The organism is Prosthecodimorpha staleyi (genome assembly GCF_018729455.1).
In the GTDB taxonomy this organism is placed as follows: Bacteria; Pseudomonadota; Alphaproteobacteria; order Rhizobiales; family Ancalomicrobiaceae; genus Prosthecodimorpha; species Prosthecodimorpha staleyi.
The window spans coordinates 341,806-399,476 of the sequence record NZ_JAHHZF010000005.1; the positions used below are offsets into that span (position 1 = coordinate 341,806).

At 68.6% G+C, this 57,671-nt stretch carries 47 protein-coding genes and 1 riboswitch (2 of these 48 only partly in view); of the genes, 20 read left to right on the top strand and 27 right to left on the bottom strand.

Annotation, left to right across the window (positions count from 1 at the left end; translation table 11 throughout):
• Window positions 1-307: the end of a chemotaxis protein gene (locus tag KL771_RS12200; RefSeq protein ID WP_261968828.1), read on the top strand. It extends 1,088 nt beyond the left edge of the window; 307 of the gene's 1,395 nt are visible here — the last part of the coding sequence; its start codon lies beyond the left edge, outside the window; the stop codon is at window positions 305-307.
• A gap of 154 nt (window positions 308-461) precedes the next feature.
• Here KL771_RS12200 and KL771_RS12205 read toward each other — a convergent pair whose 3' ends face one another.
• The 3 genes from KL771_RS12205 to KL771_RS12215 form a co-directional block, all read right to left on the bottom strand.
• The gene (locus KL771_RS12205; protein WP_261968829.1) at window positions 462-1,445 is read right to left on the bottom strand and encodes a threonine ammonia-lyase; all 984 of its coding nucleotides are present in this window, start codon (window positions 1,443-1,445) and stop codon (window positions 462-464) included.
• A gap of 132 nt (window positions 1,446-1,577) precedes the next feature.
• On the bottom strand, window positions 1,578-2,606 hold the full coding sequence (locus tag KL771_RS12210) for a glycosyltransferase family 4 protein (protein WP_261968830.1): 1,029 nt from the start codon (window positions 2,604-2,606) through the stop codon (window positions 1,578-1,580).
• Entirely contained in the window at window positions 2,603-3,439 is an 837-nt protein-coding gene (locus tag KL771_RS12215; RefSeq protein ID WP_261968929.1) for a UDP-2,3-diacylglucosamine diphosphatase, read from the bottom strand. The genes KL771_RS12210 and KL771_RS12215 overlap by 4 nt, the downstream gene beginning before the upstream one ends.
• A gap of 343 nt (window positions 3,440-3,782) precedes the next feature.
• Between KL771_RS12215 and KL771_RS12220 the strand changes: the two genes are divergently transcribed.
• Window positions 3,783-4,631 carry a fumarylacetoacetate hydrolase family protein gene (locus tag KL771_RS12220; protein ID WP_261968831.1) on the top strand — a complete coding sequence of 283 codons (849 nt, stop codon included), beginning with the start codon at window positions 3,783-3,785 and terminating at the stop codon, window positions 4,629-4,631.
• Between the two features lie 645 nt (window positions 4,632-5,276).
• On the opposite strand, the gene pgi is transcribed toward KL771_RS12220, so the two are convergent.
• Both pgi and KL771_RS12230 read right to left on the bottom strand, forming a co-directional pair.
• Complete coding sequence (gene pgi, locus KL771_RS12225; RefSeq protein ID WP_390866616.1) at window positions 5,277-6,911, bottom strand: glucose-6-phosphate isomerase; 1,635 nt, start codon at window positions 6,909-6,911, stop codon at window positions 5,277-5,279.
• A gap of 178 nt (window positions 6,912-7,089) precedes the next feature.
• On the bottom strand, window positions 7,090-7,326 hold the full coding sequence (locus KL771_RS12230; RefSeq protein WP_054362252.1) for an Lrp/AsnC ligand binding domain-containing protein: 237 nt from the start codon (window positions 7,324-7,326) through the stop codon (window positions 7,090-7,092).
• A 452-nt stretch (window positions 7,327-7,778) separates the two neighbouring features.
• Window positions 7,779-7,888, top strand: a riboswitch (TPP riboswitch).
• A gap of 47 nt (window positions 7,889-7,935) precedes the next feature.
• Here KL771_RS12230 and thiM (KL771_RS12235) point away from each other — a divergent pair.
• The 8 genes from thiM (KL771_RS12235) (at window position 7,936) to KL771_RS12270 (ending at window position 16,691) form a co-directional block, all read left to right on the top strand.
• Window positions 7,936-8,715: a hydroxyethylthiazole kinase gene (thiM, locus tag KL771_RS12235; protein WP_261968832.1), complete on the top strand. Its 780-nt coding sequence runs from the start codon at window positions 7,936-7,938 to the stop codon at window positions 8,713-8,715.
• Complete coding sequence (gene thiM / locus KL771_RS12240) at window positions 8,712-9,572, top strand: hydroxyethylthiazole kinase (RefSeq protein ID WP_261968833.1); 861 nt, start codon at window positions 8,712-8,714, stop codon at window positions 9,570-9,572. The genes thiM (KL771_RS12235) and thiM (KL771_RS12240) overlap by 4 nt, the downstream gene beginning before the upstream one ends.
• Window positions 9,569-10,237, top strand: a complete 669-nt coding sequence (gene thiE, locus KL771_RS12245) for a thiamine phosphate synthase (protein WP_261968834.1) — start codon at window positions 9,569-9,571, stop codon at window positions 10,235-10,237. Before thiM (KL771_RS12240) ends, thiE begins: the two co-directional genes overlap by 4 nt.
• On the top strand, window positions 10,234-11,046 hold the full coding sequence (gene thiD / locus KL771_RS12250; protein WP_261968835.1) for a bifunctional hydroxymethylpyrimidine kinase/phosphomethylpyrimidine kinase: 813 nt from the start codon (window positions 10,234-10,236) through the stop codon (window positions 11,044-11,046). The genes thiE and thiD overlap by 4 nt, the downstream gene beginning before the upstream one ends.
• Window positions 11,043-12,122 carry a TRAP transporter substrate-binding protein gene (locus KL771_RS12255; protein ID WP_261968836.1) on the top strand — a complete coding sequence of 360 codons (1,080 nt, stop codon included), beginning with the start codon at window positions 11,043-11,045 and terminating at the stop codon, window positions 12,120-12,122. Before thiD ends, KL771_RS12255 begins: the two co-directional genes overlap by 4 nt.
• Window positions 12,123-12,473: 351 nt before the next feature.
• Window positions 12,474-13,976 carry a peptidoglycan-binding domain-containing protein gene (locus KL771_RS12260; RefSeq protein WP_261968837.1) on the top strand — a complete coding sequence of 501 codons (1,503 nt, stop codon included), beginning with the start codon at window positions 12,474-12,476 and terminating at the stop codon, window positions 13,974-13,976.
• Window positions 13,977-14,365: 389 nt separating this feature from the next.
• The gene (locus KL771_RS12265; RefSeq protein WP_261968838.1) at window positions 14,366-15,775 is read left to right on the top strand and encodes an MFS transporter; all 1,410 of its coding nucleotides are present in this window, start codon (window positions 14,366-14,368) and stop codon (window positions 15,773-15,775) included.
• Between the two features lie 112 nt (window positions 15,776-15,887).
• Window positions 15,888-16,691 carry an ion transporter gene (locus KL771_RS12270; RefSeq protein ID WP_261968839.1) on the top strand — a complete coding sequence of 268 codons (804 nt, stop codon included), beginning with the start codon at window positions 15,888-15,890 and terminating at the stop codon, window positions 16,689-16,691.
• Between the two features lie 66 nt (window positions 16,692-16,757).
• Here KL771_RS12270 and KL771_RS12275 read toward each other — a convergent pair whose 3' ends face one another.
• Complete coding sequence (locus KL771_RS12275; RefSeq protein WP_261968840.1) at window positions 16,758-17,684, bottom strand: hypothetical protein; 927 nt, start codon at window positions 17,682-17,684, stop codon at window positions 16,758-16,760.
• Window positions 17,685-17,735: 51 nt separating this feature from the next.
• Window positions 17,736-19,625, bottom strand: coding sequence for a capsular polysaccharide export protein, LipB/KpsS family (locus KL771_RS12280; RefSeq protein WP_261968841.1), 1,890 nt, complete (start codon window positions 19,623-19,625; stop codon window positions 17,736-17,738).
• Here KL771_RS12280 and KL771_RS12285 point away from each other — a divergent pair.
• Window positions 19,608-19,913, top strand: a complete 306-nt coding sequence (locus tag KL771_RS12285; protein ID WP_261968842.1) for a hypothetical protein — start codon at window positions 19,608-19,610, stop codon at window positions 19,911-19,913. The two genes, KL771_RS12280 and KL771_RS12285, sit on opposite strands and share 18 nt — an antisense overlap.
• 253 nt (window positions 19,914-20,166) lie before the next feature.
• On the opposite strand, the gene pbpC is transcribed toward KL771_RS12285, so the two are convergent.
• Window positions 20,167-22,365, bottom strand: a complete 2,199-nt coding sequence (gene pbpC / locus KL771_RS12290; RefSeq protein ID WP_390866623.1) for a penicillin-binding protein 1C — start codon at window positions 22,363-22,365, stop codon at window positions 20,167-20,169.
• 201 nt (window positions 22,366-22,566) lie between these two features.
• Window positions 22,567-27,774 (bottom strand): alpha-2-macroglobulin family protein, encoded by a 5,208-nt coding sequence (locus KL771_RS12295; RefSeq protein WP_261968843.1) that lies wholly within the window; start codon window positions 27,772-27,774, stop codon window positions 22,567-22,569.
• A 195-nt stretch (window positions 27,775-27,969) separates the two neighbouring features.
• Between KL771_RS12295 and KL771_RS12300 the strand changes: the two genes are divergently transcribed.
• The 3 genes from KL771_RS12300 (at window position 27,970) to phnN (ending at window position 32,322) form a co-directional block, all read left to right on the top strand.
• Window positions 27,970-30,273, top strand: a complete 2,304-nt coding sequence (locus KL771_RS12300; RefSeq protein WP_261968844.1) for a xanthine dehydrogenase family protein molybdopterin-binding subunit — start codon at window positions 27,970-27,972, stop codon at window positions 30,271-30,273.
• A 395-nt stretch (window positions 30,274-30,668) separates the two neighbouring features.
• The gene (locus tag KL771_RS12305) at window positions 30,669-31,592 is read left to right on the top strand and encodes a DMT family transporter (protein WP_261968845.1); all 924 of its coding nucleotides are present in this window, start codon (window positions 30,669-30,671) and stop codon (window positions 31,590-31,592) included.
• Between the two features lie 127 nt (window positions 31,593-31,719).
• Entirely contained in the window at window positions 31,720-32,322 is a 603-nt protein-coding gene (gene phnN, locus KL771_RS12310) for a phosphonate metabolism protein/1,5-bisphosphokinase (PRPP-forming) PhnN (protein WP_261968932.1), read from the top strand.
• A 24-nt stretch (window positions 32,323-32,346) separates the two neighbouring features.
• Here phnN and KL771_RS12315 read toward each other — a convergent pair whose 3' ends face one another.
• Together KL771_RS12315 and KL771_RS12320 are read right to left on the bottom strand one after the other, a co-directional pair.
• Complete coding sequence (locus KL771_RS12315; RefSeq protein WP_261968846.1) at window positions 32,347-34,371, bottom strand: ATP-dependent nuclease; 2,025 nt, start codon at window positions 34,369-34,371, stop codon at window positions 32,347-32,349.
• A 288-nt stretch (window positions 34,372-34,659) separates the two neighbouring features.
• A complete protein-coding gene (locus KL771_RS12320; protein WP_261968847.1) occupies window positions 34,660-35,325 on the bottom strand; it encodes a phosphoribosyltransferase in 666 nt (221 codons plus the stop codon).
• 436 nt (window positions 35,326-35,761) lie between these two features.
• On the opposite strand from KL771_RS12320, the gene urtA reads away from it, so the two are divergent.
• From urtA to urtE, 5 genes are all read left to right on the top strand, one after another.
• Window positions 35,762-37,048, top strand: a complete 1,287-nt coding sequence (gene urtA, locus KL771_RS12325) for an urea ABC transporter substrate-binding protein (RefSeq protein ID WP_261968848.1) — start codon at window positions 35,762-35,764, stop codon at window positions 37,046-37,048.
• A 302-nt stretch (window positions 37,049-37,350) separates the two neighbouring features.
• Complete coding sequence (urtB, locus tag KL771_RS12330) at window positions 37,351-38,988, top strand: urea ABC transporter permease subunit UrtB (RefSeq protein ID WP_261968849.1); 1,638 nt, start codon at window positions 37,351-37,353, stop codon at window positions 38,986-38,988.
• Window positions 38,985-40,115, top strand: coding sequence for an urea ABC transporter permease subunit UrtC (gene urtC / locus KL771_RS12335; protein WP_261968850.1), 1,131 nt, complete (start codon window positions 38,985-38,987; stop codon window positions 40,113-40,115). Before urtB ends, urtC begins: the two co-directional genes overlap by 4 nt.
• Window positions 40,116-40,120: 5 nt before the next feature.
• Complete coding sequence (gene urtD, locus KL771_RS12340; RefSeq protein ID WP_261968851.1) at window positions 40,121-40,870, top strand: urea ABC transporter ATP-binding protein UrtD; 750 nt, start codon at window positions 40,121-40,123, stop codon at window positions 40,868-40,870.
• A gap of 6 nt (window positions 40,871-40,876) precedes the next feature.
• A complete protein-coding gene (gene urtE / locus KL771_RS12345; protein WP_261968852.1) occupies window positions 40,877-41,572 on the top strand; it encodes an urea ABC transporter ATP-binding subunit UrtE in 696 nt (231 codons plus the stop codon).
• A gap of 70 nt (window positions 41,573-41,642) precedes the next feature.
• On the opposite strand, the gene KL771_RS12350 is transcribed toward urtE, so the two are convergent.
• The 15 genes from KL771_RS12350 to KL771_RS12420 all read right to left on the bottom strand — a co-directional run bounded on the left by KL771_RS12350 (window position 41,643) and on the right by KL771_RS12420 (window position 55,424).
• Window positions 41,643-42,785, bottom strand: coding sequence for a trypsin-like peptidase domain-containing protein (locus KL771_RS12350; protein WP_390866629.1), 1,143 nt, complete (start codon window positions 42,783-42,785; stop codon window positions 41,643-41,645).
• Window positions 42,782-43,096, bottom strand: a complete 315-nt coding sequence (locus tag KL771_RS12355) for a CU044_2847 family protein (RefSeq protein WP_261968854.1) — start codon at window positions 43,094-43,096, stop codon at window positions 42,782-42,784. Before KL771_RS12355 ends, KL771_RS12350 begins: the two co-directional genes overlap by 4 nt.
• A gap of 215 nt (window positions 43,097-43,311) precedes the next feature.
• Window positions 43,312-43,608 (bottom strand): YciI family protein, encoded by a 297-nt coding sequence (locus tag KL771_RS12360; RefSeq protein WP_261968855.1) that lies wholly within the window; start codon window positions 43,606-43,608, stop codon window positions 43,312-43,314.
• Window positions 43,609-43,913: 305 nt separating this feature from the next.
• Complete coding sequence (locus tag KL771_RS12365) at window positions 43,914-44,687, bottom strand: 5-formyltetrahydrofolate cyclo-ligase (protein ID WP_261968856.1); 774 nt, start codon at window positions 44,685-44,687, stop codon at window positions 43,914-43,916.
• Between the two features lie 2 nt (window positions 44,688-44,689).
• Window positions 44,690-45,073, bottom strand: coding sequence for an oxalurate catabolism protein HpxZ (hpxZ, locus tag KL771_RS12370; RefSeq protein WP_261968857.1), 384 nt, complete (start codon window positions 45,071-45,073; stop codon window positions 44,690-44,692).
• A complete protein-coding gene (locus tag KL771_RS12375; RefSeq protein ID WP_261968858.1) occupies window positions 45,073-46,485 on the bottom strand; it encodes an AtzE family amidohydrolase in 1,413 nt (470 codons plus the stop codon). The genes hpxZ and KL771_RS12375 overlap by 1 nt, the downstream gene beginning before the upstream one ends.
• Window positions 46,482-46,670: a DUF4089 domain-containing protein gene (locus tag KL771_RS12380; RefSeq protein WP_261968859.1), complete on the bottom strand. Its 189-nt coding sequence runs from the start codon at window positions 46,668-46,670 to the stop codon at window positions 46,482-46,484. Before KL771_RS12380 ends, KL771_RS12375 begins: the two co-directional genes overlap by 4 nt.
• Window positions 46,671-46,736: 66 nt before the next feature.
• Window positions 46,737-47,399 carry a cysteine hydrolase family protein gene (locus tag KL771_RS12385; RefSeq protein ID WP_261968860.1) on the bottom strand — a complete coding sequence of 221 codons (663 nt, stop codon included), beginning with the start codon at window positions 47,397-47,399 and terminating at the stop codon, window positions 46,737-46,739.
• 44 nt (window positions 47,400-47,443) lie between these two features.
• The gene (locus tag KL771_RS12390) at window positions 47,444-48,970 is read right to left on the bottom strand and encodes an ABC transporter ATP-binding protein (protein WP_261968861.1); all 1,527 of its coding nucleotides are present in this window, start codon (window positions 48,968-48,970) and stop codon (window positions 47,444-47,446) included.
• A gap of 43 nt (window positions 48,971-49,013) precedes the next feature.
• On the bottom strand, window positions 49,014-49,736 hold the full coding sequence (biuH, locus tag KL771_RS12395; protein WP_261968862.1) for a biuret amidohydrolase: 723 nt from the start codon (window positions 49,734-49,736) through the stop codon (window positions 49,014-49,016).
• Window positions 49,737-49,761: 25 nt separating this feature from the next.
• The gene (locus KL771_RS12400) at window positions 49,762-50,781 is read right to left on the bottom strand and encodes a formamidase (RefSeq protein ID WP_261968863.1); all 1,020 of its coding nucleotides are present in this window, start codon (window positions 50,779-50,781) and stop codon (window positions 49,762-49,764) included.
• Window positions 50,782-50,806: 25 nt separating this feature from the next.
• A complete protein-coding gene (locus KL771_RS12405; RefSeq protein ID WP_261968864.1) occupies window positions 50,807-51,724 on the bottom strand; it encodes an ABC transporter permease in 918 nt (305 codons plus the stop codon).
• Window positions 51,721-52,830 (bottom strand): ABC transporter permease, encoded by a 1,110-nt coding sequence (locus tag KL771_RS12410; protein ID WP_390866635.1) that lies wholly within the window; start codon window positions 52,828-52,830, stop codon window positions 51,721-51,723. The genes KL771_RS12405 and KL771_RS12410 overlap by 4 nt, the downstream gene beginning before the upstream one ends.
• Before the next feature lie 242 nt (window positions 52,831-53,072).
• Window positions 53,073-54,194 (bottom strand): BMP family ABC transporter substrate-binding protein, encoded by a 1,122-nt coding sequence (locus tag KL771_RS12415; RefSeq protein WP_261968865.1) that lies wholly within the window; start codon window positions 54,192-54,194, stop codon window positions 53,073-53,075.
• A 279-nt stretch (window positions 54,195-54,473) separates the two neighbouring features.
• Window positions 54,474-55,424, bottom strand: coding sequence for an isopenicillin N synthase family dioxygenase (locus tag KL771_RS12420; RefSeq protein ID WP_261968866.1), 951 nt, complete (start codon window positions 55,422-55,424; stop codon window positions 54,474-54,476).
• Window positions 55,425-55,665: 241 nt separating this feature from the next.
• Here KL771_RS12420 and KL771_RS12425 point away from each other — a divergent pair, with 241 nt between their 5' ends.
• The gene (locus KL771_RS12425) at window positions 55,666-56,394 is read left to right on the top strand and encodes a GntR family transcriptional regulator (protein WP_261968867.1); all 729 of its coding nucleotides are present in this window, start codon (window positions 55,666-55,668) and stop codon (window positions 56,392-56,394) included.
• Between the two features lie 105 nt (window positions 56,395-56,499).
• On the opposite strand, the gene atzF is transcribed toward KL771_RS12425, so the two are convergent.
• A protein-coding gene (atzF, locus tag KL771_RS12430) for an allophanate hydrolase (protein WP_261968868.1) crosses the window boundary here: on the bottom strand, window positions 56,500-57,671 show its 3' portion. Its footprint extends 640 nt past the window's final position; only the last 1,172 of its 1,812 coding nucleotides appear in the window; its start codon lies off the right edge, out of view; it ends in the stop codon at window positions 56,500-56,502.

Here is a 57,671-nt window from a genome sequence, read left to right on the forward strand (position 1 = left end):
GTTCGCTGTGCCGATCCCGCCGGGCGAGGCGCCGTCGGACGAAACCGGCGCGCCTGAGGAGCCGACGGACCGGATCGCGCCGGCCGCGGACGTCTTCGCCGCAGCCGCCGAGGAGGCGGCGGCGCGGGAACCGCGCCCCCGGCCGAGCCGAATCGCCGCACCGGCAACCCTCGGCAATGTCGCTTTCGCCCTGGAGATCGACGTCGAGCCGGCCGCGCCGGCCGCCGAGCCGGTCTTCGCCCTGGTCCGCAACGAGGATCCGATCGCCCGTCTCACCCCGACCGAGAAGCTGATCGTCTTCGGTTGAGCCTCCGGCCGGCCGCAGCGCCCCGACGAGAACGACCCGGGCGACGCCCTTCGCGTAACCGCCCTCCCGGCCCGGACGCCGACATCCGGGCGCAAGGACCGGCCCGCGATCGCCATTGATCGAGCCGAACCGGGCTGCGGCCGGCGCCCTGGCTTCAGGCCGCCACGGCGCCGGCCAGGATGGCCGGATCGACATTGCCGCCGGACAGGACGATGGCGACCACCTTGCCGCTGAGATCGACCTTGCCGCTGAGCGCGGCCGCCAGCGCGACGGCGCCGCCCGGCTCCAGCACCAGCTTCAGTTCGCGCGCTGCGTAGCCGACCGCCGCCAAGGCTTCGGCATCGGAGACGACGAGGCCCTCGGCGATGCGCGGCTTGTTCAGCGCGAAGGACAGCACGCCCGGCATCGGCGTCAGCAGCGCGTCGCAGACCGAGCCGGCGGTGCGCGTGTTGCGCAGCCTTTCGCCGGCCGCAAAGGACCGGGCCTGATCGTCGAAGCCTTCGGGCTCGACCGGATAGATCGCGGCCGACGGCACCAGCGTCTTGACCGCAAGCGCCACGCCGGCGGTCAGTCCGCCGCCGCCGCAGCAGACCAGCACCACGTCGGGGGTCAGTCCGCGCGCGCGCAGGTCCTCGACGATTTCGAGCCCGATCGTGCCCTGCCCGGCGATCACGTCGCGATTGTCGTAAGGGTGCACCAGGGTGGCCCCCTTCTCGGCCGCGATGGCTTCGGTCAGCGCATCGCGATCCTGGCTGGAGCGGTCGTAGGAGACCACCGTGGCGCCGTAGCCTTCGGTGCGCTCGCGCTTGATTGCCGGGGCGTCGGACGGCATCACGATGGTCGCCGGCAGGCCGTGCAGGGCCGCGGCGGCCGCCACGCCCTGGGCATGGTTGCCCGACGAGCAGGCGACGACGCCGTTCGCGCGCCGTTCGGCCGGGATCTGCGACACGGCGTTGAAGGCGCCGCGAAACTTGAAGGATCCGGTACGCTGCAGGCATTCCGGCTTCAGGAAGACGCGCGCCTTGAGCTTCGCGTCGAGTGCCGGCGAGGTGACGAGCGGCGTCCGCACGGCCTCGCCCTCGATGCGCACGGCCGCCGCCAGGATGTCGTCATAGGTGGGTAGCGCCTGGTCCGTCATGGCCGATCCTCCGGATGGGGCCCTGAGCGGTACCAGCCGGGGCGCGGTGCGGCAACCCGTTGCGTCCGCAGGTCAGCCGAGACCGGATGGTGGCCCCACGACCGGGTCCATGCCTGACCGGGCGTGCCGCCGTCAGGCCGCCCGGACGGTGCGCCGGCGCCGCTGCGCCTGCTCGATCGTGTCGACGAACTGTTGCGTCGCCCGTTCCCAGGTGAAATCCGCCGCCCGCGCCAGCGCCGCCTCGCGCGGGATGTCGAGCGCGGCGATGCAAGCCTCCTGCAGGTCGTTCGACAGCACGCCCGACCCGGTATCGCCGATCACGTCGACCGGGCCCATCACCGGGTAGGCGGCGACCGGCACGCCGCAGGCCAGAGCCTCGATCAGCACGTTGCCGAAGGTGTCGGTCAGCGACGGGAAGACGAAGACATCGGCCGCCGCATAGAGCAGCGCGAGATCCTCGCCCGTATGGGTGCCGAGGAAATGGACATCCGGATAGCGTTTCTTGAGCGAGCCGAGAACCGGGCCGTCGCCGACGATCACCTTGGAACCCGGCAGATCCAGATCCAGGAAGGCCTCGAGATTCTTCTCCACCGAGACGCGGCCGACATTCATGAAGATCGGGCGCGGCAGGTCGAGAACACGCTCGGCGCGCGGCCGGAACAGGCCCTGGTCGACGCCGCGCGACCAGATCGACAGATTGTTGAAGCCGCGCGCTTCGAGATCGCGGCGCAGGCTCTCGGTCGCCACCATGCAGGCCAGCCCGCGATTGTGGAACCGTTTCAGCCAGGCATAGGACCAGGATTGCGGGACCGGCAGACGCGCGGACAGATATTCCGGAAAGCGCGTGTGGTAGCTGGTCGTGAAGCCCGGCCCGTGGCCGTTGACGACCTTGGCGGTCATCAGGCCGAGCGGGCCTTCGGTGGCGATATGGACATAGTCCGGCCGGGCCGCCTCGATGCGCCGGCGCACCCGGTTGATGCCGGTGAGCGCCAGCCGGATCTCCGGATAGGTCGGGCACGGCAGGGTCGGGAACTCGGCCGGGGTGAGCAGGTCGACCTCGATGCCGAAGCGGCGGATCTCCTCCGACAGGCGTTCGAGCGTGCGCACCACGCCGTTGATCTGGGGGCGCCAGGCATCGGTCACGATCAGGATTTTCGTCATGCGGCGCCGAGGACCTCTGCGCGGGCTGCGGGGGCGAGCGTCTCGGCGGGCTTCGTCCAGGTGAGGATTTCCATGCGGCCGTCATGGTGTTCGGCGACCGCCGTGCAGCTCTCGACCCAATCGCCGGTATTGACGTAGGTGATGCCGAACCGGTCGTGGATCGCCGCGTGGTGGATATGCCCGCAGATCACGCCGTCGGCACCGAGCCGGCGGGCCTCCGTGGTCAACGCCTGCTCGAAGGCGCCGATGAAGCTGACCGCGTTCTTGACCTTCAGCTTGGCCCAGGCCGACAGCGACCAATAGCCGAAGCCGAGCCGGCGGCGGGCGATGTTGAAGGCGGTGTTGGCGCCGAGCGCGAAGGTATAGGCCCAGTCGCCCAGATGGGCGAGCCACTTGGCGTTGCGCACGACGACATCGAACTGATCGCCATGGATCACGACGAAGCGGCGGCCGTCGGCGCTCTCGTGCACCAGGCTGTCGACGATCTCGACGCCGCCGAAATGCGAACCGAGATAGTCGCGCAGGAATTCGTCGTGATTGCCGGGCAGGTAGACGATCCGCGCGCCCTTGCGGCCCTTGCGCAGGATCTTCTGGACCACGTCGTTGTGGCTCTGCGGCCAGTACCAGGACCGCTTCAGGCGCCAGCCGTCGACGATGTCGCCGACCAGATAGACCGTCTCGGCATCGTGCAGGCGCAGGAAGTCGAGCAGGAGATCGGCCTGACAGCCGCGCGTGCCGAGATGCACGTCGGACAGGAACAGCGCACGGAAGTGCCGGGGCTTGGGCTCCGCGGGATCGGGCGGCTCGGGCACGGCCGGATCGCGGCCGATCATGGCCGGCAATTCCGCGGCCCGGAACGGTAGGGCAGTCATCGTGGCGGTTCCGGATGGCAACATGGCCTCCAGGAACACGATTCCGATCTCGCTTTTGTGACGCCCCGTATCCGACGTCGCACGCGCCCGCGGATCCCGCCGCAAAGGGACGCGGTCGATGGAAAGCGGACCCCGCCGCAAAGGTACGCGGTCGATGGAAAGCGGACCCCGCCGCAAAGGTACGAGGAATGCGTGCCGGGCTGTTGCCAGCCGCACGGCCCTCGCGCATGATCCGCCGCCCTCCGAACGCCCCCCGCTCCGGCGCGGCGGCGACGGATGGGACAGCAAGAGGGAGACCCGAGGAATGAAGCTTGTCCGTTTCGGCGCGAAGGGCGCCGAGAAGCCCGGTATCGTCGCCGCCGACGGTTCGATCCGCGATCTGTCCGGCCATGCTCCGGATTTCGCCGGCGACGGCCTGACCCCCGCCGCGCTCGACCGGATCCGCGCGCTCGATCCCCTCAGCCTGCCTCAGGCGCCGCAGGTCGTCCGTCTCGGCTCCTGCATCGCACGCACCGGCAACTTCATCGCCGTCGGCCTGAACTACGCCGACCACGCCGCGGAGAGCGGCCTGCCGGTGCCGAAGGAGCCCGTGCTCTTCAACAAGGCGCCGAACTGTCTGGCCGGTCCCGACGACGATGTCGTCCTCCCGCCGGGCGCGACCAAGGGCGACTGGGAAGTCGAACTGGCCATCGTGATCGGCAAGACCGCCTACCGGATCGAAGAGAAGGATGCCGTCGCCCATATCGCCGGCTATGCCGTCTGCAACGACCTGTCCGAGCGCGAATGGCAGACCGAGGGCACCGGCCAGTGGGTCAAGGGCAAGGCCGCGCCGGGCTTCGGTCCGCTCGGCCCCTGGCTCGTGACCCCGGACGAGGTCGGCGACGTGCAGGCGCTGGACATGTTCCTGGACCTGAACGGCAAGCGCGTGCAGAAGGGTTCGACCCGGACCATGATCTTCAGCGCCGCCTTCTGCGTCGCCTACATCTCCAAGTTCATGCAGCTCGATCCCGGCGATGTGATCACCACCGGCACCCCCCCGGGCGTTGGTCTCGGCATGAAGCCGCCGCTCTACCTGAAGGTCGGCGACACGATGCATCTCGGCATCGAGAAGCTCGGCGAACAGCGCCAGACCGTCGTCGCCTACCAGGGCTGACGCCCGGGTCCGGGAGCCACGTCATGGCTGCAGCCGTCCCTTCGCCGATCCCGCGGCCCCATCCCCTTCTCCCCCTTGGGGGGGAGAAGGGGGCCGAAGGCCGGATGAGGGGGTGGGTTTGCAAACGGCAGTAGAATCCGAAATTTAGGCGGCGGGGACACGAACCGGATGACCGCGGGCCGCGGTCGGATCGACCCCCTCATCCGCCCTTCGGGCACCTTCTCCCCCCTTGGGGGGAGAAGGGAAGGCCCGTGTCCAGCCCGGCGCAAGCGCATATCCGCTCCCGACTACCGATCCCGCGGCTCCTTCCCCTTCGCCCCCTTGGGGGGGAGAAGGGAAGGCCTATCGCAAGCGCATATCCGCTCCCGACCACCGATGCCGCGGCTCCTTCCCCTTCGCCCCCTTTGGGGGGGAGGAGGTGGCCGAAGGCCGGATGAGGGGGTGGATTTGGAAAAGCTTGCAGAATCATCGACCTAAGCTGCCGGAGATCGACCGGATGACCGTGGGCCGCGGTCGGATCGACCCCCTCATCCGCCCTTCGGGCACCTTCTCCCCCCTTGGGGGGAGAAGGGAAGGCCTATCGCAAGCGCATATCCGCTCCCGACCACCGATGCCGCGGCTCGATCAGTCGACGAGCCTCTGTGGCTACCCCCTCAGGGCGCGGAAATGGCCGATCAGGCCGGCGGTGGAGCCGTCGCGGCCTGTCGGATCGGTCTCGCCCTTGACGACCGGCAGCAGCTCGGTGGCGAGTTGCTTGCCGAGTTCGACGCCCCACTGGTCGAAGGAATTCACGTTCCAGATCACGCCCTGGACGAAGACCTTGTGCTCGTAGAGGGCGAGCAGGCGGCCGAGCGTGAAGGGGTCGAGCTTGCGGTAAAGGATGGTGTTGGACGGGCGGTTGCCGGGGAAGACCTTGTGCGGGGCGAGCGCCGCGATGGCCTCCTCCTCCAGGCCGGCGGCGGCCAGTTCGTCGCGGACCTCGTCGAGCGTCTTGCCGCGCATCAGCGCCTCGGACTGGGCGAGGCAGTTGGCGACCAGCTTGGCGTGGTGGTCCGACAGGGCCTCGTGCGGCTCGGCGGCGAGCAGGAAGTCGACCGGGATCGGGTCGGTGCCCTGGTGGATCAGCTGGAAGAAGGCGTGCTGACCGTTGGTGCCCGGCTCGCCCCAGACGACCGGGCCGGTCGACAGCGCCACCGGGCGGCCGTCGCGGCGGACGCGCTTGCCGTTCGATTCCATGTCGAGCTGCTGCAGATGGGCGGCGAAGCGCGACAGGCGCTGGTCGTAGGGGATCACCGCCTGCGAGGCCATGCCGAACACGTTGCGGTACCAGACGCCGAGAAGGCCGAGCACGACCGGCAGGTTGGCCTCCAGCGGCGCGGTCCGGAAATGCTCGTCCATGGCGTGGCCGCCGGCGAGGAATTCCTCGAAGCGCTCCGAGCCGACCGCGATGGCGACCGGCAGGCCGATCGCCGACCAGACCGAATAGCGCCCGCCGACCCAGTCCCAGAAGCCGAAGATGCGGTCCTCGCGGATGCCGAAGGCGGCGCATTTCGGAACCGCGGTCGAGACCGCGGCGAAATGGTCCGGCACCGCCGCCTCGCCGAGCCGCTCGGCAATGAAGGCGCGGGCGGTCGCCGCGTTGGTCATGGTCTCCAGGGTGGTGAAGGTTTTGGAGGCGACCAGGAACAGTGTCGTCTCGGCATCGAGCCGCTTCAGGGTGTCGGCGATATGGGCGCCGTCGACATTGGAGACGAAATGGACGCGCGGGCCGTCGTGATAGGGCGCCAGCGCCAGCGTCACCATGGCGGGACCGAGGTCGGAGCCGCCGATGCCGATATTGACCACATCCGTGAAGGCCTTGCCGGTGGCGCCCTTGACCGCGCCCGTGCGGACGGAATCCGCGAAGGCGCCCATGCGGATCAGCACCTCGGTCACGTCGGGCATCACGTCGCGCCCGTCGACCGTCACGGCGCGGCCGGACCGGTTGCGCAGTGCCGTATGCAGGACGGCGCGGCCCTCGGTGGTGTTGATCGGCTCGCCGGCGAACATCCGCTCGCGCCAACCTTCGAGATCGGCGACGCGCGCCAGCGCCATCAGCCGCTCCATGGTCTGCGGCACGATCCTGTTCTTGGAATAGTCGATCAGCAGGTCGTCGAGCGCCAGCGAGAAGCGCTGGAAGCGCTGCGGGTCGGCGGCGAACAGATCGCGCAGATGCAGCGGCTCGACCAGCCGGGCATGCTCGACGAGATCGGCCATGGCGAGATCGACAAGTTCGGGCATCGTGCGGATCTCCGGTCCGAAACGCAGCATCGAAATCATGGCGGCACTCCTTGTCCCATGCGGTGCCGGCAGGATTTACGGAGCGTCACGGCGAAAGGCAGACGGCTTATCGGAACAATCAAGGCGGCCGGGGCGGGAAGCGCGCGAAATTGCGGCGCCCCGCCGCAACGTCCCGGGGCTAGAAAGCCTTGAAGGTGATCAGCGTCTTGGTGTCCTGGATGCCGGGAATGTGGTGCACCTTCTCGTTCACGAAGCGGCCGATATCGGTGTCGTCCTCGACATAGAACTTCACGATCAGGTCGTGGTCGCCGGCGATGGAATAGATTTCCGACGCGATCTCGGCATCGGCAAGGGCGGTCGCGACCTCATAGGCACGGCCGAGATTGGTCTTGATCAGGACGAAGAAGGGTTTCATGGGCTCGCCTTGGCGAATGATGCAGGCGCCCAATAGACCGGATCGCCGCCACGGCGGCAAGGGGTGGCGGCTCTCGCTGAAGAAGGGCGGCCACGCGCGATCGGGTGCCGCCGTACCAGCCCAAAATCGGAATCTGAAAGGGAAAACAAGGACGCCCGCCCCGCCGCTGCAGCTTCGCGTCGGCTTGCCGGTCCCCTTGGGGCGGCGGCACGACGCGATCGTTCCGAAATCTCGGAAAGGGCGCAGGCGGCGGGCGGGTTGGGGAGATCGAAGGCTGCCGGTACATCCGCGGTCAGCGTTCGCGATCTCCACTGGACGCCGGGGCTTGGTCGGCCCTGCGTCACCGTCGAGGTCTCAAGTGGTGGTCCCTGCCCGGCATTGCAAGGCCGGGCACCCACTTTTCTCGCCCAAATTCCCGCTTGCCAACGGCGGGGCGAGATCCTAGGTCTGTAGCCATCTCATGGGGGTGCCCGTCCTGACGGCCGGGCTGAGAGGCGGCGGCGCCAACTCCAAGAACCTGATCCGGGTCGTGCCGGCGGAGGGATTTGAGATGGCGATGATCGCGCAATCCCGAACCGCCCTGCCCGCAATCCCGGCGGAGGCGCGTTCGTGACCCAGCAACTGCCCGCTCATCCCCTCACCCCTGACCATGTCGCCGGCGTGCTCGACGCGGTCCGCACCGGCCGGCCGCGGGTCCAGGTGATCACCAATCCGGTTGCGCAGAGCTACACGGCCAACATGCTGCTGGCGATCGGCGCGCGGCCGTCGATGACCTCCAGCCCGGAGGAGATCGCCGCCTTCATCGCAGTCTCCGGCAGCCTGCTGGTCAATCTCGGCATTCTCGACCGGCACCGGCGCGACGCCAGCCTGACCGCCGTCGAGGTCGCCCGCGAGATGGGCGTGCCCTGGGTGCTCGACCCGGTCAAGGTCGACATCTCCCCGCCGCGGCTGGATTTCGCGCGGACGCTGATCGGGATGGAGCCGGATTTCGTGCGCGCCAACCACGAAGAATTCGTCGGTCTCGCCGGTACGGATACCGGCGAGGAGGCGGTCCGCCATTTCGCCGCCCGGCACCTGACCACCGTCGCGCTGTCCGGGCCGGTCGACATCGTCACCGACGGCAGCCGGATCGTCAGGATCGCCAACGGCCATCCGCTGATGGACCGGGTCACCGCCATGGGCTGCGCCGGCACCGCGGTGGCGGCCGCATTCCGGGCGGTCGAGCCGGATCCACTGGTCGCCGCCGGCGCGGCGCTGGCCGTGATGGGCATCGCCGGCGAGGTCGCCGCCGCCGCCTCGAGCGGGCCGGGAACCTTCGCCGCGGCGATCCTGGATGCGCTCTACGGCCTCGATACGGCGACCATCATCGAGAAGGCGCGCCTGGCATGACCGCCCCGACGACAGCCCTGCCCCCCTCCCCGACCATCGCCGCCGTGGCCGCCGCGCTCGCTGCCCTGCGCGCGCGCCGCCCGCTGGTGCACAACATCACCAACTACGTGGCGATGACCATCTCGGCCAATGTGCTCCTGTCCCTCGGCGCCTCCCCGGCCATGGTCCATGCCGGCGAGGAGGTCGAGGAGTTCGCCGGGATCGCGGACGCGCTGGTGATCAATATCGGCACGCTGTCGGGCCCCTGGATCGACGCCATGCTGCGCGCCGCCGCGGCCGCAAATCGCCATGGCAAGCCCTGGCTGCTCGATCCGGTCGCCGCCGGCGCGACCCGGCTGCGTTCGGAGACCGCGCTGGCGCTCCTGCACCTCAAGCCCGCCATCGTGCGCGGCAATGCTGGGGAGATCATGGCGCTCGCGGGCCTCGCCGGCGCCGCCTCGGCGGCTTCCGCCGAGGCCAGCCGCGGGGTCGATTCGCTGGCCGGATCGGACGCGGCGGCCGCGGCCGCCGTCGCCCTGGCGCGCCAGGCCGGAACGGTCGTCGCGCTGACCGGGGAAACCGACTACGCGACCGACGGCACGCGCCTGATCGCGATCACCGGCGGCCATCCGCTGATGCCGCTCTCGACCGCGCTCGGCTGCGCGCTGTCCGCCGCCACCGGCGCCTTCCTGGCCGTCGCCCCGCCGCTTGAGGCCGCCGTCGCCGCACTCGCCGTCTATAGCGCGGCCGGTGCGGTCGCCGGCGCGCGCTGCCCCGGCGGGGCCGGCCATCTGCCGGCCGAACTGTGCGACGCCCTCCTCGCCATGGACGAAGCCACCCTCGCCGCCCATGCCGGCTTCACGGAGATCGACCTTTGACCCGCCTCGCCTTCGATCTCGGTCTCTATCTGGTCACCGATCCGTCGATCGGCCAGCCGCGTGCGCTCATCGACACGGTCGCGGCGGCGGTGGCCGGCGGCGTCACGCTCGTTCAGTTGCGCGACCCGCAGGCGGAGACCGGCGCCTTGGTCGAGGCCGCGCGCGCACTCGTCGCCCTGCTCCGGCCGAAAGGCATTCCGCTGATCGTCAACGACCGCACCGACGTGGCGCTGGCCGCCGATGCCGATGGCGTCCATGTCGGCCAGGGCGACATGGACGCGCGCGACGTGCGCCGCCTGATCGGGCCGGACCGGATCGTCGGCCTGTCGGTCGGCTCGCCGGCCGAATTCGCGGCCTCGGCCGATGCGCTCGCCGCGGTCGACTATCTCGGCACCGGGCCGGTGCGCCGGACCGCCACCAAGACGGATGCCGGCGCGGCGATCGGGTTCGAGGGGCTGGCCACCGTCGCAGGCCTGACCGCCCTGCCGATCGTCGCCATCGGCGGCATCGGCGCGGCCGAGATCGCGCCCTCGGTCGCGGCCGGCGCGCACGGCGTGGCGGTGGTCTCCGCGATCATGGCGGCGGCCGATCCGAGAGCCGCGGCGCGGGCGCTGCGCGCCGAACTGGACCTTGCCCGCGCGCGCCAGCCGGAGACCGCCGCATGACCGCCATCGCGCTGACCATCGCGGGCTCGGATTCCGGCGGCGGCGCCGGCATCCAGGCCGATCTGAAGACCTTCTCGGCACTCGGCGTCTATGGCGCCAGCGTGCTGACCGCCCTGACGGCGCAGAACACGCTCGGCGTGACCGCGATCCACGACGTGCCGCCGGACTTCGTCACCGCCCAGATCGACGCGGTGTTCTCCGATCTCGCCGTCAATGCCGTGAAGATCGGCATGCTGTCACAACCCGCAGCGATCCGCGCCGTCGCGGCCGGGCTCGACCGCTGGTCGCCCGCCCATGTCGTGCTCGATCCGGTCATGGTCGCGGCGAGCGGCGCCAACCTCTTGCAGCCGGAGGCCGTCGCCACCCTGCGCGAGGTGCTGATCCCGCGCGCCCATCTGGTCACGCCGAACCTGCCGGAGGCCGCGCGCCTCCTCGGCGACGGCGTTGCCACGACGGAAGCGGAGATGATGGAGCAGGCCCGGCGCATCCTGGCGATGGGTCCGCGTGCCGTGCTCATCAAGGGCGGGCACGGCCACGGCGCGGAAAGCGCCGACCTGCTCGTTTCGGCGGCCGGCCATCGCTGGTACCGCGCCGCCCGCCACGAGACTCAGAACACCCACGGCACCGGATGCACGCTCTCCTCCGCGATCGCCGCCGGCCTCGCCCGCGGCCTGCCGCTGGAGAGCGCCGTGGCAGAGGCCAAGGACTATGTCACCGCCGCCATCCGCGCCGCCGACCGGCTGAAGATCGGCAAAGGCCACGGGCCGGTGCATCATTTCCACGCCCTCTGGACGGGAGCCGAGGCATGACCGGAACCGTTTCGCGCCGCCGCGCGCTGGCCGCCGCCGGGGCCGCGCTGGCCGCCCCGCTCGCCAGCCCGGCCCTCGCCAAGGGGCTGGCCGAATGGAAGATGGTCACCTCCTGGCCGAAGAACCTGCCGGGACCCGGCCTCTCGGCCGAGCGGCTCGCCCAGTCGATCGCCCGGCTGACCGACGGCCGGCTGACCGTCAAGGTCTATGCGGCCGGCGAGCTGGTGCCGGCGCTGGAATGTTTCGACGCGGTCTCGGGCGGCACCGCCGAGATGGCCCATACGGCGGCGATCTACTGGCAGGGCAAGATGCCGGCCGCGCCGCTGTTCACCACCGCGCCGTTCGGGCTGACGCCGCTCGAGCACATGATCTGGATCGATCAGGCCGGCGGCCAGGCGCTGTGGGAGAAGCTCTACCGGCCCTTCGGCGTGCAGCCCTATATGGGCGGCAACACCGGCTTCTCGATGGCCGGCTGGTTCCGTCGCGAGTTGAACGGTCTCGAAGACCTGAAGGGCCTGCGCATCCGCGTGGTCGGGCTCGGCGGCGAGATCTATCGCCGGCTCGGCGCGACCCCGGTCTCCCTGCCGACCGGCGAGGTGCTGCCGGCACTGCAGGCCGGCGTGGTCGACGCGGCGGAGGTGCTGGCGCCCTATTCGGACCTCGCCTTCGGCTATCACCGGGTCAGCAAGACCTATTACGGCCCGGGCTTCAACAAGCCGAACGGGACCGGCGAGGCGATCGTCTCGATCAAGGCGCTGGAGGCCCTGCCGGTCGACTTGCGCGACCTCGTCGCCGCCGCCTGCCGCCAGGAACATGCCAATGCGCTGACGCTGGCCGAATGGAACAACGCCTCCAGCCTGGAGGTGCTGAAATCGACCCACGGCATCGGCGTCAAGCCGATCCCGGCCGATATCCTCGCCGCCGCCGCCCGCCATGGCGAAGACCTCCTCGGCGAGATCGCGGCCCGCGACGCCCTGTCCCGCGAGATCGTCGACAGCTACCGCGCCACCCGCATCCGCACCGGAGGCTGGCTGCGCATCACGCAAGGATCCTTCCTGGAAGCCCGGCAGGGATAGGCGGCGCGAGGCCGATTGGGCAGTCGGCAGTCGGCTGTGCACGCCGATCCCCGCATCCATCTCGCGGCGCATCCCCGGACAAGGCGCGTCAGCGCCGCCGATCCGGGGCCTACTCGCCTCGCAGCGGTATCAAGATCGTCAGTATAATCAAACTCTTGCGGAAAGTTGACAGCAGAGTGGGTCCCGGCTCTCCGCTGGCGCTCCGGCCGGGAATGCGGGTCGCGGGATCCCGCGCCATTCCGATCCGATCCAGGAGATCGCGGTGCCGCGACCCGCACCGAACCGTCTCCTCCCTCTGGACGGCGCGGCGCGGCTCTGCGATGGTCCGGACGGGTGCGCGAGGAGAATTCGATGCTGAAGTCCGTTCGGTGGCTTCCGGCCGCCTTGATTCTGGCCCCGCTCGTGCCCCATGCGGCCCCGGCCGCCGCCCAGACCACGCCGCCGACCGCGACCCAGTCGCAGAATCCGCTGCTCGATGCCGCCCGCGCGGCCTTCGATGCGCTGCCGCTCGACGACCGCAAGGCGATCCAGAACGATCTCGTCTGGGCCTCGACCTATAATGGCACGCTCGATGGCCAGTTCGGCAAGGGCAGCTTCGATGCGATCGTCAGCTTCGAACTGAAGAACAAGCTCAAGGCCGACGGCATCCTCGACTCGCGCGAACGCGGCGCTCTGGCGGCGGAGGCCGAGAAGCTGCGCGGCATGTCCGGCTACGCGGTCGTCACCGACCCGAAGACGGGCTTACGCATCGGCCTGCCGGTCAAGGCTTTCGAGACCTCCGGCCCGCGCGGCCGCGGCACGGCCTGGACCCGCAAGGACAACCGCATCTCGGTCGCCACCGAGGCCTATCGGCCCGGCGAGGCCGACCTGCAGGCGATGTTCGACCAGTTGAAGGCCGAGCAGGCCGGCCGCAAGGTCACCTATGCGATCTGGCGGCAGACCTGGTTCGTGGTCGCCGGCGAGACGCAGACGCACAAGTTCTATACCCGCTACGCCACCGGCCCGGCGGGCGTCGTCGGCTACACCTATGGCTTCGAGAAATCGACCCCGGACGGCGACCGGATCGCCGTCGTGCTGTCGAACTCGTTCGATCCCTTCCCGGGCATCCCGGCGGGAGCCGCCGTGCCCTCTGCCGCGGTGACCACCACGCCGCCGGCGGCCGCAACGACGACCGTCGCGGCCGTGCCCGCCGCCACGAAGCCGGCCGCTTCGACCGCCCCGCCGCCGCCGGCCGCTCCCCCGGCCGTCGCCGAGAAGCCGGCCATGCTGGCGGCGAGCGGCCTGGTGGTCGCGCAGAACCGGGTCGTCACGGTCTCGGCGGCGCTGGACGCCTGCCGCGCCCCGAGCCTGCGCGGCAAGCCGGCCCGCATCGTCGCCACCGACGCGGCCGGCGGTCTGGCTCTGCTGGAAGGCGAAACCGGACCCGCCAACCCGGTCGCCTTGCGCGGCCGGCCGGTCCCGGCCGGCGAGGCCCTGATCGTGCTCGGCCAGGGCGAGCGCTCCGGCCAGGGCCTGATGGTCGGACCGGGCGAGGCGGTGGCAACGCCCGAGGGCTCGAAGGCCGGCCAGCGCGTGCTGACGCCGCTACAGCCGGGTGGCCTCGGCGCCACGGTCACCGACCGGTCGGGCGTCGTGGTCGGCCTCGTTGCCGGCCTCGCCAGCGAACCGCGACGGATCGCCGGCGTGGCCCCCGAGGCGCCGTGGTCGGTCGCCGGCAGCGGCGCGCTCGCCGCCTTCCTGGCCGGACAGGGCATCGCAGTCGCGACGGCTCCGGAGACGTCCGCCGCGCGCAGCGCCGGCCAGATCGCGACCGCCCTCAAGGGCGCCGTGGTGCAGATCGGCTGCGGCCGCTAGAGCATCCTGCGATCGGGTGGAACCACCCGATCGAAGATAATATGCTCTCGATTCAATTAGATAGAGCGCCTTGTCCGCGTCCTTTGGGACGCGGGCCTCTCTAGTGGATCATCCGATCTGAATGGATCGGTTGGTCCTCTGCATGCTTTTGTTTGCGCAAGCGTTTCCGATCGGAGCGAGCCGCCCCGATCGGACCCCGGGCGAACGGATCCCGGCGGGTTCGGAATGCCGCGTGGCGAAGGTCCCCGCCGCGCACAGTGCCGCCCCGCGCCTGTCGCAGAGCTCGTCCCGGGAGCACACGGAATCGTCATGGCTCGCCGGCGGCGGGCGTCTGGCAGGCGCGGTCCGGACATGCCATGAGAGGCGATCCCTCCTGAGGCTTCCCCAACATGGCCCTGCGCATTCGGACCGTCCCGTTGATCGTGGCGTCCGCCCTGTTCATGGAACATCTCGATTCGACCATCATCGCCACCGCCCTGCCGGTGATGGCGGACGATCTGGGCGTTCCCACCATCGCCCTCAATCTGGCGATCACCGCCTATCTGATCAGCATGGCGGTGTTCATCCCCGCCTCCGGCTGGATGGCCGACCGCTTCGGCGCCCGCCGGGTCTTCGTTTCGGCGATCGGCGTCTTCATGGCCGGGTCGGTTCTGTGCGGCCTGGCGCCGTCCATGACGGTCCTGATCCTCGGCCGGCTGCTGCAGGGGCTCGGCGGCGCCATGATGGTGCCTGTCGGACGGCTGGTCATGCTGCGCACCGTGCCCAAGGACGATCTGGTCGCCGCCATGGCGTGGCTGACCGTACCGGCGCTGATCGGCCCGGTGATTGGTCCGCCCCTCGGCGGCCTGATCGCCACCTATGCGTCCTGGCGCTGGATTTTCTGGATCAACGTGCCGATCGGCTTCGCCGGCATCGCGCTGGCGCTCGCCTTCCTGCCGGCGATCCGGGAGGAGGAACGGACCCCGTTCGACACCACGGGATTCCTCCTCTCGGCGGTCGGGCTGGCCACCGGCGTGTTCGCCTTCGAAACCCTCGGCCGCGATATCGTGCCGCTGCCGGTTTCCCTGGGCCTGGCCGGCGCCGCCGGCCTGATCCTGTGGGCCTATGTGCGTCGCGCCCGCGGCATCGCCCAGCCGATCATCGATGTCGGCCTTCTGCGCATCCCGACCTTTCGCATCGCGGTCACGGGCGGCTCGCTGTTCCGGATCGGCATCGGAGCCCTGCCATTCCTGCTGCCGCTTCAGATCCAGATCGGCTTCGGCCATTCGGCGCTCGAATCCGGCCTGACCACCTTCATCGCCGCCGCCGCCGCGATGATGATGAAATTCGCCGCCGCGACGATCATCGGGCGTTTCGGCTTCCGCTCGACCCTGATCGTCAATTCCGCTCTCGGCGGCCTGATGACCGCCAGCATCGCCCTGATCGGGGTCGGCACGCCGCTCGGACTGATGATGGTGCTGCTGTTCGTCGGCGGCTTCTTCCGCTCGCTCAACTTCACCGCCATCAACGCCATCGCCTATGCGGATATCGAGCCGCACCAGATGAGCCGGGCGACCTCGCTGACCAGCATGGCCCAGCAGATCTCGCTCTCCGCGGGCGTCGCCGTCGCAGCCATGATTCTCCACATGGTGACCGCCGCCGGCGCGGAACCGGATGCCGGGCGCATCTCCCTGGCGCTGGCGGCGGTCGGTATCGCGTCCGGCCTGTCGGCGCTGATCTTCGCCCAGCTCCGGCCGGGTGCCGGCGCCTCGCTGCAGGGCGGGCGCCGGGCCGCGGCGGAGCCGGACGGACAGGCGTGACGCTGGCGGCTCCGGCGGCTCTGGCGGCTCCGGCGGCCAGGAAACCGCTGGCGCGGGCGGGCGACGTTACCTAAAAGTCAGCTTCCTGACGCAACCGCCGCCGGAGTCGACCTTGCCCGCCCGCCTCGAAGGGTTCCTCGCCGATCCGCGCCTGGAGCGCGCGATCCTCGTCCTGATCCTGATCAACGCCATTTCGCTCGGCCTGGAGACCAGCCCGACCGTGATGGATGCGATCGGCCCCGCGCTTTTGGCGCTGGATCGCGCGATCCTGGCCGTTTTCGTCGTCGAACTCGCGCTGCGCCTCGTCGTGCGTCGCCTGACCTTCTTTCGCGATCCCTGGAGCGTGTTCGACCTGGTGGTCGTGGCTGTCGCGGTCCTGCCGTCTTCGGGGCCCTTCTCGATCCTGCGCGCCCTGCGCATCCTGCGCGTGCTGCGGCTGATCACGGCAGTGCCGTCGCTGAAGCGGGTGGTCGGGGCGCTGCTCGGCGCGCTGCCCGGCATGGGCTCGATCGTGCTGCTCCTGGTGCTGATCTTCTATGTCGGCGCGGTCATGACCACCAAGATGTTCGGTGCCGACCACCAGGAAGCCTTCGGCACGCTCGGCGCCTCGCTCTACACCCTGTTCCAGATCATGACGCTGGACGGCTGGTCGAGCGAGGTGGTGCGGCCGATCATGGCGAGCCATCCGCTGTCCTGGCTGTTCTTCATCCCCTTCATCCTGGTCAGCGCCTTCATCGCGCTCAATCTCTTCATCGGCGTCGTCGTCAACGCCATGCAGAGCGAACATGATGCCGTCATGGCCGAAGCCGAGGCGGCGGCGCGCCGGGCGCGCGAGGACCCGATCCTGGCCGAACTGCGCGCGCTGCGTGCCCAGATCGACGCGCTGGAGGCCCGCCTCGGTCCGTCGCCGCACTGACGGCCGCCAGCCGACGCGGAACCTAGTCCGCCGGCGCCATGCCGCGTCGGCCGAAGTCCGACGCGGTCAGCCGAACAGGAAGCCCGGATGCGGGGCGGCGAGCAGATGCTCGTTCACGTAGCGGTTCTCGTCGGCGAAGATGCGCGCGGTGGCCTCGCGCAGGTCTTTGATGTCGGGAGCATATTTCGGGAAGATCTGCGGCGGCAGGACCCGCTTCATCTCCTTGATCAGGTCCTTGCGTTCAATCGCCGTGACCTGTTTCCGGGTGTGGCGATTGACGATCAGGGCGATCTGCATGGCCGGGTCGGACAGCGCGGGATTGAGTTCGTTCTCCTCCGGCTCCATGTCGGCGACGCTCGCCTCCGGCACCCGGCAGGCCTCGGCGATGAAGTTCCGATAATAGCCGCCGAAGCCGTCGCGGATGCGCTCGTAGGGCAGCACGGTCACCCGCTTGGCGCCGTATTCGGCGTTCAGCGCCTCGATATAGCGGCGCCAGGACATCAGCGAGAGGTCGACCTCCTTCGGCCACCATTCCTCGAACGGCAGGCCGATGCGGCCGTGCCGAACCAGATGCGCATAGCAGGACAGCAGGTAGCTGTCCTGGCGGCGCACGGTCAGTACGACCCGGAAGTCGTAGGCATCGAAGTTGCGCAGGATCTTGAAGGTCCGGCCGGCTTGCGACGCCCAGTCGCCGCCCTTGCGGCGCGGATGCAGCAGGTAGATCGAGAAGCCTTCCTCGCTGACCAGCATCCGGTCGGTGCCCGGCTGGGACCAGGTGCGCACGAAGTCGTCGACGGCCTTGCGCGAGACCCGGCGGCGGAAAAAGGACGGCGTCTCGTCGCGCAGGGCCTCGCCGAAATCCGAATTGCGCAGCTTGCCGGTCGGCACATAGGCGATGCCCTGCTGGGCCAGTCGCGACCGCGCCGGCTTCAAGGCATGCTGGAGCGAGGTCGTGGCCGTCTTCGGCGCACCGATATGGAAGATGATCTGCAAGGACAGTCCCCGCTCCTGAGCCCCGATCGCGCTTGGCCGGACCAGAACCGTTCAGGGCACAGCGGTGCGAGCCGTCGCCGCCGCCGGGGCCGACGGTCCGGCCGAGGTGGGCGGCAACAGGGTCTCGAGCGCGCAGGGCTCCCCGGTTCGCGGGTCGAAATAGCGGCTGCTCACGATCCACGCAACGTGGAAGACCTCTTCGGCCGTCCGGGCGCGACGCCGGAACGGCACCGCGCGCCGATCCGTGGTGAAGCCCCAGCCGGCATAGAAGGGCGTGCCGTGGCAGACCACCTCGGCGCCGCCGAGAGCCGCGATCAGGCCGACATCGGCGGTGACCACGTGGACCACGTCCCAGCCGGCGGGCAGTCCCGAGCGCTCCGGTGCCGCCAGCATGGTGACCTTGCGCGAGCCGGCGATCTCGGCGATCCGTTCCGGTGTGAGGATCGGCGCCGGCGGCAGGCTGCCGATCGCGGCGGGCGCCATGACGCCGATTTCAGCCGATGGGTCGGCCTCCAGGGCGACCTTCAACATGGTCGCGAAGCTGTCGACGGAGGCGCCGCCCAGGGCGACGGCGCGATCGTTCAGCGCCTGATCGACCACCAGGATGCGCCGCGCGCTGGTCCGGAGCGGCTCGGGACCGACGGACAGCCGCGGCAGCAGCGCCGCGACCCGATCCCGCTCGGCCGGACCGAGAGCCATCTCGCCGTTGAGACGGGCGACCAGACGCGATTCGCGCGTGGCATCGTAGTAGGAGGCGCGATCGTCGCAGATCAGCGAGGCGACGGCCTTCGGCGTCCCGGAGGCCACGAAACCGTGATCGACGAACAGTTCCGGGCGGCCGAGCAGGCGCCGCACCGACTGATAGTAGGGATCGACCGTCTGGAAGCGCTGGTCGATCCGCATGCCGTAGTCGGCGCCGGCCGCCTTGCGCATCTCCCTCGGCAGGCTCAGCGCCTTGAAGCCGAACAGCCGCCGCAGCGGCGGCGTCCAACGGGCCGGGAGCGCCTCGTTGGATAGGAGCGCGATCGCGCCGCTGGTGTGGCCTTCGACCAGTTCCTCCGGAATGCCGGGCCGCATGGCTTCGCGCCGCGGCAGAGCCGCGATCCGAACCATTTCGGCGCAGACGCGCGCCGCCGCGCCGCCGTCGAACGCGCCCGCCGCCAGTTCGCGCCGGGCCCAGCCCATACCCTGATCGGAGACCATCGGCTTGCCCTTGGCCAGCGCCTCGGCGAGCAGGCGTCGCAGCGTGTCCTTGTCGGGCGCCCGCGCGATGTCGAGCTTCTGCCAGATCTGCTCGAACTTGAAATACGGCATCGAGATGGACGGGCGGCCCATCAGGACGGCCTCGAACAGCATGGTCGAGTTGACCGAAAGCACCGCCGCGGCGTGGTAGAGCGCTTCTTCCGGCGACACCAGGAACTTGACCGGACCGTCGATGGCAAAATCGACCGAGGTTTCGATCTTGAGACGAGTCTTCTGGTCGATGATGGTGCGTTTCGCCGGCGGCTGGCGGATGATCACCTGCACGTCGAGTTCGCGCGCCACGTCGAGCAGGTCTTCGATCGCCTGCGACTGACGGTCGAGCGCGTAGTCCTGACTGTCGACCTGACTGTCGAGCGGCTGGCCGGCGAAGAGGACGATCGGCAGGGATGGATCGAGCGCGAAAATCGACGCATAGGCCTCGCGATCGAGCGTCGGCTGATAGCGGTGGAAGATGTCGAATTTCGGTGACCCGGTCACCAGAAGCCGGTCCGGACGATAGCCGCGCTCGAGAAAGATGCGCTGCTGCATCTGCCCCCAGGCGAGCACATGGTCGGTTGCCGGCATATTCGCACCGCTACGCGCCACGTAGTAGCGCTCCTCGTCGATGAAGACCGACTCGTGCGGAACCAGAATGGTCGGTATTTTCAGCACCCGGCAGCAATGTACGATTTCACGCATCACCGGATGCCAGTCGAACGAGACGACGAAGCCCGCAACCGAACCGGCAAGAGGCGCGAGTTTCCTCATCACGAGGCGGCGGTATTTCTCCGGATTGTCTTGCGCATAGACAAGGACATTGAGGCGTGCGCGAACGTCTTCGCTATCCCGGACGATGTCGAGCGGATGGAAACGAACGCCACCACCCCGCGCGATCTTCGTGACAAGAGCATCGCCATGTTCTGGTATCCATGGCATATACAAAAATACTGGCAGTTCACCCGCTTCCGGGCCGGGCCGGAGTTTTGAATCATACCAGTGCGGCAAGGTATCGTCGCCGTCGCGACCCACAACCCAACGTTTGATCCGGCGGATAAACTTGAATAGATCCATTGCCTCAGTCAATCGAAGCGTTGTTCGTTTACATTTCCCCGGGGCGCAACGCAGGTCGCACCGGACCTATTCAAGGCAAGGTCGTTATAGGACGGCCTCGGATGGATGCCAACCGAGAAAGCGGGCGGATTCAGGACCATGACCGGAAGGTACGGGATCCTGGCAGTCATCAGTCGAGGCGAACACGGACACTGGCCGTCGACCCGCGCGCGTCGATGACGGAGACCTGACTGTATCCCGCCCCGTCCGGCTGCCAGAAGGCCGTCCGGCGCGAATCAGCGGTCGTCACCGGCACGCCGTTGACCATCCAGACCAGCGGCGGCACGCCGCCGAGCGCCTTCAGGGCGAGCGGTCCGGCGACCTCGGGCCCGAACCGGGCAAGGCCGAGGTCGATCCGGGCGCCGTCCGGCGGAAACGAGATCGCCAGAGCCGCCTCGGTGGCCGCCGACACGGTCTTCGGGATATCCCGGCGCAGATGGCGCAGCGGCGGCGGCAGGGTCGTACTGGTCGCCACGAGGGTGTCCCGCGGCTGCGGAACCGTTTCCGGGGGCGTGCCGATGCGCGCATAGGCATCGAACAGGATCGGCGCGGCGACCAGGCGTCCGACCAGACCGACCACCGGCGCGCCGTCCGGTCGGCCGACCCAGACCGCGATGGTCCAGCGCTTGTCGAAGCCGACCGCCCAGGCATCCCGATAGCCGTAGGAGGTGCCCGTCTTGAAGGCGATCAGACCCTGCGTCCCGTTGGTCGGCGGCGGCGCCCCCTTCAGGATGTCGGCGACATACCAGGCCGAGACCGGGTCGACGAAGCGGTTGCGCTGTGTCTCCGGACCGGGCTCGTCGCGCCGCCAGGTCAGCGGAATGGTCTCGCCGCCGCGCGCGAAGGCCGTGTAGAGCCGCGCGGCGTCGACGAGGCGGATGCCGAGGCCGCCGAGACCGACGGCGAGACCGGGCGCGGCCTCGCGCGGCATCTCGATCTCGGCACCGGCCGATTTCAGCCGGGCGATCAACCGCGCCGGTCCGACCGCGCCGAGCAGTTCCACCGCCGGCACGTTGAGCGAATTCTGCAGGGCCCGGCGCGCCGTCACCGTGCCGTGGAAGGACTGGTCGAAATTCTCCGGTGCCCAGGCCCCGTAGCGGGCCGGCCGGTCCTCCAGCACGGTTTCCGGATGGGCGATGCCGTTTTCGAAGGCGAGCGCGTAGATGAACGGTTTCAGGGCCGAACCGGGCGAACGGAACGCGCGGGCAAGGTCGACCGAGCCGGCCCGTTCGGTCGCGAAATAGTCGGCGCCGCCAACATGGGCATGGACCTCGCCGGTGGCGTTGTCGACGACCACAATCGCCACCGAGACCTTCGGCCCGAGGCTCTGCACGCGCGCACTGGCCAGCGCCTCCAGGCTGGTCTGCAGGCGCGCGTCGATGGTGGTCCGGTGGACCCGCTCCTCGGGACGCTCGGCGACCAGCTGCTCGGAGAGATGCGGCGCATGCACCGGGAAGGGCTGGCGGCCGGTCGGCACCGGCTCCGCCTTCGCCCGGGCCACTTCCGCAGCGGTCAGCACGCCCTTGGCGAGCGCCCGGTCGAGCACCCGGTCGCGGGCGCGGCGGGCGAGATCCGGGCGGCGGTCGGGGCGGCGCAGTTCGGGCGACTGCGGCAGCGCGACCAGGAGCGCGGCCTCGGCATGGCTGAGGCGGCGCGGTTCCTTGCCGAAATAGGCGTAGCTCGCCGCCCGGATGCCCTCGATGTTGCCGCCCTCGGGCGCGAGCCGCAGATAGATCGCGAGGATCTGGTCCTTGCTGAAGCGCCGCTCCAGCTCGGACGCGCGCGCGATCTGGCGCAGCTTGGCGGCGACGTTGCGCTCGTCGCGCGGCTCGATCAGCCGGGCGACCTGCATGGTCAGCGTCGAGGCCCCGGAGACGACGCGGCCGGACGTGGCGAACTGGACCACGGCCCGCCCCATGGCGCGCCAGTCGACGCCGCCATGCTGGCGGAAGCGGTCGTCTTCGTAGGCGTAGAGCAGTTTCAGATAGTCCGCATCGACGTCCGAGGGGTCGAGGGGCAGGCGCCAGCGGCCGTCGACGGTCACGAAGGGGCGCAGCAGCCGGCCGTCGCGGTCGACCACGATGGTCGAGCGGTGTTCGGCGGCGGTGAGATCGAGCGGGCCGAGCCCGTCCATGAAGGCGCGCGCACCGGCGAGCGCGCCGCCGACCGCCGCGATGCCGACCATGCCGACACCGACCAGCAGGGCGGCGAAGCCTCTGAGCCGGCCGCGGGCCGGAGCCGCGGCATCGGTTCCCGCGGCGGGCCGGTCCCGGTCCGCGCGGCGAGACCTGGCCTGTCCATCGCCCTGAGGAAACACGGTTCTCATCATCCCTGGCTCGGTTCACAGATGCGAAAAGGCGATCGGCGATCGCGGGAAGGGAGGTGGCGGCCCAGACGGGCCCGCCGGCGCCGCGCTTGCGCGCTCCGCCGCCGCAGGAGCCGCCACCTCTTCCGACCCGCCTCAGCGGCGGCCCGGACATCGAGGCGGGCGCGCCGCCGGCCGAAGCCGGTGCCGCGCCCCTGCCCTCATTCAGCGCTTCGGCTGCACCTCGACGGTGCCGAAGCCGGTGCGACCGAACCGCTCGGGCCGGTACATGTCCTCCACCACCGCCGGCGGATGCATGTAGGTTCCGGGCGCCACGGCGCGCACGATGTAGGCAACGTGGAAGAAGGCCGACTGGCTCGCGGTCCGGTCGAAGGCCGCGACGAAGCGGTCGTCACGGTATTCCGTGTGGGTCGGCTCGACCGAGCTCTCCAGCCAGGAGAACTTGTCGGTGTCGCTGCCGTCGACCAGCTTCGGGTTGTCGATCTCGAAGCCGGCCGGCAGATGGTCGACCAGCAGCAGGTCGGCCGCCTGGGCCGAGGCCTCGGTGACCTTCAGTACAACCACCAGCCGGTCGGTCTGCCGCACCTTGGACGGATCCGCCTTGGTGCCGTCGAGCTTGTAGTAGGTCCGCTCGATCGCATAGCCGTTGGAGACGGCCGGCTCGGGCTGGATCGGATGGCCGGACGCCGTCACCACCAGCTGCGCCGGCGCCGACGAGGTATTGGCGACGGTGACCGGACCGTCGGTCAGGGCGAGCCCGCGGAACGACCGGTAGAGCGCTCCCTGATGCGCGGTGCCGTTGACCGACAGGGTCAGGCGCTCGGCATCCTTGAGCATGGCGTGGGCAGCGATCACCATCCAGGCATTCTCCTGGGTCGAGGTATAGGACTGCCGCGTGCGCACCTCATCGACCACCAGCGAGGCCCGCTGGAAGGTCGGCTGGCCGAAGCCGCTCTCGGCCATCATGGCCATGATGCCGGCACCGTCGCGCAGCGCGGAACCGTAGTCGTGGCGGTAGTTGCGCTCGGCCTTGATGGCGACGAGCCGGTCCATGGCCGAGAGGAAGATCGGCTGGGCGCGACCGCGGTCGCCGAGCATCGCCAGGGCCGCGCCGAGCTGGGCCCGGGACAGCGGCGTCTGGAACACGTCCAGCTTCTGATCGGCCAGATAGCGCAGGTCGCCGATCACCGGACGGCCGTTGCGGGCCAGGACATAGGCCGCATAGGCGATCTCCGGCGCGTTCTCGGCCGAGGGATCCTCCATGTTGGCGATGACGTTGCGCAGATGGTCGAGGGCCAGTTCGAAGGCCACCTTGGGCACCTCGAAGCCGCGCTCCCGCGCCCGGGTCAGGAAGTCGGTGACGAAGGCATCGAGCCAGACATTCTCGCCGCCGACCGACCAGAGACCGAACGTGCCGCTCGAGTCCTGGCGCGCCAGAACCTTGTCGACGGTGTCGCGGATGCGCTGGTCGATCTTCTCGTCGAGCGCCAGCTGCTCCTCGCGGGCGAGCTTATTGACGTAGAGGAGCGGCATGGCGCGGCTGACCAATTGCTCGGAGCAGCCGTAGGGGTAGCGGTCGAGCGCCTTGAGGAGCGCGGGCACGTCGAAGGCGCCGACCGGGGCGACCGACAGGGAGACGACGCCGGTGCCGGCGACGAAGTCGGAGACGAGGTCCGGACCGATCGTCACCGACCCGCCATTGGCGGCGAGCGGCTGCACGGTGCGGCGATAGACCGCCGGGACGCCGGGCTGCACCCTGAGGACCAGCTGCTGGTTCAGGTCGAGACCCTGGCCGGAGAACTTCACGTCGATCACCGCGGTGCCGACGCCGGCCGCCGTCACCGGAATGGTCAGTTCGCTGCGCCCGTTCTTCTTCAGGGCAATCGTCGAGCGCAGGCTGTCGGCCGGGATCACGACCGGGCCGTGGATGTCGACATCGACCGTATAGTCGCCGGCCGGCGCCTCGACATTGTCGATCGCCATGTGGAAGCGCGAGCGGTCGCCGAGCGTCAGGAAGCGCGGCAGCGTCGCCTGGACGACGACCGGATCGCGCACCACGACATCCGCCTGGGCATGGCCGACGCGGCCCTTGGACCAGGCGATGGCCGCGACCCGGACCGTGCCGTTGAAGGCCGGCAGGTCGAAGGTGACGGTGGCGGTGCCGTCGGCGCCGACCTTGACGACGCCCGAATAGCGGGCGAGCGGCAGGTCGCGCGGGACATCGGCGCCGCTCTCGGCGACCGAGTCGCCGCCGGAGCGGATCGTGCCGCGCACGCCCTGCATGCCGTCGATCAGGTAGCCGTAGAGATCGCGCAGCTCGACGCCGAGCTGGCGCTGGCCGAAATAGAACTTCTCCGGGTTCGGCGTCTCGTAGCGGGTCAGGTTGAGGATGCCGAGATCGACCGCGGAGACGACCACGTTGGCGGTTTCGCCCGGTGCCAGGCCGGCGAGCTTGACCGGGATGGTCAGCGGTCCGCGCGGACGCTGCAGCGCCTGCGTGCCGAGGCTGACGCCGATCGTGCGCCGGTCCTGGTCGATGCCGAACCAGGAGACGCCGATGGCACGGCCGGGCATGCGGTGGGCGGCGACATCGAGCGGGCGATGGGCGAAGCCGACCACATAGGCGCCCGCGCCCCATTCGGCCTTGACCGGGATGGAGACGGTGGTGCCCGCCTTCACGGCATCGACCACATGGGTGTCGACGACGCCGTCGGCCACGATCGCGATCGTCGCCTTGCCGTCGAAGCGCGGCGTGACGCGGACCTTCATCTCGTCGCCGGCGCGATAGGCCGACTTGTCGAGCTTCACGTCGAGCACGTCCGGCGTGTCGGGCTTGTCCGAGCCGCCCCAGCCGACCGAGAAGGAAACCGAGGTGTGGGCGCCGGTGTCGTCGGTCAGGTCGAGGCGGTAGGTGCCCCAGTCGACCGGAACGGCGAGGCGTGCCGGCTCGGCCGCGGCGATGTCGGTGCGGCCGTTGGAGACGCGCGAGGTCGAGGTCACGGCCTCGTAGTCCCAGCGGCCTTCGCTGTTGTACCACTGGTAGCGCTTGTGGACGCGGGACAGTTCCCAGGCCACGCCCTTGCGGGCGCGCCGCTCGCCGTCCGGCGATGCATAGGCGATCTCGAATTCGGCGACCGAACCTTCGTTGAGGGCGCTGTCCTCGAAGCGCTTGCGCACCGCGAGCACATTGCCCTCCGGCAGGATCGGCAGCGTCACCGAGCGGGTCACGGCCCGACCGCCGGATTCGTTGACGCGCAGCGTGACCTTAGCCTCGACCGGCCGGCTGGTCTTGTAGCGCGGCATCGGCACGGTGACGTCGGCCTTGCCGTTCTCGTCGGTGGTTGCCGGATCCTGCAGGTCCTGGGTGACCGCCTCGAAGCTCTCGTCGTCGAGGCCGATGACCCAACCCTCGAGCCCGGGCACGGTGGTCTTCTTGGCGAGATCGACGGAGATCTCTCCGCTGACCTCCAGATCGGCACCGGCCGCTCCATAGAGCTGGCGGGCCTCCACCGCGATCCGGGCCGGTTCGCCGGCGCGCAGACGCTCGGCGGCGGGCGTCAGCTTGAGCTCGATGCGCTCGGCGACATAGTCTTCGACCAGGAAGGTGACCTCGCCGATCGGCGGGCGCTTCGGATCGGCGAAGGCCTCCAGCCGCCAGGTGCCGGTCGGCAGCCCCGAGTTCAGCGTCAGCGACAGGGAACGGCCGCCCTCGCCCTGGTCGTCGACCACCACACGGCGATACTCGACGCCGTCGGGGCGCTTGGCGACGATGGTCAGCGGCACGCCGGCGGCGGCGGTGCCCTTGGTGTCGCGCAGCAGCGCGGTCAGGTGGACGGTCTCGCCGGAGCGGTAGACGCCGCGCTCGGTGAACAGGAAGGCGTCGAGCCCGGACGGCGCATCGCGGCCGCCGACGCCGCGGTCGGTCAGGTCGAAGGCCTGGCCGGTCAGGTCGAGAAAGCCGTAGTCGCCTTTGGCATCGGTCGCGACGACCAGGCCGGGTGCCGTACCGCCGGTGCCGCGGGTCAGGCCGGGCGCGAAGCCGGCGAGGCCCTTGGCGTCGGTCTTGGCGGTGCCGAGCACCTCGTTGTTCTTGGCGACCAGCTTGACGTCGACGCCCGCGAGCGGCTCGGCGGAGGCGAGCGAGCGCACCATCACGGTGGCGCCGGACTGGCCGGTCATGGCGGTCAGGCCGAGATCGGAAACCAGGAACCACTGCGTCGCGCGATTGTCGTATTCCTCGACCTTGGCGCCGGCCGCGACCGCCGACATCACATAGATGCCGGCCTCGAGCTTGCCGACGGCTTCCAGGACCGGGAAGGCGGTGACCACGTCCTTGTTGATGTCCATCGCGACATCGAGCGAGCCCTTCCAGACGCGCAGGCCCTTCTCGTCGGCGATCTTGTCGGTCTGATACTTGTCGAGCGCCTTGAGGAAGTTCTCGTCGCGCAGCGTCGGCACGATCGAACGGTCGCCGATCCGGAAGATTTCGATCTCGACCGACTTGGTGTTGACGGTGACGACCGGCAGACCCTCCTGGCCGGTGCGCGGCAGGACGTAGTTGCGCCCGGTGAAGCGCACCTGCGGGGCGCGGTCCTTGACGTAGGTGGTGTAGTCGACCGTCTTCAGAAGATCTTCGCCGGCGATCGCGGACGGCAGGCCGGCGCGGATGACGATGCCGTAGCGCTTGCCGTGTTCGAGCCCGTCGATGCAGATCTGGCGACCCGAGGCGGTGACGGCCGGATTGGCCATGCCGGTCACGGCGACATAGGGCGAATAGTCGGTGTTGCGCTGCAGCTCCTCGGTGAACTCGAAGCAGGCGCGCGGCTGGGCGGCGTTGTTGTCGACCGAGGCGGTGTCGAAGCGGAAGCCGTATTTGTCGCGCAGCGCCGTGTGCTGGGCGCGCACATTGGCGACTTCGACCAGCTTCAGGCTCTCCGCATAGGCGTTGATGGCGTAGCGCCAGTTCTCCTGTGCGGTCTCGGCCAGGCCCAGCGTCGCAAGCGCCGCGGCCTCGTCGGGCTTGGCGGCGGAGCGCTGGTAAGCCGCATAGGCCGCAGCGGCGGCATCGGCGCGGATCTGGTAGCGGTCGCTGTAGTTCGGCCGGGCAACCCGCGCGGCCGCGATGGCGTAACGGTTCCAGACCGACCAGTCCTTCGGATCCAGGATGACGGCGGCCGAGAAGGCTTCGAGCGCCTTGTCGTAGTCGCCCGCGGCCAGCGCGGCGTCGCCGTCCTTCCTGGCCTTGTCGAGACTGGTTCCGGCAGGCTTGGCGGTCTTCTTGAACTTGGCCTCGAGCCGGGTCGCGGCACTGGCCAAGTCTTCCCGCTGGAGGGACTTCTCGGCGGCTGCCGGCGACAGGGCGAGAAGGACGAGCGCGAAGGCGGCGATTGCGGCGCGCAGAATGGACGACATGGCGCATCTCCCGTGAATGCCGACTTAGTAGGCCCGGATTGTTTCCCCAGGATTGCGTCGGCGGGCCGCCCGGGCAGGCTCCGCAAAGGCCCGCAATGCAAGGCGGATCTGTGTCGTCGCAGACTGGCGGGGCGGGGTTTGGAAGGCTAGATTGGCCGCAAGGCTCCGCCACCGAAATCAGCCCACGAGGATTCCATGACCGAGATGAAAGCGCCGGCCAAGTTCGGCCTGGGGGCCTCCGCCCAGCGCATCGAGGATCCGCATTTCGTTACCGGCCGTGGCCGCTACACCTCCGACATCACCCCGGCCGGCACGCTCTACGGCTATGTCCTGCGCGCCCAGATGGCGCATGCCCGCTTCACGCTGTCGGGCGTGGACGATGCCCGCGAGGCGCCCGGCGTGCATCTCGTCCTGACCGGCGAGGATGTCGAAGACCTCGGCCACATCCCCTGCCGCGGGCTGGTCCGCCAGGTCGACGGCAAGTTCCCGTGGGTGCCGCCGCGGCCGGTGCTCAATCTGACGACGGTGCGCCATGTCGGCGACCCGATCGCCTTCGTAGTCGCCGACACGGTCGAGGCGGCCCGCAGCGCCGCCGAGGCGATCGATGTCGACTATGTGCCGCTCGAGGTCGCCGTCGAGACCCGCACCGCGCTCGATCCGGCGACGCCGGTGGTCTGGCCCGAGAAGGGCACCAATCTGGCCTTCGACTATTTACTCGGCGACCAGGACAAGACCGACGCCGCCTTCGCGGCCGCCGCCCGGACCGTGAAGCTTGAGGTGGTCAACAACCGCCTGGTGGTCAACTACATGGAGACCCGGGCGGCGATCGGCGAATACGACGCCGACACCGACCGCTACACCCTGATCGCCGGCACCCAGGGCGGCCACGGCATGCGCGATGCGCTCGCCCGGCCGGTGCTGAAGATCGCCCCGTCGCAGCTGCGCGTGATCACCCCCGACGTGGGCGGCGGCTTCGGCATCAAGACCTTCGTGTTCAGCGAGTATCCGCTGGTGCTGGTCGCCGCCAAGCGGCTCGGCCGCCCGGTCAAGTGGGTCGGCGACCGGACCGAGCATTTCATCGGCGACGCGCAGGGCCGCGACAACATCACGACCGGCGAACTGGCGCTCGACGCGGATGGCCGCATCATCGGCTACCGGGTCGACCTGACCGCCAATATGGGCGCCTATCTCAACCAGTACGGCCCCTTCATCCCCTGGGTCGGCGTGACCATGTCGACCGGGCTCTACGACATCCCGGCCCTCGCCGTGTCGGTCAGGGGCGTCTACACCAACACCCTGCCGGTTGATGCCTATCGGGGCGCCGGCCGCCCGGAGGCCGCCTACCTGATCGAACGGCTGATGGATGTCGCCGCGCACGATCTGGGGCTCACGCCGGAGGAATTCCGGCGGCGCAACTTCGTCGCCGCCCTGCCCTACACCACCGCCACCGGCCGCAGCTACGATACCGGCGACTTCGCCGGCCATATGGACGCCGGACTCGCGGCTGCGGACTATGCGGGCTTCCCGGCCCGCCTCGCCGCCTCGAAGGCGGCCGGCAAGATCCGCGGCATCGGCTTCGCCACCTATATCGAGGCCTGCGCCTTCCCGGGCAGCGAGGAGGCCAATGTCGTCCTCAATCCGGACGGCGGCGTCACGCTGTTCATCGGCACCCAGACCAACGGCCAGGGCCACGCCACCGCCTATGGTCAGATCATCGCCGGCTATCTCGGCATCGACATCGCTAAGGTGAAGACCGTGCAGGGCGATACCGACCTCGTCGCCAATGGCGGCGGCACCGGCGGCTCGCGCTCGATCCCGCTCGGCGCGGCCTCGGTCGACATCGCCGCCAAGGTGCTGGTCGAGAAGATCAAGGAACTGGCGGCGACCGAGCTGGAGACTTCGGCGGGCGACCTCGAACTGGTCGACGGCGCGGTCCGCATCGTCGGCACCGACCGCTCGATCTCGCTCGCCGACGTGGCCCGCGCCGCGCCCGACGAGGACAGCCGCAAGGGCTACGGCAGGTTCGTCCAGGACGAATGCACCTATCCCAACGGCACCCATGTCTGCGAGGTCGAGATCGACCCGGAGACCGGCAAGACGGACGTGCTCGGCTACACGATCGTCGACGATTTCGGCGTCACCGTGAACCCGCTCCTGCTCGCCGGCCAGGTCCATGGCGGCGTCGTGCAGGGGCTCGGCCAGGCTCTGATCGAGAACACGGTCTACGACGAATCCGGCCAGCTGCTGACCGCCTCGTTCATGGACTACGGCATGCCGCGCGCCGACGACGTGCCCTCGATCGCCTTCCAGACCCGCAACATCCCGTCGACCACCAACATGCTCGGCATCAAGGGCGCCGGCGAGGCCGGCACGATCGGCGCCACGCCGGCGGTGGCCAATGCGGTCAACGACGCCCTCTGGCGCGCCTACGGCATCCGCCATGTCGACATGCCACTGACGCCGCTCAAGGTCTGGGAGGCGATCCGCGCCGCCGGCTGAGCCGGCGGGGTTCGATCGAAACCGGCGGGTCCCGCCGGGCTCCGCTCGCATCCGGTCGACCGGACGAACGGACAATCTGCCGATCTGCACGGGGGCCGCGGCGAACGCGGCCTTCGTCCTATCCGGGGTCCGGGCGACCGCAGGCGCCACGCCATTGCCGCCGTCATGGCCGTCCGGAGCACGCGCCTATCGCGCCGGCCGCCGATTCGGGAACGGAACATGCGTCACGGCGGGATGCGGCCATGTCCGCAGGGCACTCGCGCCGGCTGCGAATTTGTCGCACAATCCGCAGTGCCACGGATGCAGCGCCTGCGCCGTCCGACCTCGCCTGCCCCCACGGCCTCAGCGCCCCGAACGAGAAGACCGGTCGAGACCGGCCCGGATGTGCCCGCCCGATGAACCCGCTCCTTGGAATCACGTTCAAGCTCGTCTCGACGCTGGTCTTCGCCGGCATGCTGATCTCGATCAAGCTGGTCGCGGACCGCGTGCCGCCGGGCGAGATCGTGTTTTTCCGCTCCTTCTTCGCGCTGATCCCGGTCCTGATCTACCTGCGCTTCCAGGGACCGCTGGGTCCGCTCCTGTTCACCGAGCGGCCGGTCGGCCACATGGTCCGCTCGCTCTACGGCGTCACCTCAATGTTCCTGTGGTTCGGAGCCCTGCAGCTGCTGCCGGTCGCCGACGCGCTGGCGATCAGCTACGGCGCGCCGCTGCTGACGGTCGCGCTGGCCGCGGTCCTGCTCGGCGAACAGGTGCGCATCTACCGCTGGACCGCCGTGGTGGTCGGCTTCGGCGGCGTGCTGGTCATGCTGGCGCCCCATCTCGGCGACCTCAGCCACATCTTCAGCGACGGTGCCGCCTTCGGCGCCATGCTGGCGCTGATCTCGACCGTGTTCACCGCCCTCGCCGGCACCCAGGTGCGCCGCCTGACCATGACCGAGAAGACCGGCGCGATCGTGATCTACTTTTCCCTCGGCTGCACGCTGTTCTCCTTCGCGACGATTCCGTTCGGCTGGGTCCGGCCATCCGCCTTCGATCTGGCCTGCCTGATCGCATCGGGGCTGTTCGGCGGCATCGGGCAGCTCCTGATGACGCAGAGCTACCGCTATGCGCATGCCTCGCTGGTCGCGCCGCTCGAATATTCCTCCATGCTGTGGGCCGTGATCTACGGCGCCTGGCTGTTCGGCGAGGTCCCCGGGATCAGCGTCGTGATCGGCTCGGTCATCGTGATCGGCGCGGGCGTGTTCATCGTACTGCGCGAGAGGGCGCTCGGCCGCTCGCCGGAGGAGATCCGCAAGCCCGGCCTGCCGGGCGGCGCCTGAGCGCGCATCCGCGACCCGACCGTCATCGCCCTGTCGTCGCGGTCTGCTTCGCCGGACTGCCCCGCCCGTCCGCGGAGTGCTAAACCGGAGGCGCGATTCGATGCCGGAGGATACGGCCGCCGTGGCCATGACCATCCCGCCACCCGCCAACGACCGGGCCCCGGCCCGCATCGGTCCGGGTGCCCTGGTGCTCGTCGTCGGGCCGTCGGGTGCCGGCAAGGACACGCTGATCGCCGGCGCGCGCGCGCTGCTCGCCGGCGACGAGCGCGTCGTCTTTCCGCGCCGGATCGTGACCCGGCCGCCCGATGCGACCGAGGACAACGACACGCTCGACGAGGCCGAATTCGACATCCTGGTCCGGCTCGACCGCGCCGCCCTGTGGTGGCGCGCCCATGGCCTGGGCTATGCGCTGCCGCGGTCCATCGACGAGGCGATCGGAGAAGGCCGCGTCGTGGTCGCCAATGTCTCGCGCCGCGTGGTCGCCGACGCGCTCGCCCGCTATGCCCGGGTGACGGTGGTCTTCGTCACCGCGCCGCCCGAGGTGCTGGCCGCTCGGATCGCCGCGCGCGGCCGGGAAAGCGGCGCCGCGATCGCGGAGCGCCTGGCCCGATCGAGCGAGGCGCTGCCGGCGGTGCCGTCACTGGTGGTGATCCAGAATGTCGGCGATCCGGACGACGGCGCGCAGCGGCTGGCCGACGTGATCGGCGACCTCGCGACCGCGACGCGCTGACCGCGCGCCCGGAGCCGGACCCGTTCAGAGCACGAGATTGAACAGGTCGATGCCCAGCCGGGCATTGATGGCGCGAAACAGCACTTGCGCCCGCTCCAGCACCTCCGGCGGGATCTCCTCCGGCCAGCGCGTCTGCCAGACATAGGCGACCCGGCGCGCGACATCGGCCCGCCAGCCGTCGGGCAACTGGATCTGCTGGCGGGTCGCCGCCGCGACGATCTGGTCGACCAGGGCGCCCTGGCGCCGGTCGGCATCTTCGAGCACGAAGTCCTGGCCGAGCAGTTCGGCGACCATCGGCACGATTACGCCTTCGCCGAAGACATCCTCGATATCGACATGCGTCGCCCCGATCGCCTCGGAGACGGTCAGCACGCCGCTGCCGGCATGCTGGAGCAAGGCGGACGCGTTGAGCGGGATCCGCCGCCGGGCGCCCTCGCCGTCGTCGAGCAGCACCAGCGTCTGGGTCTCGGCCGTGGAGAAAAGCGCCGAGATCGGCGCCATCAGGCGCGTACCGCCGCAGGCCGTGACCTGGACATCCTCGGGGATCGCGTCGAAACCGGCCGCGCGGCACAGCACGGCGAGAATTTGCAGATAGATGTGGTGGCCGATGTCTTCGACCAGCACATTCTTGGGCGCCCTGAACAGAGCCTGCATGACATTGTAGCCGGCGGCGGCCTGCAGCGCGAAGGTCGTTTCCCGGTCCGCCGGCCAGCCGTCGGACACCACCCGAGAATGCCCGGTCTCGTCTTCGAACACCGGCGACACGCGATGCAGGTTCTTCGGATCGATCAGGAACGGAGAATGGGTCGAGTACAGGAGCGTGTTGTTCTCCGAAAGCTTGTCGAAGAACGAGATCAACTTCTGCTGGGCGGTCGGATGCAGGTTGAGACCCGGCTCGTCGAGCAGGAGAACGGCGTTCTTGTGGCCCTCGTCGGATTCGAACAGGAACACCAGATAGAAGGAGAAGAACCACTGGAACCCTTTCGAACGGGACTCCAGTTCGATCTCGACGCCCGGGCGCTTGTCGTCGGACACCCAGATGCGGAAATAGTCGCCGTCGGCGTCGTAACGGATGCGGTAGCGCCGCTGGCCAAACCAGTCGGCGAAGCCGTCGGTGATGCTGAGCGAGGCCGAGTTCAGCTTCAGGGACCGCAGTTCCTTGCGCTCCTGGTCGCGCCGGATCATCTCGTCCGTGACCCGGTCGCCGCGATTGCGTGCCAGCGCCGCCTCGCCGCCGCCGAGTTCGGAGATCTCCTGCGGATTGAGGCCGACATGCTTGAACAGCGCATGGATGGTGCGGGTGCGCGGCTCGTTCGGATGCTTGGCGAAGTCCTCCAGGAAGCGCGGCAGATAGATGGCGCTTTCCAGGATGCCGTAATTCTCGAAATAGATGAACACCGGCAGTTCGGCGATGATGGCGGCTTCCAACTGGCTCTGCACGGGCCGGCTCGAGGCCTTGCCGAGAATATCGTCGATGCTGTTGATCAACTGGGAGACGATGTCGCTCGCCAGCGGGTTCATCTTCAGGTTGGCTTCCGCCCGGAGCTGATTCAGAATCGCAATACCCGGTTCCGACTTCAGATCCCGGATCGGAACCAAAATGTCCTTCTTGGCGACCGCCCAGGCCGACAATTCCGTCCGTAGCTGCTGCGTCTGCATCTCGCGATCGAAGGACGGCGTCACCAGCCGGCGCGCGGCCTTGGCGAAGGTATCGAGCGCCATGGCCAGTTCGGTCGTCGGAATCGGCTGGTCGGAGATCGAGGCCTGATAGCTGCACTTCATGGCGCCGTCGTAGTAGCGCGTGCAGATCACCAGCGTCGGCGGCGAGACGTTCAGGCGCTGCGACAGCTCCACCCGAAATGTCGGCGACAGCTCGAACTCGACCGCGCAGACCGGCCATTCGCCCGGCTTGCGGAAATCGCGCATGAAGCGCTCGCGCGGGAACTCGCGCTGCGGCCGGTACGGATCCTCGATGCCCGGATTGAACTTGTGCAGGGCTTTCAGAAGTGTGGTCTTGCCCGACTCGTTGCGGCCGACGAACGCAGCCACGCGATCGACCGGAATCCAGCCGCTGTCGTCAATATTCCTGAAGTTGGTAACGCGAAACCGCTTTAAAACAAGCCTGCCCATCGAGCGAACGTCCTTCGTGTCGGTCGGACCGACCTTAGCCCGCGCGGGCGGAAGTCACCGTCCTGGTCTTCGCGGCGCCCTCCGGCGCGGCGATCGGCAGGACAGTCGGCGACAGCAGCCCAACCGGCCCCGCCGACCGAGGCTACGCCATCTCCGCCGCAGCGACTTGGCCTGCCGCGGCATCTCTACGGAACGCCGCTCTTTTCGTCAAACCCGGGAGCGTCCCGATATGTCAGCGGCATCGAGGATAGCCATCATTTTCTCGTCTTCGACCGGCTCGAACTCGGCATAGCCCTGGCCGACGGCGGAAAACTCAGCGGGCTCGGCGAGAATCGCCAGCCGATCGACCAGGGGGCGAAGGGCCGCGGCGGCCTCCGGCGCCGCGATCGGTGCGGCCAGCACGACGCGCGTCGCACCGGACTGCGCCAGCGCGCTCAGCGCCGCCCGCACGGTGGCACCGGTCGCGATGCCGTCGTCGACCAGAATGACCGTCCGGCCGGCCAGATCGACGGCCGCCCTTCCGCTCGAATAGCGCGCGTGGCGGTCCCTGAGCTCATCGACCTTGGCCGCGCGCAAGGCCGCGAAGGCCGCCTCGTCAACGCCGAGCGCCGCGATCAGCGGCTCGTTGCGGGCCGTGACGACCGAACCCGATCCCGCGGCCTCCGCCACGGCGCCGATGGCCAGTTCCGGATTGCCGGGTGCCCCGATCTTGCGCACGAGGACGAGACCGAGCGGCGCCTTCAGGGACCGGGCGACCGGCGCCGCCACCGGCACGCCGCCCCTCGGCAGGGCCAGGACCACGGGCCGCCCCGCCGCCTCGTCGGCCAGGACCGCCGCCAGCCGCCGTCCGGCCTCACTCCGGTTCAGAAACATTTCGCCGGCCCTCTCCTGTCGCGGCGCCGCGCTTGCACCGTCGGCACGCCGATCATGCCGTATTTCCGGGCCGGTCAGCATCCGGCCAATCCCGCAGGGCGCCGGGCGACGGAGCAAGCGCGGCGAGCCTGCCTCCGACGACTGCCCATCCATGAGGCAACCAACACACAGCAGACATGACACTGCATTCATTCTATGCATTTTATCAAATTTGCCTATTCATTAAGCACGCCAGGCAACCCGAACGGTACCGAATGCCGGAAGGAGCGGCCGGTTCGGCGGGAAACACTGCCGGAATCGGCCCACACGGCATTTGGCATCCCTCTTGCGAATGAGTGGCGCCCGGCGGTCCTGAACCGGCCGGCACTCTTCGCCCACGCGGTCCCCGGGATCGTCGTGGATAGCCAATAAGCGGAGTTTTGGGGGAACTTAACCCATGCAGTTCATGTCCTACGCGACGCGCCTCGCGGTCGTCGGCTCCATCGCCTTCGGCGCGACCTCTGCGGCGCTCTCCGCCCAGGAAACCATCAAGGTCGGCATCCTCCACTCGCTCTCGGGCACCATGGCGATTTCCGAGACGACGCTGAAGGATACGATGCTCTTCCTCATCGACGAGCAGAACAAGAAGGGCGGCGTTCTCGGCAAGAAGCTCGAGGCCGTCGTCGTCGACCCGGCGTCCAACTGGCCGCTCTTCGCCGAGAAGGCCCGCGAACTGATCACCAAGGACAAGGTCTCGGCCGTGTTCGGCTGCTGGACCTCGGTCAGCCGCAAGTCCGTGCTGCCGGTGTTCAAGGAACTGAACTCGATCCTCTTCTACCCCGTCCAGTATGAGGGTGAGGAATCCGAGCGCAACGTGTTCTACACCGGCGCCGCTCCGAACCAGCAGGCGATCCCCGCCGTCGACTATCTGATGTCGAAGGACGGCGGCGAAGTGAAGCGCTGGGTGCTGGCCGGCACCGACTACGTCTATCCGCGCACGACCAACAAGATCCTTGAGGCCTATCTCAAGTCGAAGGGCGTGGCCGAAGCGGACATCATGATCAACTACACGCCGTTCGGTCATTCCGACTGGCAGACGATCGTCTCCGACATCAAGAAGTTCGGCTCGGCCGGCAAGAAGACCGCCGTCGTGTCGACCATCAACGGCGACGCCAACGTGCCGTTCTACAAGGAACTCGGCAACCAGGGCATCAAGGCAACCGACATCCCGGTCGTGGCCTTCTCGGTCGGCGAGGAAGAACTGGCGGGTATCGACACCAAGCCGCTGCTCGGCCATCTCGCCGCCTGGAACTACTTCCAGTCGGTCAAGAACCCGGCCAACGAGGCGTTCATCGCCAAGTGGAAGGAATTCACCAAGAACCCGAAGCGCGTGACCAACGACCCGATGGAAGCCCATGTGATCGGCTTCGCCATGTGGGTCAAGGCGGTCGAGAAGGCCGGCACGGCCGATCCGGACAAGGTGATCGACGCCCTGCCGGGCATCGAAGCCCCGAACCTGACCGGCGGCATCTCCAAGATGCTCCCGAACCATCACATCACCAAGCCGGTCCTGATCGGCGAGATCAAGGCCGACGGCCAGTTCGACGTGGTGTGGCAGACCAAGGGCCTCGTCCCCGGCGACGCCTGGACCGACTTCCTGCCCGGCTCCAAGGACCTCGAGGCCGACTGGGTCACCCTCAAGTGCGGCAACTACAACACCGTCACCAAGAAGTGCGGCGCCTGATCGCTGCCGCGCACCCCGCGTGACCTGACCAACCGCGGGGAGGCTCGAAAGGCCTCCCCGCTCCGTCTCCGGCGCCATCCCTTCGCCCGGTCTCCGGGCCGAACGGACCGCCCAATCCGATCTCCCCTGCACGGCCGGATCAGGCCTGCGGCGCTTCGATAAATCGGTTCCGATCGGCTGATCCTTACCGCCGATCCCGCCCCGGCCGCGCCGCGATGCGGCCCCTGCGACGCATCCTTCGTCCACCGGCCCTAGGGGCCGATCGCCCCGGACCGCTCCAGACTGGATCGAGACGTCACCCGATGCTTCATTCCGCCCGCCGCCTTGCCGCCAGGGCCTTCGCCCCGCTCCTCCTCACTTTCGGACTGGTCCTTGCCGTGCTCGCCTGGCTGCCGTCGGCCGCCATGGCGCAGGCTTCGATCGACGCCGCCCTCGAGAAGCTGACCACGGACAGCTACTCGGACACGATCGACGCGGTCCAGGCCATCGCAGTCTCCGGCCATCCGCGCGCCGCGGTGATCATCCAGGCCCTGCAGGGCGGCCAGCTGGCCTTTTCGGCGGCCGAGAAGAAGGTCTATGTGCGGGTCGGCAACGACCTGCAGGAGGCCGGTTCCGGCACCGCGCCGGCGACCGCCCCGGCAGACCTCGCCGACGTGCGCGCCAACAACCGGGTGCGCGGCATCGTCTCCGCCGCGATGGGCTCGCTGACGCTGCTCAACCCCGACCCGGCCCGGCGCCTGGAGGCGGCCGCCTCGGTGCTGAAGTCGCGCGACGCCGCCGCCCTGCCGGCGCTCGACCAGGCGCTGGCGCGGGAGACCGACCCGGCCGTCAAGGCGGCCTTCGCGGCCGCACGCGCCGCCATCGTGCTGAACAAGACCGACGCCTCCGACAACGAGCGCGTCGCCGCCATCGACCTGATCCGCAAGCGCGGCGGCCAGGATGCCCTCGGCCTGCTGCGCGGCCTGCCGGCCGATACGCCGAAGCGCGTCAAGGATGCGGCCGAAGCCGGCGCCAAGGTGGTCGAGACCCAGCTCGCGCTGTGGTCCGGCGCCCAGAACGTCTGGTACGGGCTGTCGCTCGGCTCGGTCCTTCTGCTCGCCGCGATCGGCCTCGCCATCACCTTCGGGGTCATGGGCATCATCAACATGGCCCATGGCGAGATGGTCATGATCGGCGCCTACACGACCTTCGTCGTCCAGGAGGTGATCCGCGCCCATGCGCCGGGCCTGTTCGACTGGTCGCTGACCATCGCCATCCCGCTCGCCTTCCTGACCTCGGGCCTCGTCGGCGTAATCCTCGAGCGCACTGTGATCCGCTGGCTCTACGGCCGCCCGCTCGAAACCCTGCTCGCCACCTGGGGCATCTCGCTGATCCTGATGCAGGCGGTCCGCACCCAGTTCGGCGCCAACAACCGCGAGGTCGGCGCGCCGTCCTTCATGTCCGGCTCCTTCGACATCGGCCACATGTCGATCACCTGGGGTCGGCTCTGGATCATCGTCTTCGCGCTCGCCGTGTTCGCCGCCCTGATCCTGGTCCTGAAGCGCACGCCGCTCGGCCTGCAGATGCGCGCGGTCACGCAGAACCGCTCCATGGCCAGCGCCATGGGCATCCGCACGCCCTTCGTCGACGCCCTGACCTTCGGGCTCGGCTGCGGCATCGCCGGCATCGCCGGCGTCGCGCTCAGCCAGATCGACAACGTCTCGCCCAATCTCGGCCAGAGCTACATCATCGACAGCTTCATGGTCGTGGTCTTCGGCGGGGTCGGCAATCTCTGGGGCACGCTGGTCGGCGCCATGACGCTCGGCGTGATCAACAAGTTCCTCGAACCCTATGCCGGCGCGGTGCTCGGCAAGATTCTGGTCCTCGTCTTCATCATCCTGTTCATCCAGAAGCGTCCGCGGGGCCTGTTCGCCCTCAAGGGTCGGTCGGTGGAAGCATGATCACCTCGTTCCTCCTCAAAGGCTTCGACCGCCGCGTCACCTTCGCGGTCCTGATCCTCGCGGTCATCGCCGTGGCGGTGCCCTGCTTCAACCTCTACCTGCCGCAGAACCATCCGCTGCATGTGCCGACCTATCTGGTGCAGCTCTGGGGCAAGTATGCCGCCTATGCGATGCTCGCCGTCGCCCTCGATCTGGTTTGGGGCTATTGCGGCATCCTCTCGCTCGGCCACGGCGCCTTCTTCGCGCTCGGCGGCTACGCGATGGGCATGTATCTGATGCGCCAGATCGGCACCCGCGGCGTCTATGCCCACCCGATCCTGCCGGACTTCATGGTCTTCCTGAACTGGAAGGAGCTGCCGGTCACCTGGTACGGCTTCGACTGGTTCGGCTATGCGGCCTTCATGGTGATGTTCGTGCCGGGCCTGCTCGCCTTCGTGTTTGGCTGGTTCGCCTTCCGCTCGCGTGTCACCGGCGTCTATCTGTCGATCATCACCCAGGCGATGACCTATGCGCTGCTGCTGGCCTTCTTCCGCAACGACATGGGCTTCGGCGGCAATAACGGCCTGACCGACTTCAAGGATATCCTCGGCTACAACATCCAGGCCGACACGACCCGCGCCGGCCTGTTCTTCCTGACCGTGCTGGCCGTGATCCTGTCGCTGATCCTGGCCTCGGCGATCGTGAATTCGAAGCTCGGCAAGGTGCTGCTGGCGATCCGCGACGCGGAAAGCCGGACGCGCTTCATCGGCTACCGGGTCGAGAACTTCAAGGTCTTCGTCTTCACCGTCTCGGCCTGCATGGCCGGGATCGCCGGCGCGCTCTACGTGCCGCAGGTCGGCATCATCAACCCGTCCGAATTCTCGCCGGCCAACTCGATCGAGGCGGTCATCTGGGTGGCGGTCGGCGGGCGCGGCACGCTGGTCGGCGCCGTCGTCGGCGCGGTCGCGGTCAACTGGGGCAAGACCTGGTTCACCGGCGCCTTTCCGGCCTACTGGCTGTTCGCGCTCGGCGCGCTCTTCGTCCTCGTCACGCTGTTCCTGCCCAAGGGCATCATCGGCACCCTGTCGAGCCTGATGGCGCGCCGCCCGGCGCCCGCCGGGACCCTCAATCCCAAGCCGGCCGAGTGATCGCCATGGACCTCGCCAAGAACTCGCTCCTCTATCTCGACGGCGTCGCGGTCTCCTTCGACGGCTACAAGGCCCTGCGCGGCCTCTCCATGGTGATCGCGCCGGGCGAGATGCGCGCGATCATCGGCCCGAACGGCGCCGGCAAGACCACCATGATGGACGTGATCACCGGCAAGACCCGCCCCGACGAGGGCGAGGTGCTGTTCGCCGGCTCGACCGACCTGACCCAGATGGACGAGGCCGCGATCGCCTCGCTCGGCATCGGCCGCAAGTTCCAGAAGCCGACCGTGTTCGAGAGCCAGACGGTGCGCGACAATCTCGTGCTCGCCCTGCAGGGCGACCGCGGCACCTTCGCGACCCTGTTCCACCGCCTGACGGGCAAGGAGGCGACGCGGCTCGACGAGCTCCTGGAGACCATCAAGCTGCAGGACCGCCAGAACGAACTGGCCAGGAATCTCAGCCACGGCCAGAAGCAGTGGCTGGAGATCGGCATGCTGCTCGCCCAGGAGCCGAAGCTGCTGCTGGTCGACGAACCGGTCGCCGGCATGACCGATGCCGAGACGATGGAGACCGCCCACCTCTTGCGCAAGATCAACGAGACCAAATCGGTCGTGGTGGTCGAGCACGACATGCATTTCGTGCGCGAGCTCGGCGTCAAGGTGACCGTGCTGCACGAAGGCGCGGTGTTGTCCGAAGGGTCGATCGACCATGTCGCCAACGACCCGCGCGTCATCGAAGTCTATCTGGGGCGCTGAGAACCGATGCTGACCGTCTCCAACATCGACCTCTTCTACGGCGCCGCCCAGGCGTTGCGCTCGGTCTCGGTCTCGGCGAAGGCCGGCGAGATCTCCTGCGTGCTCGGCCGCAACGGCGTCGGCAAGACCTCGCTCCTCAGGGCCATCACCGGCCACCAGCCGATCACCAAGGGCTCGATCGTCTGGGAGGGGCAGGATCTCGGCCGCATGCCGCCCTACGAGCGCGCGCGCCGCGGCATCGCCTTCGTGCCGCAGGGGCGCGAGATCTTCCCGCTTCTGACCGTGCGCGAGAATCTCGAAACCGGCTATGCCTGCCTGCCGCGCTCGGAACGCTACGTGCCCGACGAGATCTACGATCTCTTCCCCGTCCTGAAGGACATGCTCTGGCGGCGCGGCGGCGACCTCTCCGGCGGCCAGCAGCAGCAGCTCGCCATCGGCCGCGCCCTGGTCACCCGGCCGCGCCTGCTCGTCCTCGACGAGCCGACCGAAGGCATCCAGCCGTCGATCATCAAGGATATCGGCCGGGCGCTCGAATACCTGCGCTCCAAGGGCACCATGGCGATCCTGCTGGTCGAGCAGTATTTCGACTTCGCCAAGGAACTGGCCGACAGCTACGCCGTGCTCGACCGCGGCGAGGTGGTCATTGCCGGCACCAAGGACGAGGTCGACCCCGAACAGGTCCGCGCCAAGATCGCGGTGTGAGGCGGGAGAGCAATGGACAGTAGCACCGCAGCGATGCGCCTTAGGTGCGCTTCGCTATCACGCGACGGAGTTAGCGGCTGAGAAAGTCAGGCGGCAGACCAGGAAGCCGGGATACATCGTATTCGAGAAGCACATCATCGCCGTCAATCTCGCGCAGAACCGCACCTGCCGTATACACGCCGTAGGAGATTATCTCGGCAAGCACTGCGCGATCACCAGTCGGCTCGGCCGTCCGGACCAGGAACTCGGACGGATTGAAGGTCTCGTGGAGAACAAACAAAATGGGCATATTGAGATCACGACCGTCCGTCGATCGAACAATAAGGTCATGGACAAAATACTGACCGCTTGGTGCAACCCGGCGCAAGACTCCGGTCAGCTCGAACCCGGCAGCCGTGCTTGAGCCGCCGAAACGACCCTTGTTCAGGTCATCAGGATCCAAAGGTCTTTTGCTCTTCTTTGGCGCTTGCGGCTTCGAAGGCTTTGCGACGGAAGCCTTAACCTGAACAGCTGCCGCCTGCCCCTTGGCCAGCGACCGGATATCGTCGTTGCGTGATTGCGTAACGGTCGCAAATTCCGCCCAAACGAAGCGCAAGGCCGGCAGACTGATCGCGAGCCCCTTCCCGTTCTCCCGCCATCGGAAAGCGACGATGGCGGCAGGATTGCCACTCTCGTTCAAGATCACCCCGCCGCTATGACCGGGAAGAACCTCCCCGCCGATCGCCTGAAACTCGTAACCGACGACACCACTACGGATTCGATCGGTCAGGATCTCGACCTCACGGGTCACTTGGACGCGCACCGGCGATTTGACGAAGTGCATATCTGGCAGGGCATCGAAGGCATAATATTGATAGACGCTCGACGGCTCCGCTAACGGCAATCGGAGGGACCCGATCTCGGCAGGTACGGCTCCCGGAAGATCGACATCGACGATCGCGAGGTCGATATTGCCGACATGACAACGGCGGATCCGCCGAGACGCGTCATCGCGTATATCGCTGCCCGGCTCATCGCCATCGCCCAACAAGGGCACGCCGGCGATCCGCGTGTATCCCCCCTTAGGCACCACATGAGAGCAGGTCAAAACGGTACACGACCCACTCCCGGCCGCGATTACCAATCCAGCGCCATGGGATGCGACATTGCGGGAAATGGACGAAATCAAAACGCATGCCGCGGAGGACCGAGCAGATGCGTCCTCGGAGATCATTGCTGCGCACCGCGATTCACGGTCAGCGTCACTTTGACGGAGCCTTCTGCACTCGCTTTGCAGATCACAAGATTGCCCTCGGCCGTGAACGAAAAGCCAAGAACAACCTCCGCACTTTCGACCGTGGTCTGAGCCAGCGCTGCCGCCACACTGTTTGCGACCGGCGCGACGAAATTCTGGATTGCGCCAACTACTTTGCTGAACTCGCGATTTACGTTCGAAACTTGAGCCGAGTTGATCGGTTCCGCACGTCCGGCGGTGCCCGATATCTCGATCAACACGTCATCACTAAATTGAATGACATTACTCATCGAATAATCCTCCCAAAATGGCGGACCCGCGCTCCGATTACGTGAGAACAGGTCGCGCTAGATAAATAATGATTAAGAAAACTTTAAAAATAAAACTACCATCAACCACCGATGCGAGCAAGTCGGCAGTCACGCCGACTGTCACATTGGTCAGGCTCCCGCCTGCCCCAAGCACTTCTCTATGATCGATCGCTATTTTGCGATGCTCTGCGAACTCAGAGAACCACCGGCCGTTCCGCGAAGGCCTTGCCCCAGGCGAACAGGCGGTAGCGGCGGTATTGGTAACGATAGTAGGGGTCGGCCTCGATGAGGTCGATGACCTCGGCCTTGGACGGAGCCTCGATGATCCAGAGGGCGCCGACATATTGGCCGTTGGGTTGCGGGCGGAGGCCGCCGGCGATCAGGATGCGGTCGCGGTTCTTGTCCAGATAGGCGAGATGGGCTTCGCCGTTCTCGGCGCGCACCTGCGCCATCTCTTCAGAATCCTCGAAGAATACCATCCAGCGTGCCATGTCGTCCCCCTCCCGCGCGGCGCCGCGCCCCTGAGGCGCCGAACCGTTCCGCACGGGCAAACGAAAACCGCGCCTGGTCGCCATGGCGGCCGGGCGGCTTCCGGGCGCGCATCTTCGGGAAATGACGTATGGCTGTCCAACGAAAGCTATCGATCGGATTCATCACCATTTTTGACGAATGCCGGCCGACGCCTGCGCGCGCCACCCCGGATGGCACCGGACTCCGCCGCGTTCGGTCGGCCGGAACCGATCGCCGCAACGGCACAACGCCGTGCGACAGGCGCACCCGCCGGCCGGGTCCCGCCTCAGCCGCGCGCCTCGATCTCGGCGCGCAATTCGGCCAGGAACGGGATGTCGGCGAACTGGTCCGGGCGGACGCGCTCCCAGTCGACACCATGCGGCTGCGGGTGCGTGGTGCGGGTCTCGATCAGCTCGTCCGGGGTGGCGATCCAGTCGAGCGCCGAATCATGCGCCTCGATCACCAGCCGGTCGCGGTCGACCACCTGCAGGCCGTGCACGGTGGTGACGATCGGGGTCGAGGGCCGCACCAGGCCCAGTTCGCGGAAGATGCCGAGTTCGAGATCGGCGAAGCCGCCGCCCTTGCCGGTGCGGCCGCCGGCGCGCGTGACCGCGACCGAGCCGACCACGATCAGGTCCATCGGCCGCATCTCCTGGAAGCGGACCGGCTCGCCGACCTCCACGAAGACCTCCGAGCGGGCCGCATCCGCGAAGGCGATGCCGCGCCGGGCGAGGACATCCGGATCGAGCAGCACGAAGGGGAACGGCTTGACCAGTTCCGGCACCGGCGCATAGAGCCGCTTGCCGGCCTCCAGCGCCTTGCGCCGGACGGGAATCTGCGGTGGGTCCGGATTGCATTTGACGATCGCCGCGTCGCGCCAGGCCTTCAGCGTGGCCAGCCGTTCCGCCGCCGCCTCCGCACCGACATAGTCCGGAATGCGGCTGCGCACCGGACCGACGCCGGCGCCCGACGTCTCCAGATCGCTCCAGACCGCATGGCGCAGCCCGTCCTTGGTCTCGTTGCGGCCCTGCCAGCGGGCGCCCTCCCCGGTCGCCGCCATGGTCAGGCCTCCGCGATCACGCTGACATGGGCGGCGACGACCTTCCAGCCGTCCTCGGTGCGCGCCCAGGTCTGCATCTGGCGGCCGATCTTGCCCGGCATGCTGTCCCGCCGGAACAGCGTCGAGGCGACCGCGAAGTCGCGGCCGTAGGTGGTGATCACCGTGCGCTCGATGGTGCGGGCGAGCCCGGCCGGGGACCGCGCCGAGCGGAAGGCCGCGATCTCGGCGAAGCCGTAGAGATTTTCGCCGATGCCGTAGCGGATCGTCTCCGGCGCGTCGCGGAACAGCCGGCCAAGCATCTCCACGTCGTTCTCGCCGAGCGCGGTCTCGTAGATCGCGAAGGCGGCCTCGACCTCGGCCTTGACCTCCGGAATGTCGACTTCCATCACGCCGGCACCTCCGCCACGAAACTCCTGCACGTGCCCGCCGCCTCCAGCGCCGCGGAGACGCGCAGCACCAGATCCTCCCGCCAGGGCGCGGCGATCACCTGCACGCCGATCGGCAGCACCGCGCCCTCCAGCCAGACCGGCACGGTCGCGACCGGCAGGCCGATGAACGAGATCGCCTGGGTGTAGACACCCATGTTGGGCCGGAGCGGCACCTCGACGCCGTCGAGCATGAGCGTCGTTTCCTCCGAGCGCGGCGCGAAGCAGGGCGTCGCCGGCGCCAGCAGGATGTCGAAGCGCTCGAACAGTTCGCGGGCGCGCTCGCGATACCAGCTGCGCAGCTTCTGGGCGCCGATCAGCCAGGGGGTCGGGATCATCGCGCCCGCGATGAAACGGTCGCGCGTCGCCGGATCGTAGTCCTGCGGCCGGCTTCGGATGCGGTCGAAATGCAGCGAGGATCCGGTCGCCGCCGTGATCACGAAGCCGGCGGCGCGCGCGGCGGTGGCCTGCGGCAGGATCGCCTCCTCGGTCGCGCCGAGCGCCGCCGCCACCGTCTCGACGCCGCGATAGGCCTCCGGATGGCCGAAGCGCTTGAAGTGGTCGCCGAGCACGCCGATGCGCAGGCCGTCGAGACCCTTGCCGAGTTCCGGCACCGTCGGCTCGACCGGACGGTCGGCGAGGTGCGCGTCGGCCGGCTCGGGTCCCTGCATCAGGTCGTAGGCAAGCGCCAGATCGGCGGTCGCGCGCGCCATCGGGCCGAGATGGTCGAATTCGGCCACGAACGGATAGGTGCCGTGCCGGGTCAGCCGGCCGAAGGTCGGCTTCAGGCCGAACAGGCCGCAGAGCGAGGACGGCACGCGGATCGAGCCGTTGGTGTCCGAGCCGAGCGCCAGCGGCACCATGCCGGAGGCGACCGCCGTGCCCGAGCCGCCTGAGGAGCCGCCGGCCATGCGGGCGGGGTCGTGCGGGTTCAACGCATTGCCGTCATGGACGTTCTGGCCCGTGAAATCATAGGCATATTCGCCCATGTTGAGGCCGCCGAGCAGGATCGCACCGGCTTCCTCCAGCCGCGCGCCGAGCGCCGAATCGGCCTCCGCCGGCGCCCGTTCGCGGTTGATCTTCGAGCCGGCCCGCGTCGGCAGGCCCTCGATGTCGAACAGGTTCTTGACCGCATAGGGCACGCCGGCGAGCGGCGGCAGCGTCTCGCCGCGGGCGCGGGCGGCATCGATTCTCCCCGCCTTGGCGAGCGCGCGCGCCGCGGTCACGTCCGTGAAGGCGTTGAGGCGCGGGTTGAGCGCCGCGATTCGGTCGAGGCAGAGCCGCACGATGTCGTCGGCGCTGACCTGGCCGGTGCGCACGGCCGCGGCGATCTCGGTCGCGGTGCCGAGGGAGGGATCGAGAGGCAGGCTCATGGGCGGAACACCGGCGCCGGTTCGCTGTCTTCGGGGATGTCGACCGACAGCGCCAGTTCGGCCGCCTTGGCGATGGCCGCCATATTGGCGACCACCGACGGGCGCCAGGCCTCCTCGATGGTCAGGCCCAGCATCGTTTCCATATGGGCGACATGCGCCGCGGCATCGAAGGCGGGAGGGTTCATGCGCTCTGTCTCATGGCGCCCTCCAGGGGCGATGCGGGAGGGCGGGCGGTGCGGGAGGGCGGGCGATCAGCCGACGGCGGCCTTCAGCGTGGCGAGGTCGGTCGACCAGCCGACGATGCCGCCCTGGGCGGTCATCATGCGGATCGCCGCGGCCTTGAATTCGGGAAAGTAGCTTTCGGTGGCGTCCTCGACCAGCAGGCACTCGTAGCCGCGGTCGTTGGCTTCGCGCATGGTGGTCTGCACGCAGACTTCGGTGGTGACGCCGGCGAAGACCAGATGGGTGATGCCCTTCAGGCGCAGGATGTCGCCGAGCGCGGTGGCGTAGAAGGCACCCTTGCCGGGCTTGTCGATGACGATCTCACCCGGCTGCGGCGCCAGGTCCGGCACGATGTCGTTGCCCGGCTCGCCGCGCACCAGGATGCGGCCCATCGGACCCTCGTCGCCGATTCGGAGACTCGGCGCGCCGCGGTCGCGCTTGGCCGGCGGGCAGTCGGCAAGGTCGGCGGAATGGGATTCGCGGGTATGGACGATGGTCCAGCCCTTGGCGCGGAACAGGCCGATCAGGTCGCGCACGGTCGGCACGACCGCCTGCAGGAGCGCGACATCGTTGCCCAGCGTCTCGCCGAAGCCGCCCGGCTCGACGAAATCGCGCTGCATGTCGATCACCATCAGCGCGACGCGGGCCGGATCGAGCTCGTAGGCGAAGGGCTTGGCGGGGACGGTGACCATGGCTGTCCGGTTCCGATGCGGGTGGGGCCGGGGCGGGCCGGCGGTCAGTGATGGCCCGCCATGGCGTGGCCGATGGTCTGCCGGTCGGTCTCCCCGATCGGCGCCACATAGCTGATGCGGCCTTCCGACATGACAGCGACGCGATCGGCCAGTTCCAGGATTTCGTCGAGATCCTCGGACACCAGCAGCACGGCGGCACCGCGGTTGCGCTGGTCCATGATCTGAGAGCGGATCTCGGCGACCGAGGCGAAGTCGAGCCCGAAGCACGGGTTGGCGACGATCAGCACGTCGACATCGCCGGAGAGTTCGCGCGCGAGCACCGCGCGCTGCACGTTGCCGCCGGACAGATTCTCGATCGGCGTCTCCGGCGACGGCGTCTTGACCCGGTAGCGGGCGATCAACTCGCGCGCGATCGCCTTCATCGGCCCGGGCTTCAGCCACCAGCCGCTGCGCGAGATCGGCGGCTGGTCGAAGGAGCGTAGCGCCATGTTCTCGGCGACCGACATGCGCGGCACGGCCGAATTGCGCAGCGGTTCCTCCTGCAGGGAGAAGACCTTGAGCTTGGCCATCGCGCCGCGGCTCGGCTCGAACGGGTGGCCGTGGATCAGGATGCGGCCGTCATCGAGGTCGCGCTGACCCGAAAGGACCTCGACCAGCTCCGACTGGCCGTTGCCCGAGACCCCGGCGATGCCGACGATCTCGCCGGCCTTGACCTTGAGGTCGATCGCCTCGATCGCCGGCAGGCCGTCGTCGTCGGAGGCATAGAGCGCGGTCAGGTCGAGCACGGTCGCCGACTTCTCGACCGTGGTGCGGGCGGCACGCTCGCGGATCTTGGTGTCGCCGATCATCATGCGCGCCATGTCGTCGCGCGTCAGGTCCTTGACCAGCCCCGAGCCGACCTGGCGCCCGCGGCGCAGCACCGTGACCTCGTCCGCATAGGCGGTCACTTCGCGGAACTTGTGGCTGATCATCAGGATGGTGATCTCGCCGGCCTCGACCATGCCGCGCAGCAGGCCGAGCATCTCGTCGGCCTCGCCCGGCGTCAGCACGCTGGTCGGCTCGTCGAGGATCAGGAAGCGGCGGTCGAGATAGAGCTGTTTGAGGATTTCGAGCTTTTGCTTCTCGCCGGCCGAGAGCGAGGCGACCGGCGTGCGCAGCGGCACCTTGAACGGCATCCGGTCGAGGAAGGCCTCCAGCGCGCCGATCTCGCTCTTCCAGTCGATCACCTTCGGGCAGTCGGGGCGCGAGACGATCAGGTTCTCGGCGGCGGTCAGCGACGGCACCAGGGTGAAGTGCTGGTAGACCATGCCGAGCTTGTAGGCCATCGCGTCGCGCGGATTGCGCACCACGACCTCCTGCCCGTCGACCAGAAGCTTGCCCCGGGTCGGCTGGTAGAAGCCCATCATGCATTTGACGAGCGTGGATTTTCCGGCGCCGTTCTCGCCGAGCAGGGCATGCAGCGTGCCCGGCCGCACCTTGATCGAGGCATCCTCGAGCGCGGTCAGCGATCCGAAGATCTTGGTCATGCCGACCGTCTCGACGCCGACGGCGGGCCTGTCCTTGTCGGTCATGGGCAAAGCCTCCGGGTATGAACGTGGGCGCGCGGAAGGGGTCTCACCGGATCGCCTCCAGGAAGGCTTGGCTGTCGGCGACCGCCCCGAACACGCCGCCCTGCATCTTGATCATGTCGATCGCGGCGAGGTGGTTGTCGTATTTGGTCGCCGCGCAGCAGTCGGTCAGCATCAGGCATTCGAAGCCGCGGTCGTTGGCCTCGCGCATGGTCGTGTGGACGCAGACATCGGTGGTGATGCCGGTCAGCACGATGTTGCGCAGGCCCTTCAGGCGCAGGATCATTTCCAGATCGGTGGCGCAGAAGGAGCCCTTGCCGGGCTTGTCGATGATCACCTCGCCGGGGAGCGGCGCCAGTTCCGGGATGATCTCCCAGCCCGGCTCGCCGCGCACCAGGATGCGGCCGGCCGGGCCCTGGTCGCCGATGCCGGCGCCGATGCGCTGCGAGCGCCAGCGCTTGTTGGCCGGCAGGTCGGAGAGATCCGGGCGGTGGCCCTCGCGGGTATGGATGATCGTGTAGCCCTTCGCCCGCATCGCATCGAGCAGCCCGGAGATCGGGCCGATCGGCGCACGCGTCAGCGCGATGTCGTAGCCCATGCTGTCGACGTAGCCGCCGACGCCGCAGAAGTCGGTCTGCATGTCGATGACGATCAGGGCGGTGTTGTCGGGCCTGAGATCCCCGTCGTAGGGCCAAGGATAGGGCTCGGACGCGACGGTCCGGCCGCCCGGCAGGTAAGCGGCGGCGACGCGCTCGTCGGTGAGGGTCATGGGCGGGCCTCCGGTTCGCGAGGGGTCACTCGGCAGCTTCGGCGACGGGCTTGCCGCCGTAGCGCCGGGTCGGCGCGGGGAAGCCGCAGGACGTGCCGTCCTTGTGCACGACGGCGTCCTCCCATGGCAGCCGGTAGCGGCCGGCCACCATGTCCTGCATGAAGGTGTAGGGGCAGTCGCCCGCACCGCCGGCGACGGCGACATAGCCGCGGTGGCCGAGCTGGTAGATGTTGTTCTCCACGCCCCAGTGGATGCGGGCCTCGCGCACCAGATCCGGCCGGACTTCAGCGGTGATGATCTCGTCGGCGCGGCCGGTGGTGCCGTGGGCGATGATCGTGCCGTCGAAGTCGACGATCATGCCCTCGCCCATGGAATCGAAGCTGCCGTCGGAACCGCACATGCAGACATTGGCGGTCACCATCAGGTTCTGGAAGGCATTGGCCTGATTGGTGAAACGCCAGGATTCCCGGATCGGCGCGGTGTAGCCGGCCGTCCGGAGCATGATCTCGGCGCCCTTGTAGGCGCATTCGCGCGCCATTTCCGGGAACATGCCGTCATGGCAGATGATTAGGGCAAGCTTGCAGCCCTTGGGTCCGTCGATGACCGGAATGCCGAGATCGCCCGGCTCCCAGGGCTCGACCGGGATCCAGGGATGGAGCTTGCGGTAGTAGAGCCGGAGCGTGCCGGTATCGTCGATGATCAGGCCGGAATTGTAGGGGTTGCCGTCCGGGTTCGCCTCCATGATCGAGAAGCAGCCCCAGATGCGATTGTCGCGGCATGCGGCCTTGAAGGCGGCGACCTCCGGGCCGTCGAGCGAGCACATGATCGCCGGGTCGGTCGCCATGGACAGGCCGTGCAGCGAATATTCGGGGAAGACCACGAGGTCCATGGTCGCCAGATTGCGCCGCGCCTTGCCCACCATGGCGACGATGCGCTCGGTCTGCGCGGCGAGGTCGGCCTTGGTGGCGACGACGGGCAGCTGCAGCTGCACGAGGCCGATGACGACGCCGTTGGGCGACTTGTTGAGACCGCCGAGACCGTTCATGGCAACACTCCGCCGTTCGAGCCGATCATTTCATCAGCGACAGTTCGGCCGGCGCGCCGCGCAGCGACCGCTTGGGCGAGATCGACAGGATCATGATCAGCAGCGTCAGGATGTAGGGCGCGGCGTTGAAGAAGTGGTAGCCCTGGCTGATGCCGACCGATTGCAGTGCCGGACCGATCGCCCCCGCCCCGCCGAACAGCACCGCCGCGGCGAAGCAGGCGAGCGGGTTCCAGCGCGCGAAGATGACCAGCGCCACCGCCATCAGGCCCTGGCCGGAGGAGAGGCCCTCGGTCCAGGAGCCCGGATAGTAGAGCGACAGGAAGGCGCCGCCGACGCCGGCCAGGAAGCCGCCGGCGGTGGTCGCCAGGAAGCGGACGAGATCGACCGAATAGCCCATGGCGCGCGCGGTCGCCGAGCTGTCGCCGGTCATGCGCACGATCAGGCCCCAGCGCGTGTTGCGGAAGGCCCACCACAGCACGACCGCCACCGCGAGGCCGGCGAAGAACAGCGGGTTGATCTTCAAGGCCTCGCGCACCTGCGGCACGTCCGACCAGAAGCCGAGTTCGAGCGCCGGCAGGCGCGGCGCGGTCGGCTGGATGTAGGGCTTGCCGAAGAAGAAGGCGAGGCCGGTGCCGAACAGCATCATGGCGATGCCGATGGCCACGTCGTTGACGCGCGGCAACTTGCAGACCCAGCCGTGGAAGGCGCCGAACAGGGAGCCGGCGCAGCCCGCCGCCAGCACCCCGATCCAGGGGCTGCCGGAATGGTACGAGATGGCGTAGCCGGTCATCGCGCCGAAGACCAGGATGCCTTCGAGGCCGAGATTGATGCGGCCGGACTTCTCGGTCAGGCATTCGCCGAGCGAGACGAACAGGAAGGGCGTGGAGACCCGGATCGCGCCGGCGAAGACGGCGAGCAGCACGGTCGAGAGGGCGTCGTTCATCCGCGGGCCTCCGGATCGAAGAGACGGAACCGTCCGTAAAGCGTCTCGGAGACAAGCAGGACCACGAAGATCAGGCCCTGCAGCACCTGCACGGTCGCATCCGGCAGGCCCATGCGCCGCTGGATCAGGCCGCCGGCCGCCGCCAGGCCGCCGAACAGCACCGCAACCGGCACGATGGCGATCGGATTGTGGCGGGCGAGGAACGAGACCAGGATGCCGGTGAAGCCGTAGCCGGCGATCAGCGATCCGTTGGCCTTGCCAAGGATGGCGGCAACCTCGAAATAGCCGGCAACACCGGCGCAGGCCCCGGCGATCATGGTCGCCGAGACCATCAGGGTGCCGACCGGCAGGCCCTGCGCCCGGGCGGCGCGGACATTGCCGCCGGTGACCCGGGCCGCGAAGCCGAAGGTGGTGCGCGACATCACGATGCCGAGCACGATCGCGATCACCACCCCGAAGGCGAGGCCCCAGTGGACATGCAGTCCGGGGATCTCGCCGACCATGTTGGCCGGGCCGATCGGCGCCGTCGACGGCTTGTTGGGATCGCTCGGATCGCGCAGCACGCCCTCGACGAAGAAGTTCAGGATCGAGACGGCGATGTAGAACATCAGGAGCGAGGCGATCGTCTCGTTGATGCCGCGATAGTGGCGCAGCGCGCCGACCGCGCCGATCCACAGCGCACCGGTGATGGCCGCGGTCAGCAGCATGACCGGCATGACGACGAAGGGCGGCGCCCAGGACAGGAGCGGCAGAGCCACCACGGCCGCGGTGAAGCCGGACAGCACCAGCGCCCCCTCCCCGCCGATGATGACCAGTCCCAGCCTGGCCGGAATGGCCACGCAGAGCGCCGTCAGGATCAAGGGCGCGGTGCGCACCAGCGTGTTCTGCCACGAGAATTCCGTGCCGAAGCCGCCGCGCCAGAGCAGTTCGAAGAAGGTCTGCGGCGATTTGCCGAGCGCCAGCAGGAACAGCGAGAACAGGCTTGCCGAGACGATCAGCGCGAACAGCGGGATGACGATGAATTCGGCCGAACGCCTCATGCCGCCGATCCACTCGCCGATGGCGGAGGGCGCCGCGAGGCCGGAGGATTGGGTGGTTTCCGTCACGGGGTCTCCCTCGTTCCCGCGGATGCCGGCCCGAAACGCACCGTTCCGGAAACCGCATTGCCGCCGCCTTGGCGCCGCACGCGACCCGACCGGATGGTCCGGACCGACGGCGCGGGCGGCGCGAAGATGCAATCACCGGCGCTTCGAGACGCGAAGCGCCGGGCCTTCCCATCGCGTCCGGCGGACCGGATGAACCGATCCGGGACGCGGAGGCGGCCGCACCCGGCCGCGCAGCGGTCGAATCAGGTCAGCGAGCCGACGATGCCTTCGACCAGATAGTTCGTCGTTTCCAGGAAGTTGTCGTAATTGTCGATGGTCTTGCCGGCGGCGACCACTTCCTTGCCCTTGTTGTCCTTGATCGGACCGGTGACATAGGGCTTGTTCGCCTTCAGATCCGCGATGGCCGCCGTGGCCGCCGCCTTGGCCGCATCGGTCGCGCCGGCGCCGAAGGCGGTGTTCTGGACATAGCCCTTGTCGTAGCCGCCGCGCTCGAAGTTCGGCAGCTTCTGGCCCTTAGCAAGAAGGTCGGCGAAGTTCTTGTAGATCGTCTCCCACTTGTACTCGGCGCCGGTGATGAAGCCCTTCGGCGCCAGCGAGGCCTGGGAGGCATTGTGGCCGCAGCACTTGATGCCGCGCTTCTCGGCGGTCTCGATCACCACCTTCGGGCTGTCGACATGGCAGGTCAGCACATCGCAGCCGGCGTCCGCCAGCGCGTTGGCAGCCTCGGCCTCGCGGACCGGCAGGGCCCAGTCGCCGGTGAAGATCAGCTGGATGGTGGCGTTCGGGTTCACCTTGCGCACGCCGAGCGCGAAGGCGTTGATGTTGGTCAGCACCGAGGAGATCGGCTTGGCGGCGATGAAGCCGAGCTTGTTGGTCTTGGTCGAGAGACCCGCGGCGATGCCGTCGACATAATGCGCCTGGTGCAGATAGGCGTAGTAGGAGCCGGCATTCTTCGGATGCTTGTCGGCCTGCCACAGGCCGATGGCATGGCGGAACTCGACATCCGGGAACTTCTTCGCCATCTCGATCATGTGCGGATCGAAATAGCCGAAAGAAGTGGCGAAGATCAGCTTCGCACCGTCCAGCTTGATCATCGATTCCATCGTTTTCTGCACGGCGATGGTCTCGGGGACGTTCTCCTCCTCGACCACCGTGATGCCCGGCACGGCCTTCAGGGCCTTGGCGGCCACCGCATGGGCCTGATTCCAGCCGAAGTCGTCGCGCGGACCGACATAGATGATGCCCATGGTGAGCCCCGCCGCCGCGGCAGGGCCGATCGCACCGAGTCCGGGCGCAACGCCGAGCGCCGCACCGGCAGCCGCCGTCTTCAGAAGGCGGCGGCGGGAAATCAGAATGTCCGACATGAAAGGCTCCCCTTCGACCGGTCACGCTCAGATTGCATGCAATCTCGCGCCGTTCCGCGGATGGGTCTCGCAATGCCCGTGCCAACCCCGCGCCTTCGGATGGATCTGCGACACGAGGCGACGGAATGTCCGGATCGCCGCCGTCCCGCGCGCGCGCCCCGGGCCGTGGCACGCCCCGGCGCTTCGCGATATGTGGACGGGATTGTATGCACATGCGATGTTTGCAGGCATTATGCCTTCAAACTAGGCAAATTCAGCCCCTCTCGTCCGACGGTCCCGTCACCCGTCCGTGCCGCCGCGGCGATGCGCGTAGGTTGCGTCGAGACGGCCTGCCAGATAGTCGGCGGCCGCGACCGGCGGATGGTTCGGCTGCGCGCCGGGGGCGACCGTGCCGGGCAGTGCGGCCACGAGGGCATCCGGGTTGGGATCGAGAAAATAGGCGATCGAGAAACGCTCGCGCCCGCTCGCATTGACCACGCGATGCGGCGTCGAGACATAGACGTCGTTGGTCCAGCGCATCAGGCAGTCGCCGATATTGACCACATAGGCGCCGGGAACGACCGGCGCCTCGATCCAGACCCCGTCCCGCCGCCGGACCTGCAGGCCGCCGACGTCGTCGGTCATCAGAAGCGTGATGTTGCCGTAGTCGGTATGTTCGCCGGCGCCGATCTGCCCGGGCTCGGCCTCGACCGGCTGCGGGGGATAGTGCAGCAGGCGCAGGGTCGACATCGGCCGGTCGATCAGGAATTCGAAATGATCCGGCGGGAGCCCGAGATCGCAGGCGAAGGCACGATGCAGCCATGCGCCCAACGCCTGGGTTTCGTCGAAATAGGCCAGTAGGGTTGCGCGGAAGGCCGGATTGGCCGGCCAGCCGTTGAGACCACGAAAGGGAACACCGGCCTGCAGGTCCGGGTGATCTGCGGCAAGTTCGAGACCGACGTTGAAGGCCTCCTTCAGGTCGGCGGGGCGGGCCGGATCGAGCGCCTCGCTCTTCAGGGCCGCATAGCCGCGGTTGTTGCCGACCCGCTCGATCGCCACGCGCGCCTTTTCGGTCGGATCGAGTGCAAAGAACCAGCGGGCGCGCGCAAAGGTTTCGTCGATCAAAGCCTGTGGGACGCCATGGCCGATAACATAGAAGAAGCCGATCTCACGGCATGCCGCCCCGATCAGCGCCGCCAGGCGCGGCAGGTCGCGGCCGGAGAGATCGATGACGGGAAGCTGATCGGACATGCGGGTCGTGCTCCTCGAACTGCGGGCATCGGATGCCTTGGGCCGGCAATCCGCACAGCAAATAGACTGCACATATTTTCACCAGACAAGGCCTTGGAACCATTCGAATCGTGGCAGATTGTCGGAATCCTGGGGTTGGCATCGGCCTTGCCACTCGCTACCACGCGATAAATAGTCCTATCCTCGCGTTCGATGTGTGCTCGGGCGGCGAACAATAGATGGAAGTGATCGGAGAATGTCGATGAAGGCGCCCATAACGGCGATCTCAGGCAAGAGCAGACCGAATCTCCGCGTGATCGAGGCCGGCACCCCGACGCGAACGGTGGATTCGAGCCTGACGCGCGCCGAACGACTGCGTGCGGAGCTCGCCGACGATATCGTCTGCGGCCGACTGGCACCGGGCACCGCGCTCGACGAGACGACGCTCGCCAATCGATTCGGCGTGTCGCGGACGCCGGTCCGCGAAGCCCTGCGCGAACTGGCCGCGGCCGGGCTGGTGGTGCATCGCGCCCATCGCGGAGCGGTCGTCACAGCGCTCACCGAGGAGCGGCTGCGCGAGATGTTCTCCGTCATGACCGAACTGGAGGCACTCGCGGCGGCCGGCTGCGCAAGTTCCATGTCGCCCTCCGAACGGCAGCAACTGGTCGACATCCACGACGACGCCGAGAATCTGGTCCGCGCCGGCGATCTGGCGGCCTATGCCGAAGCCAACGATCGGTTTCACGACTGCCTCTATGCCGGCAGCCACAATTCCTTCCTGGCCGAGACCCTTCTGTCGGTGCGCCGGCGCGTGTCCGCCTTCCGCCGCGCCCAGTTCCGCAGTCTCGGCCGGCTGAAGCTCAGCCATGAGGAGCACGACCGCGTCGTGCAGGCGGTCCTGAGAGGCGACCGCGATGCGGCGGCGCGCGAGATGCGCAGCCATCTCGAGACGGTGCGCGATTCCTTCCTCGTCTTCCACGACGGCCTCTGACCGAAGGCCTCCGACCTCAAGGCCGGGCTGAACCGGCCGGGCCGAGTCCCGGGCGATCCAGCCCGGGACTTCCATGTCTCGTCCGCCCCGCGCCGGAACCGCCGGTCAGCGCGCCAGATGGGCGCGCCAGCCCCCAATGCCCGAAATGTCGAGAGCGCCCTCCAGCCCCTCGCGCTCGCACAGGAAGCCCTTCACGGTCGCGCCGTCCTCGAGCCGGACGGTGCCGATGCACAGCGGCTCGGGGATCAGCGGCAGGAGCGAGCCGAGCCCTTCCGGCGGCAGGGCCCAGACCTCGCCCGGAATGGCGAAACCCGCACCGTCGCCCACCCTGACCAGCCCCGGACGTTCCGGCGGTCCGCCGGCCAGCGCGTGCAGCCGGTACGAGCGCTCGGTGCGCACCGCGGCGACGAAGCTGCCGCCGCGGCTGACGAGTTCGCCGTTGAGCGGCAGGCCGGACATGTGCGCCCCGACCACCAGAAGCGGTACCGTGCCGTCCGGCGCCATCGGAGCAAGCGGCGCCGGGACGGGCCTCGGCAGGCCGGTCGCGCCGAGCGGCAGACCGCTCTCGCCCTCGACCCGCCGTCCGATCGAGGCGAGCCAGGCGTCGCGCCCGCCCGGTGCCACGAAGGTCAGGCCGGACGGACGCCCGTCCGAACGCAACCGCTCGGGCACGGCCAAGGCCGAGAGGCCGAACAGGTTGACGAAATTGGTATAGGTGCCGAGCGCCGAATTGGTCGCGATCGGATCGGCGGTCACTTCCGCGACCGTCCAGGCGCGGGTGACGGTCGGCATGACGAGCGCGTCGACGCGGCCCCAGACGGCTTCGCTCTGACGGCGCAGGTCGGCGAGGCGATAGGAGGCCTTGAAGGCCTCGACGGCGCTGCGCCCGCAGGCCGGCTCGATGATCGCCCGGGTGACCGGGTGCAGCGCGTCCGGCTTCGCGGTGATGAAGGCCTCGATCGCCGCGTAGCGCTCGGCCACCCACGGCCCCTCGTAGAGCAGGCGCGCGGCGGCCAGGAACGGCTCGAAATCGACCTCGATCAGATCCCATCCCCGCGCCGCCAGCCCGTCGAGCGCCGCCACGAAGGCCGCCTCCCCGGCCGTGTCGCCGAAGAAGTGGCGATGCGCCGGCCCGGGCATGCCGATCCGCACCCGCGCCGGCGTCGCTCCCGGCGTTCCGATCGGGATCGGTCGCGAGAAGGCATCGGCCGGATCATAGCCGCCCATCACCGTCAGGACCGCCCAGGCATCGTCGACGGTCAGGCCGAAGATCGAGA

Bases quoted from the DNA above. Each gene is read 5' to 3' on its own strand.
- KL771_RS12205 (WP_261968829.1), bottom strand. From the start codon at position 1,445: ATGACGGACCAGGCGCTACCCACCTATGACGACATCCTGGCGGCGGCC.
- KL771_RS12210 (WP_261968830.1), bottom strand. From the start codon at position 2,606: ATGACGAAAATCCTGATCGTGACCGATGCCTGGCGCCCCCAGATCAAC.
- KL771_RS12215 (WP_261968929.1), bottom strand. From the start codon at position 3,439: ATGATCGGCCGCGATCCGGCCGTGCCCGAGCCGCCCGATCCCGCGGAG.
- KL771_RS12220 (WP_261968831.1), top strand. From the start codon at position 3,783: ATGAAGCTTGTCCGTTTCGGCGCGAAGGGCGCCGAGAAGCCCGGTATC.
- pgi (WP_390866616.1), bottom strand. From the start codon at position 6,911: ATGCCCGAACTTGTCGATCTCGCCATGGCCGATCTCGTCGAGCATGCC.
- KL771_RS12230 (WP_054362252.1), bottom strand. From the start codon at position 7,326: ATGAAACCCTTCTTCGTCCTGATCAAGACCAATCTCGGCCGTGCCTAT.
- thiM (WP_261968833.1), top strand. From the start codon at position 8,712: ATGACCGCCCCGACGACAGCCCTGCCCCCCTCCCCGACCATCGCCGCC.
- thiD (WP_261968835.1), top strand. From the start codon at position 10,234: ATGACCGCCATCGCGCTGACCATCGCGGGCTCGGATTCCGGCGGCGGC.
- KL771_RS12255 (WP_261968836.1), top strand. From the start codon at position 11,043: ATGACCGGAACCGTTTCGCGCCGCCGCGCGCTGGCCGCCGCCGGGGCC.
- KL771_RS12260 (WP_261968837.1), top strand. From the start codon at position 12,474: ATGCTGAAGTCCGTTCGGTGGCTTCCGGCCGCCTTGATTCTGGCCCCG.
- KL771_RS12265 (WP_261968838.1), top strand. From the start codon at position 14,366: ATGGCCCTGCGCATTCGGACCGTCCCGTTGATCGTGGCGTCCGCCCTG.
- KL771_RS12285 (WP_261968842.1), top strand. From the start codon at position 19,608: ATGTACGATTTCACGCATCACCGGATGCCAGTCGAACGAGACGACGAA.
- KL771_RS12280 (WP_261968841.1), bottom strand. From the start codon at position 19,625: ATGCGTGAAATCGTACATTGCTGCCGGGTGCTGAAAATACCGACCATT.
- pbpC (WP_390866623.1), bottom strand. From the start codon at position 22,365: ATGATGAGAACCGTGTTTCCTCAGGGCGATGGACAGGCCAGGTCTCGC.
- KL771_RS12295 (WP_261968843.1), bottom strand. From the start codon at position 27,774: ATGTCGTCCATTCTGCGCGCCGCAATCGCCGCCTTCGCGCTCGTCCTT.
- KL771_RS12300 (WP_261968844.1), top strand. From the start codon at position 27,970: ATGACCGAGATGAAAGCGCCGGCCAAGTTCGGCCTGGGGGCCTCCGCC.
- KL771_RS12305 (WP_261968845.1), top strand. From the start codon at position 30,669: ATGAACCCGCTCCTTGGAATCACGTTCAAGCTCGTCTCGACGCTGGTC.
- phnN (WP_261968932.1), top strand. From the start codon at position 31,720: ATGACCATCCCGCCACCCGCCAACGACCGGGCCCCGGCCCGCATCGGT.
- KL771_RS12320 (WP_261968847.1), bottom strand. From the start codon at position 35,325: ATGTTTCTGAACCGGAGTGAGGCCGGACGGCGGCTGGCGGCGGTCCTG.
- urtA (WP_261968848.1), top strand. From the start codon at position 35,762: ATGCAGTTCATGTCCTACGCGACGCGCCTCGCGGTCGTCGGCTCCATC.
- urtB (WP_261968849.1), top strand. From the start codon at position 37,351: ATGCTTCATTCCGCCCGCCGCCTTGCCGCCAGGGCCTTCGCCCCGCTC.
- urtC (WP_261968850.1), top strand. From the start codon at position 38,985: ATGATCACCTCGTTCCTCCTCAAAGGCTTCGACCGCCGCGTCACCTTC.
- urtD (WP_261968851.1), top strand. From the start codon at position 40,121: ATGGACCTCGCCAAGAACTCGCTCCTCTATCTCGACGGCGTCGCGGTC.
- urtE (WP_261968852.1), top strand. From the start codon at position 40,877: ATGCTGACCGTCTCCAACATCGACCTCTTCTACGGCGCCGCCCAGGCG.
- KL771_RS12350 (WP_390866629.1), bottom strand. From the start codon at position 42,785: ATGATCTCCGAGGACGCATCTGCTCGGTCCTCCGCGGCATGCGTTTTG.
- KL771_RS12355 (WP_261968854.1), bottom strand. From the start codon at position 43,096: ATGAGTAATGTCATTCAATTTAGTGATGACGTGTTGATCGAGATATCG.
- KL771_RS12360 (WP_261968855.1), bottom strand. From the start codon at position 43,608: ATGGCACGCTGGATGGTATTCTTCGAGGATTCTGAAGAGATGGCGCAG.
- KL771_RS12365 (WP_261968856.1), bottom strand. From the start codon at position 44,687: ATGGCGGCGACCGGGGAGGGCGCCCGCTGGCAGGGCCGCAACGAGACC.
- hpxZ (WP_261968857.1), bottom strand. From the start codon at position 45,073: ATGGAAGTCGACATTCCGGAGGTCAAGGCCGAGGTCGAGGCCGCCTTC.
- KL771_RS12375 (WP_261968858.1), bottom strand. From the start codon at position 46,485: ATGAGCCTGCCTCTCGATCCCTCCCTCGGCACCGCGACCGAGATCGCC.
- KL771_RS12380 (WP_261968859.1), bottom strand. From the start codon at position 46,670: ATGAACCCTCCCGCCTTCGATGCCGCGGCGCATGTCGCCCATATGGAA.
- KL771_RS12385 (WP_261968860.1), bottom strand. From the start codon at position 47,399: ATGGTCACCGTCCCCGCCAAGCCCTTCGCCTACGAGCTCGATCCGGCC.
- KL771_RS12390 (WP_261968861.1), bottom strand. From the start codon at position 48,970: ATGACCGACAAGGACAGGCCCGCCGTCGGCGTCGAGACGGTCGGCATG.
- biuH (WP_261968862.1), bottom strand. From the start codon at position 49,736: ATGACCCTCACCGACGAGCGCGTCGCCGCCGCTTACCTGCCGGGCGGC.
- KL771_RS12400 (WP_261968863.1), bottom strand. From the start codon at position 50,781: ATGAACGGTCTCGGCGGTCTCAACAAGTCGCCCAACGGCGTCGTCATC.
- KL771_RS12405 (WP_261968864.1), bottom strand. From the start codon at position 51,724: ATGAACGACGCCCTCTCGACCGTGCTGCTCGCCGTCTTCGCCGGCGCG.
- KL771_RS12415 (WP_261968865.1), bottom strand. From the start codon at position 54,194: ATGTCGGACATTCTGATTTCCCGCCGCCGCCTTCTGAAGACGGCGGCT.
- KL771_RS12420 (WP_261968866.1), bottom strand. From the start codon at position 55,424: ATGTCCGATCAGCTTCCCGTCATCGATCTCTCCGGCCGCGACCTGCCG.
- KL771_RS12425 (WP_261968867.1), top strand. From the start codon at position 55,666: ATGAAGGCGCCCATAACGGCGATCTCAGGCAAGAGCAGACCGAATCTC.